This window comes from Streptomyces sp. HUAS TT11 (genome assembly GCF_051553595.1).
Classification (GTDB): domain Bacteria; phylum Actinomycetota; class Actinomycetes; order Streptomycetales; family Streptomycetaceae; genus Streptomyces.
On the sequence record NZ_CP196184.1, the window covers coordinates 3,367,008 to 3,423,177 of the forward strand.

53 protein-coding genes, 2 tRNA genes and 1 riboswitch (2 of these 56 only partly in view) are annotated in these 56,170 nt (G+C 70.3%); of the genes, 22 read left to right on the top strand and 33 right to left on the bottom strand.

Annotated elements, in window-relative coordinates:
* Positions 1–98: the 3' end of an RNA polymerase sigma factor SigF gene (locus tag ACSHXN_RS15005; RefSeq protein ID WP_355133313.1), read on the top strand. The gene continues 1,078 nt to the left of window position 1, outside the view; the window shows 98 of its 1,176 coding nt (coding positions 1,079–1,176); its start codon lies off the left edge, out of view; its stop codon occupies positions 96–98.
* A 52-nt stretch (positions 99–150) separates the two neighbouring features.
* Here the strand turns inward: ACSHXN_RS15005 and ACSHXN_RS15010 are convergent, their stop codons facing one another.
* Positions 151–600: a hypothetical protein gene (locus ACSHXN_RS15010; RefSeq protein WP_059128820.1), complete on the bottom strand. Its 450-nt coding sequence runs from the start codon at positions 598–600 to the stop codon at positions 151–153.
* A 137-nt stretch (positions 601–737) separates the two neighbouring features.
* Here ACSHXN_RS15010 and ACSHXN_RS15015 point away from each other — a divergent pair, with 137 nt between their 5' ends.
* Both ACSHXN_RS15015 and ACSHXN_RS15020 read left to right on the top strand, forming a co-directional pair.
* On the top strand, positions 738–1,706 hold the full coding sequence (locus ACSHXN_RS15015) for a diacylglycerol/lipid kinase family protein (RefSeq protein ID WP_331265296.1): 969 nt from the start codon (positions 738–740) through the stop codon (positions 1,704–1,706).
* Between the two features lie 314 nt (positions 1,707–2,020).
* Complete coding sequence (locus ACSHXN_RS15020; protein WP_016639615.1) at positions 2,021–2,278, top strand: WhiB family transcriptional regulator; 258 nt, start codon at positions 2,021–2,023, stop codon at positions 2,276–2,278.
* A 177-nt stretch (positions 2,279–2,455) separates the two neighbouring features.
* On the opposite strand, the gene ACSHXN_RS15025 is transcribed toward ACSHXN_RS15020, so the two are convergent.
* The 3 genes from ACSHXN_RS15025 to ACSHXN_RS15035 all read right to left on the bottom strand — a co-directional run bounded on the left by ACSHXN_RS15025 (position 2,456) and on the right by ACSHXN_RS15035 (position 6,319).
* Complete coding sequence (locus ACSHXN_RS15025; protein WP_355133552.1) at positions 2,456–3,922, bottom strand: sensor histidine kinase; 1,467 nt, start codon at positions 3,920–3,922, stop codon at positions 2,456–2,458.
* Between the two features lie 409 nt (positions 3,923–4,331).
* Positions 4,332–5,039, bottom strand: a complete 708-nt coding sequence (locus ACSHXN_RS15030) for a TetR/AcrR family transcriptional regulator (RefSeq protein ID WP_355133310.1) — start codon at positions 5,037–5,039, stop codon at positions 4,332–4,334.
* A 206-nt stretch (positions 5,040–5,245) separates the two neighbouring features.
* The gene (locus tag ACSHXN_RS15035; protein ID WP_355133308.1) at positions 5,246–6,319 is read right to left on the bottom strand and encodes an SIS domain-containing protein; all 1,074 of its coding nucleotides are present in this window, start codon (positions 6,317–6,319) and stop codon (positions 5,246–5,248) included.
* 221 nt (positions 6,320–6,540) lie between these two features.
* Here ACSHXN_RS15035 and nagB point away from each other — a divergent pair, with 221 nt between their 5' ends.
* Entirely contained in the window at positions 6,541–7,326 is a 786-nt protein-coding gene (gene nagB / locus ACSHXN_RS15040; RefSeq protein WP_355133306.1) for a glucosamine-6-phosphate deaminase, read from the top strand.
* 67 nt (positions 7,327–7,393) lie between these two features.
* Here nagB and ACSHXN_RS15045 read toward each other — a convergent pair whose 3' ends face one another.
* The 4 genes from ACSHXN_RS15045 to ACSHXN_RS15060 form a co-directional block, all read right to left on the bottom strand.
* Positions 7,394–8,887, bottom strand: coding sequence for a glycoside hydrolase family 3 protein (locus tag ACSHXN_RS15045; RefSeq protein ID WP_355134153.1), 1,494 nt, complete (start codon positions 8,885–8,887; stop codon positions 7,394–7,396).
* 10 nt (positions 8,888–8,897) lie between these two features.
* Complete coding sequence (locus ACSHXN_RS15050) at positions 8,898–9,746, bottom strand: carbohydrate ABC transporter permease (RefSeq protein ID WP_355134155.1); 849 nt, start codon at positions 9,744–9,746, stop codon at positions 8,898–8,900.
* Positions 9,743–10,729 (bottom strand): carbohydrate ABC transporter permease, encoded by a 987-nt coding sequence (locus ACSHXN_RS15055; protein ID WP_355134157.1) that lies wholly within the window; start codon positions 10,727–10,729, stop codon positions 9,743–9,745. The genes ACSHXN_RS15050 and ACSHXN_RS15055 overlap by 4 nt, the downstream gene beginning before the upstream one ends.
* Before the next feature lie 163 nt (positions 10,730–10,892).
* Positions 10,893–12,179: an extracellular solute-binding protein gene (locus ACSHXN_RS15060; RefSeq protein WP_355134159.1), complete on the bottom strand. Its 1,287-nt coding sequence runs from the start codon at positions 12,177–12,179 to the stop codon at positions 10,893–10,895.
* Between the two features lie 446 nt (positions 12,180–12,625).
* Between ACSHXN_RS15060 and ACSHXN_RS15065 the strand changes: the two genes are divergently transcribed.
* The 6 genes from ACSHXN_RS15065 (at position 12,626) to ACSHXN_RS15090 (ending at position 19,967) form a co-directional block, all read left to right on the top strand.
* Positions 12,626–13,390 carry a GntR family transcriptional regulator gene (locus ACSHXN_RS15065; protein WP_059128813.1) on the top strand — a complete coding sequence of 255 codons (765 nt, stop codon included), beginning with the start codon at positions 12,626–12,628 and terminating at the stop codon, positions 13,388–13,390.
* Between the two features lie 316 nt (positions 13,391–13,706).
* A complete protein-coding gene (locus ACSHXN_RS15070) occupies positions 13,707–13,973 on the top strand; it encodes a DUF3311 domain-containing protein (protein ID WP_181923155.1) in 267 nt (88 codons plus the stop codon).
* Positions 13,970–15,598 (top strand): monocarboxylate uptake permease MctP, encoded by a 1,629-nt coding sequence (gene mctP, locus ACSHXN_RS15075; protein ID WP_355134161.1) that lies wholly within the window; start codon positions 13,970–13,972, stop codon positions 15,596–15,598. Before ACSHXN_RS15070 ends, mctP begins: the two co-directional genes overlap by 4 nt.
* 148 nt (positions 15,599–15,746) lie before the next feature.
* Positions 15,747–16,253: a GNAT family N-acetyltransferase gene (locus tag ACSHXN_RS15080; RefSeq protein ID WP_355134163.1), complete on the top strand. Its 507-nt coding sequence runs from the start codon at positions 15,747–15,749 to the stop codon at positions 16,251–16,253.
* A gap of 52 nt (positions 16,254–16,305) precedes the next feature.
* A riboswitch (cobalamin riboswitch) is annotated at positions 16,306–16,445 on the top strand.
* Positions 16,446–16,569: 124 nt separating this feature from the next.
* Positions 16,570–18,954: a ribonucleoside-diphosphate reductase subunit alpha gene (locus tag ACSHXN_RS15085; RefSeq protein ID WP_438303234.1), complete on the top strand. Its 2,385-nt coding sequence runs from the start codon at positions 16,570–16,572 to the stop codon at positions 18,952–18,954.
* On the top strand, positions 18,954–19,967 hold the full coding sequence (locus ACSHXN_RS15090; protein WP_355134167.1) for a ribonucleotide-diphosphate reductase subunit beta: 1,014 nt from the start codon (positions 18,954–18,956) through the stop codon (positions 19,965–19,967). Before ACSHXN_RS15085 ends, ACSHXN_RS15090 begins: the two co-directional genes overlap by 1 nt.
* On the opposite strand, the gene ACSHXN_RS15095 is transcribed toward ACSHXN_RS15090, so the two are convergent.
* Positions 19,880–20,131 (bottom strand): hypothetical protein, encoded by a 252-nt coding sequence (locus ACSHXN_RS15095; RefSeq protein ID WP_438303235.1) that lies wholly within the window; start codon positions 20,129–20,131, stop codon positions 19,880–19,882. The two genes, ACSHXN_RS15090 and ACSHXN_RS15095, sit on opposite strands and share 88 nt — an antisense overlap.
* Positions 20,132–20,224: 93 nt before the next feature.
* Between ACSHXN_RS15095 and ACSHXN_RS15100 the strand changes: the two genes are divergently transcribed.
* Positions 20,225–21,190 carry a helix-turn-helix domain-containing protein gene (locus ACSHXN_RS15100; RefSeq protein ID WP_355134171.1) on the top strand — a complete coding sequence of 322 codons (966 nt, stop codon included), beginning with the start codon at positions 20,225–20,227 and terminating at the stop codon, positions 21,188–21,190.
* Between the two features lie 16 nt (positions 21,191–21,206).
* Here ACSHXN_RS15100 and ACSHXN_RS15105 read toward each other — a convergent pair whose 3' ends face one another.
* The 10 genes from ACSHXN_RS15105 to ACSHXN_RS15150 all read right to left on the bottom strand — a co-directional run bounded on the left by ACSHXN_RS15105 (position 21,207) and on the right by ACSHXN_RS15150 (position 31,340).
* Complete coding sequence (locus ACSHXN_RS15105; protein ID WP_356106803.1) at positions 21,207–22,601, bottom strand: bifunctional albaflavenone monooxygenase/terpene synthase; 1,395 nt, start codon at positions 22,599–22,601, stop codon at positions 21,207–21,209.
* Positions 22,598–23,683: an epi-isozizaene synthase gene (gene cyc1 / locus ACSHXN_RS15110; protein ID WP_355796677.1), complete on the bottom strand. Its 1,086-nt coding sequence runs from the start codon at positions 23,681–23,683 to the stop codon at positions 22,598–22,600. Before cyc1 ends, ACSHXN_RS15105 begins: the two co-directional genes overlap by 4 nt.
* Positions 23,684–23,953: 270 nt before the next feature.
* Entirely contained in the window at positions 23,954–24,604 is a 651-nt protein-coding gene (gene def / locus ACSHXN_RS15115) for a peptide deformylase (protein ID WP_355134177.1), read from the bottom strand.
* 103 nt (positions 24,605–24,707) lie between these two features.
* Positions 24,708–25,688 (bottom strand): tetratricopeptide repeat protein, encoded by a 981-nt coding sequence (locus tag ACSHXN_RS15120; protein WP_355134179.1) that lies wholly within the window; start codon positions 25,686–25,688, stop codon positions 24,708–24,710.
* 141 nt (positions 25,689–25,829) lie between these two features.
* Positions 25,830–27,074 carry an HD-GYP domain-containing protein gene (locus ACSHXN_RS15125; RefSeq protein WP_355134181.1) on the bottom strand — a complete coding sequence of 415 codons (1,245 nt, stop codon included), beginning with the start codon at positions 27,072–27,074 and terminating at the stop codon, positions 25,830–25,832.
* Entirely contained in the window at positions 27,071–28,456 is a 1,386-nt protein-coding gene (locus ACSHXN_RS15130; RefSeq protein ID WP_438303236.1) for an HD-GYP domain-containing protein, read from the bottom strand. Before ACSHXN_RS15130 ends, ACSHXN_RS15125 begins: the two co-directional genes overlap by 4 nt.
* A 191-nt stretch (positions 28,457–28,647) precedes the next feature.
* On the bottom strand, positions 28,648–28,950 hold the full coding sequence (rsrA, locus tag ACSHXN_RS15135; RefSeq protein WP_355134185.1) for a mycothiol system anti-sigma-R factor: 303 nt from the start codon (positions 28,948–28,950) through the stop codon (positions 28,648–28,650).
* Positions 28,947–29,630, bottom strand: a complete 684-nt coding sequence (gene sigR / locus ACSHXN_RS15140) for an RNA polymerase sigma factor SigR (RefSeq protein WP_355134187.1) — start codon at positions 29,628–29,630, stop codon at positions 28,947–28,949. The genes rsrA and sigR overlap by 4 nt, the downstream gene beginning before the upstream one ends.
* A gap of 257 nt (positions 29,631–29,887) precedes the next feature.
* Complete coding sequence (locus tag ACSHXN_RS15145; RefSeq protein ID WP_355134402.1) at positions 29,888–30,514, bottom strand: alpha/beta hydrolase family protein; 627 nt, start codon at positions 30,512–30,514, stop codon at positions 29,888–29,890.
* 10 nt (positions 30,515–30,524) lie between these two features.
* Positions 30,525–31,340 carry an SOS response-associated peptidase gene (locus tag ACSHXN_RS15150; RefSeq protein WP_355134189.1) on the bottom strand — a complete coding sequence of 272 codons (816 nt, stop codon included), beginning with the start codon at positions 31,338–31,340 and terminating at the stop codon, positions 30,525–30,527.
* 49 nt (positions 31,341–31,389) lie between these two features.
* Here ACSHXN_RS15150 and ACSHXN_RS15155 point away from each other — a divergent pair, with 49 nt between their 5' ends.
* From ACSHXN_RS15155 to ACSHXN_RS15170, 4 genes are all read left to right on the top strand, one after another.
* Entirely contained in the window at positions 31,390–32,121 is a 732-nt protein-coding gene (locus ACSHXN_RS15155) for a M50 family metallopeptidase (protein ID WP_355134191.1), read from the top strand.
* A 160-nt stretch (positions 32,122–32,281) separates the two neighbouring features.
* Entirely contained in the window at positions 32,282–33,598 is a 1,317-nt protein-coding gene (aroA, locus tag ACSHXN_RS15160; RefSeq protein ID WP_355134193.1) for a 3-phosphoshikimate 1-carboxyvinyltransferase, read from the top strand.
* A gap of 17 nt (positions 33,599–33,615) precedes the next feature.
* A complete protein-coding gene (gene rsgA, locus ACSHXN_RS15165) occupies positions 33,616–34,662 on the top strand; it encodes a ribosome small subunit-dependent GTPase A (RefSeq protein ID WP_355134195.1) in 1,047 nt (348 codons plus the stop codon).
* Positions 34,663–34,767: 105 nt separating this feature from the next.
* Positions 34,768–35,091 (top strand): DMT family transporter, encoded by a 324-nt coding sequence (locus tag ACSHXN_RS15170; RefSeq protein WP_059128794.1) that lies wholly within the window; start codon positions 34,768–34,770, stop codon positions 35,089–35,091.
* Between the two features lie 113 nt (positions 35,092–35,204).
* Here ACSHXN_RS15170 and ACSHXN_RS15175 read toward each other — a convergent pair whose 3' ends face one another.
* A complete protein-coding gene (locus ACSHXN_RS15175; protein ID WP_438303237.1) occupies positions 35,205–35,813 on the bottom strand; it encodes a TetR/AcrR family transcriptional regulator in 609 nt (202 codons plus the stop codon).
* Positions 35,814–36,033: 220 nt separating this feature from the next.
* Here ACSHXN_RS15175 and hisN point away from each other — a divergent pair, with 220 nt between their 5' ends.
* Complete coding sequence (hisN, locus tag ACSHXN_RS15180; RefSeq protein ID WP_355134199.1) at positions 36,034–36,834, top strand: histidinol-phosphatase; 801 nt, start codon at positions 36,034–36,036, stop codon at positions 36,832–36,834.
* 398 nt (positions 36,835–37,232) lie between these two features.
* Positions 37,233–37,634, top strand: a complete 402-nt coding sequence (locus ACSHXN_RS15185; protein ID WP_355134201.1) for a CBS domain-containing protein — start codon at positions 37,233–37,235, stop codon at positions 37,632–37,634.
* 75 nt (positions 37,635–37,709) lie between these two features.
* Here ACSHXN_RS15185 and ACSHXN_RS15190 read toward each other — a convergent pair whose 3' ends face one another.
* Positions 37,710–39,191 carry a catalase gene (locus ACSHXN_RS15190; RefSeq protein ID WP_438303238.1) on the bottom strand — a complete coding sequence of 494 codons (1,482 nt, stop codon included), beginning with the start codon at positions 39,189–39,191 and terminating at the stop codon, positions 37,710–37,712.
* A gap of 117 nt (positions 39,192–39,308) precedes the next feature.
* On the opposite strand from ACSHXN_RS15190, the gene ACSHXN_RS15195 reads away from it, so the two are divergent.
* Complete coding sequence (locus ACSHXN_RS15195) at positions 39,309–39,725, top strand: Fur family transcriptional regulator (protein ID WP_355134205.1); 417 nt, start codon at positions 39,309–39,311, stop codon at positions 39,723–39,725.
* Positions 39,726–39,878: 153 nt separating this feature from the next.
* On the opposite strand, the gene ACSHXN_RS15200 is transcribed toward ACSHXN_RS15195, so the two are convergent.
* From ACSHXN_RS15200 to ACSHXN_RS15215, 4 genes are all read right to left on the bottom strand, one after another.
* Positions 39,879–39,952 (bottom strand) — tRNA-Met (locus ACSHXN_RS15200).
* A 78-nt stretch (positions 39,953–40,030) separates the two neighbouring features.
* The gene (locus ACSHXN_RS15205) at positions 40,031–41,836 is read right to left on the bottom strand and encodes a tetratricopeptide repeat protein (RefSeq protein WP_383357184.1); all 1,806 of its coding nucleotides are present in this window, start codon (positions 41,834–41,836) and stop codon (positions 40,031–40,033) included.
* Positions 41,837–42,065: 229 nt separating this feature from the next.
* Positions 42,066–42,139: transfer RNA gene (locus ACSHXN_RS15210), tRNA-Met, on the bottom strand.
* Between the two features lie 50 nt (positions 42,140–42,189).
* Entirely contained in the window at positions 42,190–45,153 is a 2,964-nt protein-coding gene (locus ACSHXN_RS15215; RefSeq protein WP_438306466.1) for a UPF0182 family membrane protein, read from the bottom strand.
* Between the two features lie 144 nt (positions 45,154–45,297).
* Between ACSHXN_RS15215 and ACSHXN_RS15220 the strand changes: the two genes are divergently transcribed.
* Positions 45,298–45,840, top strand: coding sequence for a PPA1309 family protein (locus tag ACSHXN_RS15220; RefSeq protein ID WP_383357186.1), 543 nt, complete (start codon positions 45,298–45,300; stop codon positions 45,838–45,840).
* A gap of 72 nt (positions 45,841–45,912) precedes the next feature.
* On the opposite strand, the gene ACSHXN_RS15225 is transcribed toward ACSHXN_RS15220, so the two are convergent.
* From ACSHXN_RS15225 to ACSHXN_RS15240, 4 genes are all read right to left on the bottom strand, one after another.
* Positions 45,913–47,010, bottom strand: coding sequence for a YlbL family protein (locus tag ACSHXN_RS15225; RefSeq protein WP_383357188.1), 1,098 nt, complete (start codon positions 47,008–47,010; stop codon positions 45,913–45,915).
* A 69-nt stretch (positions 47,011–47,079) separates the two neighbouring features.
* Positions 47,080–47,244 (bottom strand): hypothetical protein, encoded by a 165-nt coding sequence (locus ACSHXN_RS15230; protein WP_355134213.1) that lies wholly within the window; start codon positions 47,242–47,244, stop codon positions 47,080–47,082.
* A 177-nt stretch (positions 47,245–47,421) separates the two neighbouring features.
* A complete protein-coding gene (locus ACSHXN_RS15235) occupies positions 47,422–47,883 on the bottom strand; it encodes a molybdenum cofactor biosynthesis protein MoaE (RefSeq protein WP_383357190.1) in 462 nt (153 codons plus the stop codon).
* Between the two features lie 182 nt (positions 47,884–48,065).
* Positions 48,066–49,229 (bottom strand): SDR family oxidoreductase, encoded by a 1,164-nt coding sequence (locus tag ACSHXN_RS15240; RefSeq protein ID WP_438303239.1) that lies wholly within the window; start codon positions 49,227–49,229, stop codon positions 48,066–48,068.
* A 191-nt stretch (positions 49,230–49,420) separates the two neighbouring features.
* Here ACSHXN_RS15240 and ACSHXN_RS15245 point away from each other — a divergent pair, with 191 nt between their 5' ends.
* Together ACSHXN_RS15245 and ACSHXN_RS15250 are read left to right on the top strand one after the other, a co-directional pair.
* Entirely contained in the window at positions 49,421–50,863 is a 1,443-nt protein-coding gene (locus tag ACSHXN_RS15245) for a zinc-dependent metalloprotease (protein ID WP_383357192.1), read from the top strand.
* Positions 50,860–51,381: an NUDIX hydrolase gene (locus ACSHXN_RS15250; protein WP_383357194.1), complete on the top strand. Its 522-nt coding sequence runs from the start codon at positions 50,860–50,862 to the stop codon at positions 51,379–51,381. Before ACSHXN_RS15245 ends, ACSHXN_RS15250 begins: the two co-directional genes overlap by 4 nt.
* Positions 51,382–51,438: 57 nt before the next feature.
* Here ACSHXN_RS15250 and ACSHXN_RS15255 read toward each other — a convergent pair whose 3' ends face one another.
* The 4 genes from ACSHXN_RS15255 to ACSHXN_RS15270 form a co-directional block, all read right to left on the bottom strand.
* Positions 51,439–52,194, bottom strand: a complete 756-nt coding sequence (locus ACSHXN_RS15255) for an AIM24 family protein (protein WP_383357196.1) — start codon at positions 52,192–52,194, stop codon at positions 51,439–51,441.
* Positions 52,195–52,211: 17 nt separating this feature from the next.
* Positions 52,212–52,892 (bottom strand): AIM24 family protein, encoded by a 681-nt coding sequence (locus ACSHXN_RS15260; protein WP_355796656.1) that lies wholly within the window; start codon positions 52,890–52,892, stop codon positions 52,212–52,214.
* An 11-nt stretch (positions 52,893–52,903) separates the two neighbouring features.
* The gene (locus ACSHXN_RS15265; RefSeq protein ID WP_438303240.1) at positions 52,904–54,571 is read right to left on the bottom strand and encodes a TerD family protein; all 1,668 of its coding nucleotides are present in this window, start codon (positions 54,569–54,571) and stop codon (positions 52,904–52,906) included.
* A 150-nt stretch (positions 54,572–54,721) separates the two neighbouring features.
* Positions 54,722–55,318: a M48 metallopeptidase family protein gene (locus ACSHXN_RS15270; protein WP_355134229.1), complete on the bottom strand. Its 597-nt coding sequence runs from the start codon at positions 55,316–55,318 to the stop codon at positions 54,722–54,724.
* A gap of 229 nt (positions 55,319–55,547) precedes the next feature.
* Here ACSHXN_RS15270 and ACSHXN_RS15275 point away from each other — a divergent pair, with 229 nt between their 5' ends.
* Positions 55,548–56,170 carry the 5' portion of a TOMM precursor leader peptide-binding protein gene (locus tag ACSHXN_RS15275; protein ID WP_438303241.1) on the top strand. 601 nt of this gene lie beyond the right edge of the window, so 623 of the gene's 1,224 nt are visible here — the first part of the coding sequence; its start codon is at positions 55,548–55,550; the stop codon falls past the right edge of the window.

The window sequence follows — 56,170 nt, forward strand, 5'->3', positions numbered from 1 at the left end:
AGATCGCGCAGGAGGTGGGCATCTCGCAGATGCATGTCTCGCGCCTGCTGGCCCGGACGCTGGCGCAGCTGCGGGAGAAGTTGCTGGTCGAGGAGTGACGTGGGGCGACCGGGTTCCGGTCGCCCCACGTGCCCGAACCGGCCGGGCCGGCTACTTGGGGTTCTCCGCGTTCCCGGGTCCCCGGATGCCCAGCGCCCGGGTCGTCGCCGGGTTCACGAGAAGGACCAGTGCCGCGACCGCGACGACCGCGAGCGCGATGCCGCCCGGGATCGCCATGCTGTCGGCCTGGAGCAGGTTGTAGGCCACGGGCAGCGCCATGATCTGCGTGATGACGGCGGGTCCCCGGCTCCAGCTGCGCCGCAGCAGCAGACCGCGCGCGGCCAGCAGGGGCAGCAGCGCGAGCACGATCAGGGTGACACCGCCGGTGACGGCCTGCTCGCGGTCGTCCGGCGAGCCCGTCAGGCCCAGCACGAGAATCCAGGCCCCGGCGACGACCAGGGCGAGGCCCTCCAGTCCCGCCAGCGCCGCCGCGGCGATCAGCCGCCCGGCACGGGGCTCGGCTTCGGGGGTCTCACGGGTGGGGTTCTGCTCAGCGCTCACCCCTGAAGGGTATCGGCCGGGCGGACACCCGCCGCCGGCCCCTTCGCCCCGACTGTGCCCAAGGCCACGGCCCTGCCTCTTACCGGATCCCTACCTCGGTCTGGGCCGAGTACCGCCCAGTAGGTACCCTGCAGTCCATGCGTGCACTTCTCGTGGTCAATCCGGCAGCCACCACCACAAGTGCGCGCACACGTGACGTTCTGATCCACGCGCTGGCGAGCGAGATGAAGCTCGAGGCGGTCACCACGGAGTACCGCGGGCACGGACGCGACCTCGGCCGCCTCGCCGCGGAGAGCGAGGACATCGAGCTGGTGGTCGCCCTCGGCGGCGACGGCACGGTCAACGAGGTCGTGAACGGACTGCTGCACCATGGGCCCGACCCCGACCGGCTTCCGCTCCTCGCCGTGGTCCCCGGCGGCTCGACCAATGTCTTCGCCCGCGCCCTGGGTCTGCCCAACGACGCGGTGGAGGCCACCGGCGCGATCCTCGACGCCCTGCGCGAGAAGCGCGAGCGCACGGTCGGTCTCGGCCTCGCCGCCGGCACGCCGGGCACTCCGGACGAGGCGGTGCCCTCCCGCTGGTTCACCTTCAACGCCGGCCTCGGCTTCGACGCGGGCGTGGTCGGCCGGGTCGAGCAGCAGCGGGAGCGGGGCAAGCGTTCGACCCATGCGCTGTATCTACGCCAGATGGTGCGTCAGTTTCTGGACGAACCGAACCGCAGGCACGGAACGATCACTCTGGAGCGGGACGGGGAGGAGCCGGTCACCGATCTCGTCCTGTCCATAATCTGCAACACGGCGCCCTGGACGTTTCTCGGCAATCGTCCGGTGTACGCGTCGCCTAAGGCCTCGTTCGATACCGGGCTCGACGTGCTCGGCCTCAGTCGCGTGTCCACGGTCTCGGTTGCCCGATATGCGACCCAGTTGCTCACTTCGTCCCCCGAACAGGGGCCCCGCGGCAAGCATGTGGTCTCACTGCACGACCTGAGTGACTTCACCTTGCATTCGAAGGTCCCCTTGCCCCTTCAGATGGACGGCGACCATCTAGGACTGCGTACGAGCGTGACGTTCACAGGCGTACGCCGTGCACTGCGTGTGATTGTGTGAGCAGAAGGGGCTAAAGTCCTTTCACTCGAACGTTTAGGCCAGGATCCACCCCTTGGAAGTACGGCTGTGACCGAGTCGACACCAAGGAATCAAAAAAAACTTTCCGGAAGGGGTTGTATCCGCCGCTGAGGTTTGCGAGTCTCTACGTGGCGCTCGGGACGGCCCGCTTCATCGGCCCCACAGAGAGCCCGAACCCCTCCTCAATCCACAGGACCACGTCAGTGAGTCTGACGGCCCTTCACTTGTTGAGGGATTCGTGAAAGCGTTCACATTCACAAGCAATCTGCACGTAATACCACGGAGAGGTAGCAGCCATGGACTGGCGTCACAACGCCGTTTGCCGCGAGGAAGACCCCGAGCTCTTCTTCCCCATCGGCAACACCGGTCCTGCGCTGCTGCAGATCGAGGAAGCCAAGGCCGTCTGCCGTCGCTGCCCGGTTATGGAGCAGTGCCTGCAGTGGGCGCTCGAGTCCGGTCAGGACTCCGGCGTCTGGGGTGGTCTCAGCGAGGACGAGCGCCGCGCCATGAAGCGCCGCGCCGCCCGCAACCGGGCTCGTCAGGCCTCCGCCTGACGCACCCGCCCCGTACGAGCCTGGGCTTGGCGGCGCGTACAGCGAGTACGCATCTCCCGCTCCCGAGCCGCAGCGCGCAGTACCCACGATGCGCAGCAAATAGCTGACAACTGAGCTTTAGCCCCGGGCCACTTGTGGTCCGGGGCTCATTGCTGTCCGGTGTGGGCCGCGCCGCCCTCACTTCTGCGAGCGGACCGGGATGTCCAGGATCACCCGTGTACCGCGTTCCGGGGCCGGGACCATGTCGAAGGTGCCGCCCAACTCGCCTTCCACCAGCGTCCGTACGATCTGCAGGCCGAGATTGCCCGCCGTGTGCGGGTCGAAGCCCTCGGGCAGGCCGACCCCATCGTCCTGGACGGTGACCAGCAGGCGGGCCTCCTTGGTGGTGCCGCCACGGACCGCCGAGACCTCGACGGTGCCGGTGTCGCCCTGCCGGAAGCCGTGTTCGAGGGCGTTCTGCAGGACCTCGGTCAGCACCATGGAGAGCGGGGTCGCGACCTCCGCGTCCAGGATCCCGAAGCGTCCGCTGCGCCGGCCGGTCACCGAGCCGGGCGAGATCTCGGCGACCATCGCGAGCACCCGGTCGGCGATCTCGTCGAACTCCACCCGCTCGTCCAGGTTCTGGGACAGCGTCTCATGCACGATCGCGATGGAGCCCACACGCCTGACGGCCTCCTCGAGCGCCTCACGCCCCCGCGCGGACTCGATGCGACGGGCCTGGAGGCGGAGCAGGGCGGCGACCGTCTGGAGGTTGTTCTTCACCCGGTGGTGGATCTCCCGGATGGTCGCGTCCTTGGTCATCAACTCGCGTTCGCGGCGCCGCAGTTCGGTGACGTCCCGGAGCAGGACGAGCGAACCTATCCGCGTGCCCTTGGGCTTGAGCGGGATCGCGCGGAACTGGATCACCCCGTCGTGCGCCTCGATCTCGAACTCGCGCGGCGCCCAGCCGCTGGCCACCTTGACGAGCGCCTCGTCCACCGGACCCCGGGTCGGGGCGAGTTCCGCGGTGGTCTTCCCGAGGTGATGGCCGACGAGGTCCGACGCGAGGCCCATGCGGTGGTAGGCCGACAGCGCGTTCGGGGACGCGTACTGGACGATTCCGTCGGCGTCCAGCCTGATCAGCCCGTCGCCGACACGCGGCGAGGCGTCCATGTCGACCTGCTGGCCGGGGAAGGGGAAGGAGCCCGCCGCGATCATCTGGGCGAGGTCGGAGGCGCTCTGGAGATAGGTCAGCTCCAGGCGGCTCGGGGTCCGCACGGTCAGCAGATTGGTGTTGCGCGCGATGACGCCGAGGACCCGGCCCTCGCGCCGCACGGGGATGGACTCGACCCGCACCGGGACCTCCTCGCGCCACTCGGGATCCCCCTCGCGCACGATCCGGCCCTCGTCCAGGGCCGCGTCCAGCATGGGGCGGCGGCCGCGCGGGACGAGATGGCCGACCATGTCGTCCTGGTACGAGGTGGGGCCGGTGTTGGGGCGCATCTGGGCGACCGAGACGTACCGCGTGCCGTCGCGGGTGGGCACCCACAGGACCAGATCGGCGAAGGAGAGATCGGAAAGCAGCTGCCACTCCGACACCAGCAGGTGCAGCCACTCCAGGTCGGAGGCGCTGAGGGCGGTGTGCTGGCGGACCAGCTCGTTCATGGAGGGCACGTGAGCGAGGGTACCTGGGGCACCGAGCGGCGATCGAAACCGGCCGAACGGACGGTCGGCGGGTGACGGCGCGCAGACGCCCCGGAAACACCCGCGGGCCGCGGCGCCTGGGAGGGACCCTCAACCCTCCCGGCACCGCAGCCCGGAGCAGCAACGGCCGTGGGGTGTGCGGTCCCGGTCGGCCGAAGGTCGAGGAGCCGGAGCAGTCAGGGCAGAGAGCGCCGGATCCTCGGTCCGCCTTCCTGTGCGGGGAAGACGGAGGTCTGTGTGTCTCGTCCGCTCGCCCGCGCGACGAGGGACTCACCGTGTCTGGACCTGGTGGACTAGACCACGTCCAGGACCATGGTGCTGCGTCGGAGGGCGTGTGTCCATGAGTTGGTGGATGTTTGTTGTTGTCTCTTTATCGGACATCCCCCGACGACGCACCGGCAGAGTAGCCGTCTTCGGCCCGCACCCGGGGCCAGTTCGCCATCGCCATGTCGGCAAGTGCTTCCAGCTCCCCCCGGCTCGCGCCGTCGCGCGCCTGCTGGGACATGCCCTGGATGATCGCGCGGGCGTACCGGGCGAGCGCGCGGGCATCGGTGCCGGAGGGCAGTTCACCGGCGGCGACACCGGCCTTGACCCGGCTCTCGAAGACGGCGACGTCCTCGTTCCGCCGCACCCGGAGCATTTCCTTCACCTCGGGGGTCGTGCAGTTGGTGGCGGCGTGGATGACGAGGCAGCCGTGCGGGTGCCCGGCGGCCGTGTAGAGATCGGCCGCCTCGCCGAGCATGCGCCGCAAAGCCCCGCGGACCGTCGGCTCCTCGGCGAGGGCGCGCTCGCCGAAGGACCCGTACCGGTCGCAGTAGACGCCGACCGCCTCCTCGAACAGCGACCGCTTGTCGCCGAACGCGGCATACAGACTGGGTGCGCCGATCCCCATGACCTGGGTGAGGTCGGCCACGGAGGTGGCCTCGTAGCCGCGCTCCCAGAACGCGAGCACGGCCTTGTCGAGCGCGGCTTCCCGGTCGAAGGAGCGGGGGCGGCCGCGCGGCCGCCCGACGGGGTGTCCCCGACCGGCGGCCGGAGCGGGCCCGGACCGCGGTTCCTTCTCCCGGCTGTTCACCATGAAGGTGGATTTTATAGCGGGTGCTAGAGAAAAGAACCCTCGCTACGGGCACGAAGGCCCGGCATCGCGCCGCCCATCACGGCCGGCTTCCGGACCCACCGGCTCCGGAGGCCGGCCGTGACCCCGAAAGCCGGAAGCGGCGAAGGTCCGGGAGCCGCGAAAGTCCGGGAGCCGCGACGGCGGGACAGCCCGTCTCCCGCGTCGCCTCAGTGTGTCTCCGTCACCTTGGCCAGGGCGCGCGGGGCGTCCGGGTCCTGACCGCGCGCGATGGTGACCTCGTACGCCAGGAGCTGGAGCGGAATGATCTCCAGGATCGGCTGGACCTCCTCGGCCACTCCGCCGGTCGGCAGGACGAAGCCCGCCGAGGCCTGCTCGACCGCACCGGCGGGCCCGATGACGACGAGGTCGGCACCGCGGCCGCGCAGCCGGTCGAGCACCGGCTGGAGTGCGGCGCCGCCCTTGCCGTCCGTCACCACGGCGATGACCGGTGAGACGTTGTCGACCATGGCGAGCGGGCCGTGCAGCAGATCGGCGCCGGAGTAGGACAGGGCAGGGATGTAGCTGGTCTCCATCAGCTTCAGAGCGGCTTCCTTGGCGGTCGGATAGCCGTAGCCGCGCGAGGTGATGACCATGCGCTCGGCGAAGCGGTAGCGGGAGGCGAGGGTGCGGACCTCGTCCCGGCGTGCGAGCAGTTGCTCGGCGAGGTCGGGCAGGGCCTTCGCGGCGGCGCCGTCACCGCCGCGCAGGCCCTCGACGAAGAGGTACAGGGCGAGCAGGGAGGCGGTGTAGGTCTTGGTCGCCGGGAGGGCCTTCTCCGGTCCGGCCATGATGTCGATGTGGTACTCGGACACGGCCGCCAGCGGTGAGTCGGGGTTGTTGGTCACGGCGAGCGTGAGGGCACCGGCCTCCCGCGCGGCCTTCGTCGAGGCGACCAGGTCCGGGGAGCCGCCGGACTGGCTGACGGTGACGACGAGGACATCGGTGAGATCGGGGCGGGCGCCGTACGCGGTGGTCGTGGACATCGAGGTGAGACCGCAGGGCAGACCGAGGCGGATCTCCAGCAGGTACTTGGCGTAGAGCGCGGCGTTGTCGGAGGTGCCGCGGGCGGTGAGCAGCACGAACCGGGGCCTGCGCGCGGCGATCTCCCGTGCCACCTCCTGGATGCGCGGTGCGCCCGTGTCCAGGATCCGGCGCAGCACGGCGGGCTGCTCGGCCATCTCCCGGGCCATGATCCGCCCGGGCGGATCGTCACTGCGCGGGTTCACGGCGGGAGCGGTCATGGGGCCTCCTCGGATGGTTCACCGGTACGGCGGGGCGCCGGCCGACTCCATTCCACTCCCCCGCCCCGCGTCCGGAGCATCCGGGGTGCGAACCGGGCATGACGGGCACGGGAACCCCGCTTGCGCGGGCCGTTCCCCGGAGCGAGTGTCTGCTAGATTGGTCTATACCACATATGCTCCTTCGGTTCCCGGCGAGCCCTCTGAAGATCGGCAGGCCCAGCGTGGAAGTTGTCATCGTCCCGGACGCCAAGGCAGGTGGCGAGCTCATCGCCGAGGCCATGGCGCAGCTGCTCCGGCGCAAGCCCGACGCCCTGCTCGGGGTGGCGACCGGCTCCACCCCGCTGCCCGTGTACGAGGCGCTGGCCGCCAAGGCGGCCACCGGCGGCGTGGACACGTCGCGGGCCCGGATCGCCCAGCTCGACGAATATGTGGGACTGCCGGCCGAGCACCCCGAGTCGTACCGCTCGGTTCTGCGGCGCGAGGTGCTGGAGCCGCTCGGGATCGGCATGGACGCGTTCATGGGACCGGACGGCACCGCCGAGGACGTGCAGGCGGCCTGCGAGGCGTACGACCGCGCGCTGGCCACGGCCGGCGGCGTGGACGTGCAGCTGCTCGGCATCGGGACCGACGGTCACATCGGGTTCAACGAACCGTGCTCCTCGCTCGCGTCGCGCACGCGGATCAAGACGCTGACCGAGCAGACCCGGATCGACAACGCACGCTTCTTCGACGGCGACATCGACCAGGTGCCGCAGCACGTCATCACGCAGGGCATCGGCACCATCCTGGAGGCGCGGCACCTTGTGCTCCTCGCCACCGGGGAGGGCAAGGCCGACGCGGTCGCCGCCACGGTGGAGGGCCCGCTCGCGGCGGTCTGCCCGGCCTCCGCGCTCCAGCTCCACCGCCACGCCACGGTCGTGGTGGACGAGGCGGCCGCCTCCAAGCTGAAGCTCGCCGGCTACTTCCGGCACACCTACGCCAACAAGCCCCGGTGGCAGGGCATCTAGGCACGCAGGGATCGCACGCGGGCGCCGGCCGTCCCCGAGGGGACGGCCGGCGCCCGCGTCGTTGCGGCTAGGCGCCCGCGATGACCTCCGCCGCCGCCCGGCCGCACACCCGCGCCGCGCCGTACGTGGCGATGTGCAGGGCGCCGCGTGGCGCGGCCTGCGGAACACCCATCTCGACCACGATCGTCCCGGGGCGCTGCGCAAGCAGCATGTCGAGGACACCGGCCATCCACGGGTGACGGTGCTCGTCCCGGACCACGGCCACGATCCGCCGCTCCCCGGCGGCCTCCAGCGCGGCCCGCCCGGCTTCCTCCCCCGCGAAGCTGCCGGTCTCCGTGCCCGGAAGCAGCCGGGACAGTTCCGCCGCCACCCCCCATGGCGTCTCCGTTCCCACCGCGATGTTCGCGACCGGGGTGAGGGCGGCGACGAAGGGCGGCTCGGTGAGCGGGGTGAAGCCCTCCGCGCCGGTGACCCTGAGTGCGCGCCGGGCCGCCACCAGGCCGATGCCGTCGTCGCCGGACGCCCCCGCCGAGGCGTCGGCGGCCGTGGCCGACGCCGTCCACCGGGCCAGGTCCCGGACCCGTTCGGCCGCCTCGGCGAGCCGTTCCTCGGCCAGCTCACCCTCGCGCACGGCCGTGACCAGCGCGTCCCGCAGACGGCGTACCGTCTCGTCGTCCGCGAGACCACCGCCCACGCAGATGGCGTCCGCCCCGGCCGCGACGGCGAGGACGCTGCCGCGCTCGATGCCGTAGGTCGCGGCGATGGCCTGCATCTCCATACCGTCGGTGACGATCAGGCCGTCGTAGCCGAGCTCGCCGCGCAGCAGTTCGGTCAGGACGCGCCGGGACAGCGTGGCCGGACGGTCCGGGTCCAGGGCCGGGACCAGGATGTGCGCGCTCATCACGGCCCGTGTGCCGGCGGCGATGGCCGCGCGGAACGGAGCGAGTTCGCGCTCCTGGAGCACCGAGGGACCCGCGTCGATACGCGGCAGCGCGTGATGGGAGTCGACCGCGGTGTCGCCGTGGCCGGGGAAGTGCTTGGTGCAGGCCGCCACACCGGCCGCCTGCAGGCCGGTGACGTACGCGGCGGTGTGCCTGGCCACCAGCTCCGTGTCCGCGCCGAAGGAGCGCACCCCGATGACCGGGTTCGCCGGGTTGGAGTTCACGTCGGCCGACGGGGCCCAGTCGAGGTTGACCCCGCACTCGGCGAGCCGGCGCCCGAGTTCGTGTGCCACCCGGCGGGTCAGGTCCACGTCGTCCACCGCGCCCAGGGCGTGGTTGCCGGGGAAGGAGGATCCCGCTCTCACCTCCAGGCGGGTGACGTCGCCTCCCTCCTCGTCGACGGCGACGAGTACGTCGTCGCGTTCGGCGCGCAACTGGGCGGTCAGCGCGGCGAGCTGCTCCCGCGAGGCGATGTTGCGGCCGAACAGCCCCACCGACGCCAGGCCCTCGCCGAGGCGCCGCAGCAGCCATTCGGGGGCGGTGGTACCGGTGAAGCCGGGCTGGAGGACCGTCAGCGCGTCGCGCGTGAGGGTGTCGGTGCCGCTGGCGAATGTCGTCATCGGGTCGGGGTTATCCCTTCACGGCGCCCGCGGTGAGGCCCGCGGCCATCTTGCGCTGGACGAGGAGGAAGAGAACGACGATCGGCACCGCCATCATCGTGGAGCCCGCCATCATCGGGGCGTACTCGGTGCCGTGCTTGGTGGTGAAGTTGCCGAGCCAGACGGTCGCTGTCTGGTTCTCCTGGCTCATCAGCATCAGGGCGTACAGGTACTCGTTCCAGGCCTGGATGAAGCCGTAGACCGAGGTGGCGACCAGACCCGGGGCGAGCAGGGGGAAGACCACCCGCAGGAACGCGCCGGTGCGCGAGCAGCCGTCGACCATCGCGGCCTCCTCCAGCTCGCGCGGGATGTTGACCACGAATCCGCGCAGCGTCCACACCGTGAACGGGAGGATGAAGGTGAGGTAGGTGATGATCAGACCGGTCAACTTGTCGTACTGACCGAGGTCGTTGAGCAGCAGGAAGACCGGGATGATCATGGAGACCGCCGGGACCATCTGGACCGCCAGAATGCCCACGATCACGATCTTCCGGCCGCGGAAGGCGAAGCGGGAGATGGCGAGCGCGGCCAGCAGGCCGACGACGATGCCGATGGCGACGACCGACAGCGACACGATCAGGCTGCGCCCGACCGGTCCCCAGAAGTCGGCGATGTCCAGCGCCCGGCGGAAGTTGTCCAGGGTGAGGCCCGTCGGCAGCAGGCTCGGGTCGGGATCGATGGCGTCCTTGGCCGGCTTGAAGGCCGTGTCGACCATCCAGTAGACGGGGAAGCCCGCGGTGACGAAGACGAGCAGGCCGAGAAGGTTCCAGCCGAGCCGGGACGTTCCGCGGCGGCGCCCCCCGGTGGCGATGGCGCTCATTCGACCTCTCCGATCTTCAGCATCTGACGCATGTACACGGCGACCACACCGAGCAGCAGCAGCACGGTCAGCAGGGCGATCGCCGAACCCTGCGCGTAGTCGTTGACGACGAACGCGCGGTCGTAGGAATAGGTCTGGAGCAACTGGAACTCCTGCTCCGGATGGCCGTTGCGCATCACGAAGACCTGCGGGAAGACGCCCATGTCCCAGATCACCGAGAGGGTCGTGAGCATCACGATGATCGGCTTGAGGATCGGCAGGGTGACGTGCCGGAAGACGCCCCACCCGGTCGCACCGTCCAGGCGGGCCGCTTCCTCCAGCTCCTTGGGCACCTGGGTCAGGCCGGCCGAGAGTGTGATGACGACGAACGGCACCGCGCCCCACACCACGAGAAGCATGATCACGGCGAGGCCCTGGGGTCCGCTCGCGAACCAGTTGTGCCCGATCAGCTCCACTCCGGGCAGCCTGCTGAGCAGTGCGTTGAGGATGCCGTAGTCCGAGTCGAAGAGCCACTTGAAGACGGTGGTGGCCACGATGACCGGCATGCCCCAGCTGGCCACCAGCACGATGTTGATCAGTGTTTTCAGCCAGCCGGAGACCCGCTGGAGCAGCAGTGCGATCAGCATGCCGACGACCATGGTGAAGATCACGCAGCCGGCCGCGAAGACGATCGTGCGCACTACGACGGCCCAGAACTCGCCGTCCCCCAGCACCGTCGTGAAGTTGGCGAACCCGACCGACTCGGCGGGCTGGAACCCCCAGAGCTGGGACTGTCCGAACTTCTGGAAGGACAGGGTGACCAGGCGGACCAGCGGATAGCCCATGACCAGGACGAGGATCAGCAGGCAGGGCGCCAGCAGCAGCCATGGGACCGGGGCCCCGTTCGCCGTGCGTCCTCTGCGTGGCCCGTCCGGGAGGGCCCGTTGTGGCGCCGGCCGCGGAGGCGGCACCTTGGCGGGGGTGGTCGTGTCTGCGGCACTCATCGCGCGCTCCTCAGGAGTCCCTCAGGTCGTACAAGGGCGAAGCCCCGCACGGTCGTACGAAGGCGGAACCCCGCACGGCGCACGGGATCAACGCCCGCAGCGGCCGTACGGGAGGCAGGGCCCCGCCCCGGATCCCCCGGGGTCACGGGGCCCTGCGCTCAGGTCACTTGGTGTTGATGACCTTGTCGATCGCGGCGTCCGCGTCCTTCGCGGCGTCTTCGACCGACTTCTTGCCGGTGCCGATGTTCTGCAGCATGGTCTGCAGGATCTGCGCCTTCTCGACCTGGCCCCAGCCCGGTGCCATCGGGACGAACCAGTTGGACTCGGCCGCCGTCGCCGGAACCACAGTCGCCGGGTCGTTCTTCAGCGTGGCGAGGTCGGTCTTGTTGTTGGGCAGGTTGCCCTTGGCCATCAGGCCCTTCTGGCCCTCGGAGCCGGTGAACGCGTTGATCCACTCGGCGGCCAGCCCCTGCGCCTTGGACTTCACCGGGATCGCGAGGTCCGAACCGCCGAGGAACACCGGGATGTTCTTGCCGGACGGGCCGGGCATCACGAAGTTCTCGAGGTTGTCCTTGAGCTTGCCCGTCTTGTCGTTCTTCGGGTCGGCCGCGGTCGCGCCCTCCCACGCGGCGCCGAAGATCATGGCGGACTTGCCCTGGCCGTAGACGATGTAACGGTCCGACTCGTCCTTGGTCTTGTCCCCGTGCATGTACTTGTCGACGATCGACTTGAAGTCGTTCAGCCCCTTGAGGGACTCCGGCGAGGAGAGGTTGGCCTTCCACTGGCCGCCCTCCTCCTTGGCGATCGAGCCGCCCGCGTCGTAGACGAAGGACATCGCCGCGTACCAGTCGCGCGTCGGCTGGTACCAGGCGTTGAACTTGGCGCCCTCCTTCTTCTGGATCTTGTCCAGGTCGGCGGTCAGCTCCTGGTACGTCTTCGGCGGTGTCTTGATGCCGACGGAAGCGGCGACGTCCTTGCGCCAGTTGGCGACGCGGCCGCCGGCGTAGTAGGGGACGCCGTACGTCTTGTCCTCGTACGTCACCGAGGCCTTGAGGCCGTCCAGCCACTGCCCGGAGTTGTCGAACGTGGACGGGTCGACGGGGGCGAAGGCGCCCTTGACCATGTAGCCGAGCATCTCGGTGTTGCCCATCTCGACCACGTCGGGCGCCTTGTCGGTGGCGAGGACCGCGTCGAGCTTCGTGTTCTTGTCCGGCCAGCCGTAGTACTCGTGCTTGATCTTGAGGCCGGGGTGCTTCTTCGTCACGGCGTCGTCGGCGGCCTTCACCAGCGCGGGCCAGTTGTTCTGGGCGTCGACCGTCAGCCAGACGGTGAGTTGCTTGGCGTCCGTTCCCTTGTCCGACCCCCCGGACTTGCTGTCACTGTCCCCGCACGCCGCGATGGAGACCATCATGCCCGCGATTCCGATCGCCGCTATCAGCTTGCGCTTCACGCCATCCTCCTCAGGGATGCCACCAACCCCCCTTGTCCCCGCGGCGACTGACGACGAGTACCGCCCGTGGGGCCGGGAACTGGACCAATGGTGTAGACCAGTGCGGGAAGCTTGGCCCAGACCAATAGGAGTGTCAAGGGTGTTTACCGCGCTCAGGGCCTCCGTTATGCGACCTACATATGCAAGAACCTTTAAGTAGGGTCCCAGCGAAAATAAGTAGCAACCCTGCGAAATCGGGTGGACCACTTCGGGCGTGCCCGACTGGACCACTTCAGGCCTGGTGGACTAGACCAGCGGGAGTGCCGAAGGTATACAGAGGAGATCCCCGGCCACTTGACGGGGATCGCGGAGCATGCGGGACGTCCCCCCATGGAGCCGTGCCACGATGTGAGCCGAGGCCGACGGCGTGTCGGTCGCTTCGGCATCCGGAGCCGGGAAGGCAGAGCATGAGCACCGACGTCAGCAGTGCGGAGAGCGAGGGCGGTCCGACCGTCCGCACCGCGCGCGTGCCCAAGTACTACCGTCTGAAGAAGCATTTGCTCGACATGACGGAGACACTGCCGCCGGGGACGCCGGTGCCGCCGGAGCGCACGCTGGCCGCGGAGTTCGACACCTCGCGGACGACGGTGCGCCAGGCCCTGCAGGAACTGGTCGTCGAGGGACGGCTCGAGCGCATCCAGGGCAAGGGCACGTTCGTCGCCAAGCCCAAGGTCTCCCAGGCGCTCCAACTCACCTCGTACACCGAGGACATGCGCGCCCAGGGTCTGGAACCGACCTCCCAGCTGCTGGACATCGGGTACATCACCGCCGACGACACGCTCGCCGGACTGCTCGACATCTCGGCCGGCGGCCGGGTGCTGCGCATCGAGCGGCTGCGGCTGGCGAGCGGCGAGCCGATGGCGATCGAGACGACGCACCTGTCCGCGAAGCGCTTCCCGGCGCTGCGGCGCTCGCTGGTGAAGTACACCTCCCTCTACACGGCGCTCGCGGAGGTGTACGACGTCCATCTCGCCGAGGCCGAGGAGACCATCGAGACATCGCTGGCCACCCCGCGCGAGGCCGGTCTGCTCGGCACGGACGTGGGCCTGCCGATGCTGATGCTCTCCCGGCACTCGCTGGACCGGGAGGGCAAACCGGTGGAATGGGTGCGGTCCGTGTACCGCGGGGACCGGTACAAGTTCGTGGCCAGGCTCAAGCGACCGCAGGAATGAGCCAACCGCGCCCGGTCGCGGAGCGTGACGGCTTCATTCCCGGGCTCCCCGGAGCCGTACCGGGCCCTGCGCGGTCGCCGCGCCGGGCCGCTCCCGGGCCCGCGCCGGGCCGCACTCCGGCGCGCCCGGACGCCCGTGCGTGCGCGCCCCGACCCTGACCTGCTGCTCCCGTTTCACGAAGATCGGCACGCCCTCGCCGCGGAGTTTCCATTGCTGTTGGAAACCGATGTACGGACGGGGGCTTCCGCTTTCCTTACACGTCACCTACATTGCCTGCGCGTTACATCGGTGATCAGTGAGGGGACGGAACCGCTCGATGTCGAATCAGCCAAATACGAGCAGAGCACCGGTGGTGACGCCCATGCGCGTCGTCATCGCCCTCTGCCTCGTCGCACCCTTCGTAGCCATGCTGTGGGTCGGCTCCTACGCGAAGATCGACCCCACCTTCATCGGTATCCCGTTCTTCTACTGGTACCAGATGCTCTGGGTGCTGATCTCCACGGCACTCACGATGATCGCTTACAAACTGTGGCAGCGTGACCAGCGCGCCCGTGCCGACCACAAGGGAGGTGCGGCGGAATGAAGGACGGCGTGAACGGCGTCGCGCTCGGCGTCTGCATCTTCTTCTTCCTGGCGGTCACCGTCCTGGGCTTCATGGCGGCGCGGTGGCGCAGGGCCGAGAACGAGCACAGCCTCGACGAGTGGGGCCTCGGCGGCCGCTCGTTCGGCACCTGGATCACCTGGTTCCTGCTCGGTGGTGACCTGTACACCGCGTACACCTTCGTGGCGGTACCGGCGGCGATCTACGCGGCGGGCGCGGCGGGCTTCTTCGCGGTGCCCTACACGATCATCGTCTACCCGCTGATCTTCACGTTCCTGCCCCGGCTGTGGTCGGTGTCGCACCGGCACGGATACGTGACGACCTCGGACTTCGTGCGCGGCCGCTTCGGGTCCAAGGGCCTGTCGCTGGCGGTGGCGGTCACCGGCATCCTGGCGACGATGCCCTACATCGCGCTCCAGCTGGTCGGCATACAGGCCGTGCTGGACGTGATGGGCGTGGGCGGCGGCGAGAACACGAACTGGTTCGTGAAGGACCTGCCGCTGCTCATCGCCTTCGGTGTCCTGGCGGCGTACACGTACTCCTCGGGTCTGCGGGCGCCCGCGCTGATCGCATTCGTGAAGGACACGCTGATCTACATCGTCATCGCGGTGGCGATCATCTACATCCCGATCAAGCTGGGCGGCTTCGACGACATCTTCGCGAAGGCGGGCCAGGCGTTCAGCCAGGTCAACCCGGCGACCGGCAAGCCGCGCGGCGCCCTCGCACCGCCCGAGGCGGGCCAGTGGACCTACGCGACGCTCGCCCTGGGATCGGCGCTCGCGCTGTTCATGTACCCGCACTCGATCACGGCGACGCTTTCCTCGCGCAACCGCGAGGTGATCCGGCGCAACACCGCGATCCTGCCGCTGTACTCGCTGATGCTGGGCCTGCTGGCGCTGCTCGGCTTCATGGCGATCGCGGCCGGTGTGAAGGTCCAGAACGGGCAGCTGGCGATTCCGCAGCTGTTCGAGAACATGTTCCCCGACTGGTTCGCCGGCGTGGCCTTCGCGGCGATCGCCATCGGCGCGCTGGTCCCGGCGGCCATCATGTCGATTGCGGCCGCGAACCTCTTCACGCGGAACATCTACAAGGACTTCATCAAGCCCGACGCCACACCCGCCGAGGAGACCCGGGTCTCCAAGATCGTGTCGCTGCTGGTGAAGGTGGGCGCCCTGGTCTTCGTGCTGACCATGGACAAGACGGTGGCGATCAACTTCCAGCTGCTCGGCGGGATCTGGATCCTGCAGACCTTCCCGGCCCTGGTCGGCGGCCTGTTCACCCGCTGGTTCCACCGCTGGGCGCTGATCGCGGGCTGGGCCGTCGGCATGATCTACGGCACGGCCGCGGCCTACGGAGTCGCCTCGCCCACCCAGAAGCACTTCGGCGGCTCGGCCAAGGAGATCCCCGGCATCGGCGAGATCGGCTACATCGGCATGACGGCGTTCGTGCTGAACGTCGTGGTCACGGTGGTGCTGACCTTCGTCCTGAAGGCGGTCAAGGCCCCCGAGGGCACCGACGAGACCGTGCCGGGGGACTACACGGCGGACGCGGGCGACCCGGGCGTCGAGTCGGAGCTGCCGCCGGCGACCGCGGGGACGACCCACTGACCGGCACACGGGAGACCTCCCGGGGGCGGGGCCACGGCCCCGTGCGGTTCCGCCCCTGAGGCACCTCCGGTCATGTACGACCCGCGACGGGCCGCCGACAGCAGAAATGCGGCGGCCCGTCGTCGTGCCCGTCGGGCACACTCGGCCCATGGACATCCTGATCCGGCAGGCCACCCCCGACGAGTACGGCGTCCTCGGCGAGATCACCGCCCAGGCCTATCTCCAGGACGGCCTCCTCGACTTCGGCGAGAGCGACTCCTACCTCGGGGAGCTCAGGGACGTCGCGAAGCGGGCGGCCGCCGCCGAGGTGCTGGTGGCCGTGGCGGACGGGGAGGTGCTGGGCGGGGTCACCTTCGTGCCGGCCGGCGGCACCATGGCCGACATCTCCCGGCCCGGGGAGGCCGAGATACGGATGCTCGCGGTCGCCCGCGCGGCGCGCGGGCTCGGCGCCGGCGAGTCCCTGGTCCGCGCGTGCGTCGACCGCGCCCGCGCCGCGGAGGGCTGCGACCGGATCGTTCTGTCCACCCAAGCCGTGATGCACGCCGCCCACCGCATCTACGAACGTCTGGGCTTCGTTCGCACGCCCGAGCGGGACTGGAATCCCTTCCCCCACCTCGACGACATCACTCTTCTCGCCTACGAGTTGACGCTCTGAAACGAGCGCGACACAACATCTGGGGGTGACACCCCCGTCCGGCACAAGATGTATGCTCATGCTCGCTGTCGCCGCAGGGGAATCCGGTGCGAATCCGGAACTGTCCCGCAACGGTGTACTTGTGCATGTCCGTCCTCCCGACGGGCGCGTACAAGCGTCAGTCCGAGGACCTGCCGACAGTGCGCCCGACCGATCCGGCCCGGGCGCCTGACGTCCGGGCCTCGTGGAATGGGCCGGTGGACGCGACGCCCCGTGCGCTCGTGAGCTGCCCCCTGCCCTCCGCCAGGCCCCCGTGCCGAGCGAGGGAGAGCCCCACGTGACCATCGCGCCAGCCGATCCGGCTTCAGCGACACCGTCCACGCCCCCGGTGGTGACCGACGGTCCCGGTGCCGCGCTGCTGCGGACCCTGACCGAGCTGACCGCCGACCTCCCCGACGCCGACCCCGGACGGGTGGCCGCCGCCGCGCTGCGCGGCCGGTCCGCCCGCAAGGACGCCGAGATCGTCGCGGAGCTTCGCGAGTTGGCCACGGAGGCGGCCGCCGGCCTGATCTCCGAGGACCCCGCCTACTCCAGACTGGCCGCCCGGCTGCTGACGATCGGCATCCGTGCCGAGGCCGCGTCCCAGGGCGTCACGTCCTTCACCGGATCCATCGCGGTGGGGCACCGGGAAGGGCTCGTCGCCGACCGCACCGCCGAGTTCGTGCTGCTGCACGCCGAACGCCTCGACGCGCTCGTCGACCCGGGCGCCGACGACCGCTTCGGCTACTTCGGCCTGCGCACCCTGCACAGCCGCTACCTCCTGCGGCACCCGATCACCCGCAAGGTCATCGAGACCCCCCAGCACTTCATGCTCCGTGTCGCCTCCGGTCTCGCCGAGGACGTCACGACCCGCTCGGCGGACGAGGTCGCCGCGCTCTACGCGCTCATGAGCCGCCTCGACTACCTGCCCTCCTCCCCCACGCTCTTCAACTCCGGCACGCGACACCCGCAGATGTCGTCCTGCTACCTCCTCGACTCGCCGAAGGACGAGCTGGACTCCCTCTACGACCGCTACCACCAGGTCGCCCGCCTGTCGAAGCACGCCGGCGGCATCGGCCTGTCGTACTCGCGCATCCGCTCCCGCGGTTCCCTCATCCGGGGCACCAACGGGCACTCCAACGGAATCGTCCCGTTCCTGAAGACCCTCGACGCCTCCGTCGCCGCCGTGAACCAGGGGGGCCGTCGCAAGGGCGCCGCCGCCGTCTACCTGGAGACCTGGCACTCCGACATCGAGGAGTTCCTGGAGCTGCGCGACAACACCGGCGAGGACGCCCGCCGCACGCACAACCTCAACCTCGCGCACTGGGTCCCCGACGAGTTCATGCGCCGGGTCGACGCCGACGGGCAGTGGTCGCTGTTCTCCCCGTCGGACGTGCCGGAGCTGGTGGACCTGTGGGGCGCGGAGTTCGACGCCGCCTACCGCAGGGCCGAGGCCGCCGGCCTCGCGAAGAAGACCATGCCCGCCCGGGACCTGTACGGCCGCATGATGCGCACCCTCGCGCAGACCGGCAACGGCTGGATGACCTTCAAGGACGCCGCCAACCGCACCGCCAACCAGACGGCCGAGCCGGGCCACGTCGTCCACTCCTCCAACCTCTGCACGGAGATCCTGGAGGTCACGGACGACGGGGAGACGGCGGTCTGCAACCTGGGCTCCGTCAACCTCGGCGCCTTCGTCGACCGGGCGAACGGCGATCTGGACTGGGAGCGGCTGGACGCCACCGTCCGCACCGCCGTCACCTTCCTCGACCGGGTCGTCGACATCAACTTCTACCCGACCGAGCAGGCCGGCCGCTCCAACGCCAAGTGGCGTCCCGTCGGCCTCGGTGTCATGGGTCTGCAGGACGTCTTCTTCCAGCTGCGCCTGCCCTTCGACTCCCCGGAGGCCAGGGCCCTCTCCACCCGGATCGCCGAGCGCATCATGCTCGCCGCCTACGAGGCCTCCGCCGACCTCGCCGAGCGCAGCGGCCCGCTGCCCGCGTGGGAGAAGACCCGCACCGCGCGCGGCGTGCTGCACCCCGACCACTTCGGCGTCGAGCCGACCTGGCCGGAGCGCTGGGCGGCCCTGCGGGAGCGCATCGCCGCCGTCGGCATGCGCAACTCCCTGCTCCTGGCCATCGCGCCGACCGCCACCATCGCCTCCATCGCGGGCGTGTACGAGTGCATCGAGCCGCAGGTCTCCAATCTCTTCAAGCGCGAGACGCTGTCCGGCGAGTTCCTCCAGGTCAACTCGTACCTGGTGAAGGACCTCAAGGAGCTGGGCGTCTGGGACGCCCGCACCCGTGAGGCGCTGCGCGACTCGAACGGCTCGGTGCAGGACTTCGCCTGGATTCCCGAGGACGTGCGCGGGCTGTACCGCACGGCGTGGGAGATCCCGCAGCGCGGCCTGATCGACATGGCCGCCGCCCGGACCCCGTTCCTCGACCAGGCCCAGTCCCTGAACCTCTTCATGGAGACGCCGACCATCGGCAAGCTCTCCTCGATGTACGCGTATGCGTGGAAGCAGGGCCTGAAGACGACGTACTACCTGCGCTCGCGTCCCGCGACCCGCATCGCCCGTGCCGCCCAGGCGCGCCTGGCCATCCCCGTCCAGCAGGTCGCCGACCTCGACGCCGTCGCCTGCTCCCTCGAAAACCCCGAGTCCTGCGAGGCCTGCCAGTAATGCCGACCCGATTCCAGAACCTGCTCGACCCCGGCTTCGAGCTGACTCTGCGCCCGATGCGCTACCCCGACTTCTACGAGCGGTACCGCGACGCCATCAAGAACACCTGGACCGTGGAGGAGGTCGACCTCCATTCGGACGTCGCGGACCTCGCGAAGCTCACACCGGCCGAGCAGCACCTGATCGGCCGTCTGGTCGCCTTCTTCGCGACGGGCGACTCGATCGTGGCGAACAACCTGGTGCTGACGCTCTACAAGCACATCAACTCCCCCGAGGCGCGCCTGTATCTGAGCAGGCAGCTCTTCGAGGAGGCGGTGCACGTCCAGTTCTATCTGACGCTGCTGGACACCTATCTGCCCGATCCGGAGGACCGGAACGCGGCGTTCGCGGCGGTCGAGAACATCCCCTCCATCCGCGAGAAGGCCGGGTTCTGCTTCAAGTGGATGGACTCGGTCGAGCAGATCGACCGGCTGGAGAGCAAGGCGGACCGCCGGCGCTTCCTGCTCAACCTGATCTGCTTCGCCGCGTGCATCGAGGGGCTGTTCTTCTACGGCGCCTTCGCCTACGTCTACTGGTTCAGAAGCCGCGGCCTGCTGCACGGCCTGGCCACGGGCACCAACTGGGTGTTCCGCGACGAGACGATGCACATGTCCTTCGCCTTCGACGTCGTGGACACCGTCCGCAAGGAGGAGCCGGACCTCTTCGACGGCGAGCTCGAGCGGCAGGTCACCGACATGCTGCGGGAGGCCGTCGAGGCCGAGCTGCAGTTCGCGCGCGACCTGTGCGGTGACGGCCTCCCCGGCATGAACACCGACTCGATGCGGCAGTACCTGGAGTGCGTCGCCGATCAGCGCCTCACGCGCCTCGGCTTCGCCCCCGTGTACGGCTCCGAGAACCCCTTCTCCTTCATGGAGCTCCAGGGGGTTCAGGAGCTGACCAACTTCTTCGAGCGGCGTCCCTCGGCGTACCAGGTGGCGGTCGAGGGCACCGTCGACCTCGACGAGGACTTCTGAGTCCGCTCCCTCTCCTGTCGCTCCCCGGCCTCCTGGGCCTCCCTGATCTGCCGGTCGACGCGCCGGTCGTGCGCGGCGCCGATCAGTGACGGGAGGACCAGGAGGACCAGGGCCGAGAGGACGACGACCATGCCGGTCAGTGCTTGCGTCTGGTTCGTGTTCATGTACAACACTGTCCCGCCATACGGTACTTACCGTCAGTGGCAGGCCTGCCGTACACCCTCGAATTACTGCCACTTCCGAGGCACACTGGTCGCATGCTGAAGAACGTGGCCGCCGTCCTGCTCGACGGCGTGCACCCCTTCGAACTGGGCGTCGTGTGCGAGGTGTTCGGCATCGACCGCAGCGACGAGGGGCTCCCGGTGTACGACTTCGCCGTGGTCTCGGCGGAGGGCCCATCACTCGGCACCCACGTGGGCGGTCTCACGGTCTCGACGCCGTACGGACTCGACCGGCTGGAGGAGGCCGACCTGATCGCGGTGCCGGCCGGCAGCGAGTACGTCACACGCGACTATCCGCCCGAGTTGCTCGACTCCCTCGTCCGGGCGGTCGAACGGGGCGCACGCGTGCTGAGCGTGTGCTCGGGGGTCTTCGCGCTGGGCGCCGCGGGGCTGCTGGACGGGCGTCGGTGCAGCGTGCACTGGCGGCAGGCCCGGGAGCTGGCCCTGCGTTGTCCGCGGGCGGTCATCGAACCGGACGTCCTCTATGTCGACGAGGACCCGGTGATCACCTCCGCCGGCACGGCGGCCGGGATCGACGCCTGTCTGCACATCGTGCGCAAGGAGCAGGGTCCCGAGGTCGCCAACAAGATCGCCCGGCGCATGGTGGTCCCGCCGCACCGCGACGGCGGCCAGGCCCAGTACATCGAGAGGCCGCTGCCCCGGTCGCAGTGCGACACGGTCGGCGGGGTGCTGGCATGGATGGCGCGCAATCTCGACAAGGAGGTGACCGTGGAGCAGCTGGCCGTTCGCGCCCATATGTCACCGCGGACCTTCGCCCGCCGCTTCCAGCAGGAGACAGGAACCACCCCGTACCGCTGGATTCTGCGCCAACGGGTTTTGCTGGCACAGGAGTTGCTGGAGGGGACCGACGAGACGATGGACACGATCGCCGACCGCACCGGCTTCGGCACGGCGGCGGCGCTGCGCCATCAGTTCGTCCGCGCCCTCGGCACCACACCGAACGCCTACCGGCGCACGTTCAGGGGCCCGCAGGCCGCCTGACCGTGCGCCGGTACGGTCACCTCGGCAGGGCCTTCAGCAACAGCCTGCGAGGGCGCAGCGTGATGCCGATGCGAGGCCGGTCGTCGGACCCGGGCGCCTGCTCGAAGCGGTAGGCGGACGCGATGGCCGCCGTGATCAGCGTGAGCTCCGCCATCGAGAAGTGGTCGCCCGGGCACTTCCGGTTGCCCACCCCGAACGGGGTCATCGCGTACTTGGGAACGTCCTTGGCCCGTTCCGGAAGCCAGCGATCGGGGTCGAACGCGTTGTGCTCCGCGTACGACCGGGGGTCGCGCTGTATGGCGTACGGGCTGTAGACGACGTCGGCCCCCGCCGGAATGCGATACCCGCCGAGCACGGTGTCGGTCACCGCCCGCCGCGTCAATATCCATACGGCGGGACGCAAACGCATTGTCTCGACGATGACATTCGCGGTGTGCGGCAAGTTTCGGACATCGTCGAAAGAGACCGGCCGCTCGCCCACGACCGTTTTCACCTCTTCGTGGATCTTGTCCGTCTGATCCGGATGATCCGCGAGGACCTGGAGCAGCGACATGACCATGGAGCCGACCGTTTCGCTGCCGGCCGTGACTATGGCGACGACCTGGTCATGGATCTCCTGCTCCCCAATGGGCTCGCCATTCTCGTCCTTCGCCCTCAGCAAAGCCGACAGCAAATCGTCCGGCTTTTGACTGGATGCGCGGCGGGCGGCGATGATCTCGTCGACCAGGAGATGCAAATCGGCCAATGCCCGGTTGAATTCGCGGTTGGCCGGGACCGGCAGTCGATACAGCGGTCCGAGCGGTATCACCATGCGCTGGTACATGCCGCTGAACAGCGTGGCGAGCGCCGCGCATATCCGCTCGGAGCGCTCGTCCATGTAGCTGCCGCGCATGAGGCACCTGGCGGCGACCCGGACGGCCACCCGGAACGACTCCTCCATCACGTCGACGGTCGCGCCGGACCGCCAGCGCGCCACGAGGTCATGCGCCTCCTGAGCCATGATCGGCCCGTAGGCGGGGATGGCGTCGAGCCGGAAGGCGGGCTGGATCGCCCGCCGCTGGCGCTGGTGCAGCGGCCCGTTGGTGGTGGCCACCCCCTGCTTGCCGAGCAGGCTTTCGAGCGACTCCCACAGCGGGCCGCCGATCTTGAAGTCGGTGCTGAGGGCGAGGGCACCGGTGAGGGCCGGGCTGGTGATGGCGTACACCGTCTTCGGCCCGAGCCTCAGCCGGACGACCTCCCCGTCGTCCCGCAGCCCGGACAGGAAGCCCAGCGGGTCGCGGGCCAGTTTCCACCCGTGACCGAGGCCGGGCACACCGCCCGCGGCGACCGGCGGGACGCGAGGCTCCGCCGACCTCGGAGGTGCCCCCTTCTCGGGCGCGGCCGAGAGATCGGGGGACGATTCCAGGGTCATTTCTCACCTACCGCTTCGTTGTTGACGTACGGGGGTGTCGAGCGGTCGTCCCAGTTGTCGACCATGTACCGGCCGGACTCGTGATGGAACCAGTACACGGTGCTGAACCAGTTCCGCATATTCGCGACGATCGCCTTCACAGCGACGCTCAATTCCCGGCCGCGCACGGTACCGTCCGCGAGGGAGTCGGCGAATCGCATCGCCTCCTTCTCGGCGACAAGGAATTCCGAAACGCATTCCTCGACCCGCCGGCGTACTTCCTTGATCGCCTCTTCGAGCGTCAACCCCTCATGATGGATGAGACTGATTCCGAGATTGTGGACCTCATCTCCCGCGATTTCCTTGGGGAGTGAGCACAGGTCGTTGTACCACGCCGCGAATTCCTGGCTCAGCAGCGCCGCCCGCCGGTATCCGGGGTGTTTCCGTACGGCGTCCGGCAGCTCCGTCCGCGCGCTCGGCTCCAGCAGATCGGTCCAGATCCAGTGCGCGAAGGTGAGCCGGCGGAGTTCGAGGTACGCGTCGACCGTCGGGACGATTCCGGAGGTGCGGTTGCGGAACTCCCGGTCGTACGCCTCGATCACCGTGTGGAAGTGCCGGGCGAAGCGCGCGTTCCACTTCTCGCTCAGGAACGAGTACAGCCGCACCATGCTGTCCGCGAACCCCGCGACCAGCGGATCCGGGTGGTGCAGATGGTCCCCGGGTGAGTCCAGCGCCGCGTGCAGTTGGAACCTGAGGCGCCGCCAGGCGGCGGGCCGTCGGTGGACGATGTCACGGTCGTGGCGGTCGTCCCAGACGAAGAACCACGCGCTGTAGTCGGCGATCGCCTGCAGGACCTCGTCGGGGGCACCGATGTAGTAGCCCGCCATGAGGTCTGTGTAGCACAGCCCGTCGGCGTACTCTTCGACCTTGTCCGCAGGCATCAGCCGCTTTTCCAGCAGCCAGGAACGCGTCTTCTCCTGCAGGCTGGGCCAATACGGGTGGAGTCGACGTGGAAACTCGGCCTCGACCACCGGTAAGGAGAGCGCCGGTGGAACCGCGGCCACGATCGCCGTCGATGAAGTGCTGTGTGGGAAAGCTGGCACGAACAAACCCCTCTCAGCCGCCGGTTGGCAGCACGCCCCTCCCGCCGTGCCGGGCGCGCGCCGTTGCGTATCCCCGCGCTTTCCATTGAGCACTACAACTGACCGTTCTGGGAACGGATTTGCTCCACTCACCACCCCACAGTGCCGAGAATCTCCCCCGCGTGACTGAATATGGATCGGTTCAGGTGTACAAGGGGGCGAATGTACGACGCACACGTGAACGGCGCCCGGTCGGGAGGGGTCCCCGACCGGGCGCCGTCGCACGAGTCGTCAGTCGTTGGCCACCACGGGGTAGCGGGGCTCGTTCTCGGCCATCTGCCGCAGGGCGTCCTTGCGCTCGCGCTTGGAGAGCCGGTCGATGTAGAGGTACCCGTACAGATGGTCCGTCTCGTGCTGCAAACAGCGAGCGAAGTAGCCGGTGCCGCGGACCTTGATCGGGTTGCCCTTCTCGTCCTGACCGGTGACTTCCGCGTAGTCGGGGCGGGCGAGCGGAGCGTACGCGGTCGGCACGGACAGGCAGCCCTCGTTGCTGTCGTCCAGGCGGCGCCTGTCCGCCGGCAGGTCCACCAGCTTCGGGTTGCAGACCACCCCGACGTGCCGCACTCCTTCGTCGTCCGGGCAGTCGTAGACGAAGACCTTCAGGTCGACGCCGATCTGGTTGGCGGCCAGACCCACTCCCTCGGCGGTGCGCTGGCTGGCGAACATGTCCGCGACCAGTTGCTGCAGTTCCTCGCCGAAGTCGGTGACGTCCTTGCACTCCTTGTGCAGCACCGGGTTCCCGACGACGGTGATGGGCTGCGAGGTGCCCCGCTCGCGCCAGGCGGTCTCACGCTCCTCCACGTCCTCGGTGTCGATGACGAAGCCTTCGTCGTCCACGGGGAGCACGCCCGCGTGCTGCTGATCGGTGTCCTGCTGCGCCATGACCGACGTACGCCTTCCTGCAACCTGTGAAAATTCCTGCGCCTACCAGCCTACGGGGCGCTCACTGCCGCTCTCCCCGTGATCCGCGGGCCCGGAGTCCGCCTCAGCAGACCTCTTCGAGGTCCCGCCAGTCCCGGGAGTCCGGACTGTCCGCGACCCAGCCGTCGAGCAGCCCGCGCACCAGCGAGGCGGGCGCCGCGATGCCGCACTCGCGCTCGGGCACCCACAGCTGTCCGTCCGTGCGGTGCCCCAACGGCCCCGGGTGCCCCGGCTCGCTGTGGTCGTGCGGGTCGAGGTGCTCACCGTCGCCCTCGTCGGCCGGCATCCGTGACTCGGAGCACATCCGGCACAGCAGTCGCACGGACGACGACCAGTCCTCGGCGGCGAAACCGGCGTCGGCGGCCAGCTGTTCCAGCGCGTCCCGGTCGTCCTCGGTCGCGGCCTCCAGCAGCACGACCCAGGTGGGCACCGGCGAGGGCGCCCACAGCTCGATCTCGTCGAAGACCGGATAGGTGTGGCCGGCGGCCGTCGTGCGCTCACCGTGCGGTACGCCGTCGTGCAGCACGACCTCGCCCCAGCGGCGCCCCGAGGACGGCAGCGGGATCGACAGCACCTCGATGCGCGCGGGATCCAGCCTGCGCCCCCAGACGACCTCGGCCTCGCCCTCCGGGGACAGCCGAACGGCGGCGCTGCCCAGGTCCATCTCGGCGGGCTCGTCGGGGACGGCTGCACCTCCCGGCACCTTCAGGCCGTACGCCTGCCAGGCGCGGCGGGCCAGCGGCCAGTCCTGCAGGGCGGTGGCCGCGATCCCCACGTTCCACCAGTCGGGCGCCCCGGTCTCCTTCTCGAGCAGGGCCACGGCGCGCAGCCCGGTGGTGCGGGCCTGCTCCCAGTCGTGGCGGAACTTGTGCAGGAGGGCGAGGTTGAACCAGGACTCCGACAGCCAGGGCTCCAGATCGGCGGCCCGGGTCAGCAGCGCTCCCGCGTCCTCGTACCGGCCGTCGCCGATCAGCGTGAACGCGCGGTCGGTGGCCTGCCGCCAGGAGGCGGAGGGCCGGTGCCGTCCCTTCCCGAAGATCCTCACGATTCCCGCCTGCCAGTCCCTTGCGATTCCCGCCTGCCGGTTCCTTGCCGTCTGCGGGGGCCACGGGCCGAGCTGTGCCCCCGAACACCCTCTCCTCGCATCCAACCACGTACCGCCGGACGGGCGCTCATTACCCATGGGTTACCCCGTGACGGCCAAGGTCAGACCGTCCCTCTGCAACACCCTGGCGAGTGACTCCACGATCTCCGGCTGGTAGTCGCGGGCGCAGGCGAGCCGCAGTCGCTCCAGCGCGCTGAGCGGTCCTCCGGGACCGGCCTCCTCCCGCGCCATCTCCTCGTAGGCGTTCACCGTCCGGACGATTCTCGCGCTGACCGGTTGCTCCCGATAGGGGTCCGCCTGCCGTTCCACCACGACCGCGACCTCCGCGTGCACTCCGGTCTGGCGGACGACGGCCCCGCCCAGGAGCGCGATGCGCCGCTGCTCCTCGGCGGGCAGCGAGGCGGTGGCTCCGGCGGGCACGGGATCGACGAGGCTGAGCTGCCCGATGTCGTGCATGAGGGCCGCGTACTCCAGGACGGTCAGTTCCGGCCCGGACAGCCCCAGCTCCCGGCCCACGGCCCTGCTGAGGGCGGCGACGCGGCGGGCGTGCCCGGCGGGCGTGTACCCGGCGATCTCGGTGGCGCGCGCGAGCGAGGTGATCGTCTGCCGGTAGGTCGTCCGCACGGCCGCGTACCGCCGGTAGGAGAGCTGGGTCAGCAGCAGGGGCAGGGAGAACACGGGCAGCGCCCACAGGCCCACGACCCCGACCGCCAGCGACATGACGGCGCCGGTCGCGCAGACGGCCGAGCCGATGCCGAGCGTGGCCCGCAGTTCGTCGCGCAGCAGCGGCCCGAACGGCCAGCGGGTCCGGGAGTGCGCCAGGGCGGCGGCGAGCACGGCGTCGCACAGCGTGGTGAGCACGAGCAGCGCGACGACGAGCAGGGCGTAGGTGGAGCCGCCCCAGCCGTGCAACCTGCCGTGTTCGTGGATGGGTTGGAAGCAGACGGCGGCGAAGGCGACGGTGAGCAACCGCCGGGTGAGATGGTCCGCGGTCGATCCGCGGCCACGGGCGGCATGCGGGACGCAGCCGGCCAGGGTGGCCGCGAGCACGACGGTGACGACCTGCTGCACCCCGTGGTGGTCGGGCTGCCCGGCGTTCTGCCCGAGCAGCGCGTAGGAGAGCGCCCCGGCCGCGCCGAGGGGAGCGGGCTCCCGCTCACCGCCGTCGCTCCACCGGGCGAGCTCCCCCACGGTGACGAGCGTCCCGAAGGCCAGGGCGACGACGGGGTGGTCGAGGCCGCGCCAGAGGATGAGGACAAGAGAACCGGCGGCCAGGATCGCGGCCGCCCCATGGGCGAGAACGAGGGTGATACGGCCCGCGGTCACGCGCCGCCCCCGCCGCGGCGGTGCACCGCCGGTTCACCGGGGACGGGCGGGGCCGGGGCCGGCACGGTGCCGTGCTGCTCGTCCGCCGTCACCGCCGGATGCCAGCCGTGCCGATCCAGCGCGTGGACCAGCGCCCGCACCATCGCCGGGTCGAACTGCGCCCCCGCGCACCGCTGGAGTTCCTCCAGCGCCGCCGGGACGGGGCGGGCGCGCCGGTAGGAGCGGGTCGAGGTCATCGCGTCGAAGGCGTCGGCGACCGCCACCAACCGGGCGAACTCCGGGATCTGGGTGCCCACGAGGCCGTAGGGGTAGCCGCTGCCGTCGAGCCGCTCGTGGTGGTGCAGGATCGCGGACCGCGCCTCGCCGAGGAACCCGATCCCGCGCACCATCTCGTGGCCGTACTCGGGGTGCAGCTCGATGATCCGCCGCTCCTCGGGGGTCAGCGGCCCGTCCTTGCGCAACAACCGGGTGGGGACGCCGAGTTTGCCCACGTCGTGCAGGATGCCGGCGAACCGGAGCACCTCGGCGCGCTCGTCGTCCATGCCGAGTTCACGCGCGATCATCATCGAGGCCTGCCCGACCCGCTCGCTGTGCCCGCGGGTGTACCCGTCCTTGATGTCGACCGCCTGCACGAGCGCGCGGATCGTCGCCCGGTGGGCCGCCCGCTCCCGGTGGTACTGGGCGAAGACCCAGCAGGACACGTACATGGGCAGCAGCACGAGCAGGGCGGCGACCGGTCCGTAGGGGCTGAGCCACAGCACCGCCATCATCAGCCCGGCGAGCCCGTGCACGGCGACCGGCGCGAGGGAGCGCAGGAAGAGTCCGCTCCAGGAGGCGCGGGCCGGCACCCCCTCGGCCAGTGCCAGGATTCCCGCGTCGAGCGCGGTCAGCGTCAGACAGAACGCGAGGACGGCTGCCCCGGCGGTCAGGAGCGCGTACGGGAAGTGGGGGCCGGCCACGGCGTCCCGGCCGCCGAGCGCCCCGTGCACATGGGAGGCCGCCCACACGGCGAGGGCCAGCTGGGCCGCCCGCCAGCTGCGGCGCAGCCACGAGGGCCGTCCGGCGCCCGGGACGAGCAGCGCCCCGGGCAGCGGTACGAGCACGGCGGCCGCGGGCGGCAGCAGAAAGGCCCCGGCGAGCAGCACGGGGAAGAAGGTGCCGACGCCCTCGCCGGCCCCGGGGCCGGCCAGCCGCTCACCCGCCCGGGCGCGGTCGAGCACCCGGGGCAACGGGATCTGCTCGCTCCCGGCGTAGAGAGCGGCGAGCAGAACGACGGCCCACAAGGGGGCCGCCGGGAGGTCGAGGGCGGGAGCCGCGCACAGCAGGGCGGCAAGGACGGCACATCCGACATACACACGTGCCCACGGCCGAACCGGCCCCATGACGCACCTCCCCCGTAGCCCGCACCCGTCCGCACCGGGCGGGCCCGGTCGTGCCCCTTTCAGGCTCCGGAGCCTAGAGGCGAGGCAGTCCGTGTGGGCCGCATTGAGCGAATCCGCGGGTCGAAGACCCGCGGATTAGCACATTCGGGTGATGGTTCACCGGGGATTGACACACATTCCCGAACTGGCGTTCAGGATTCCTGCGGCGTCGCGCTGACGTCGTGCTCGGGCACCGTCTGCCCCGAACGGATCAGATCGAGACGGCCCATGACCTTCGCCCGGAGGTCGCTCGGCACGTCGTCGTGCCCGCAGCAGCGCTTGACCAGCTTCTTCACGGCCTGCTCGAGGCCGTACTTCTCGAGGCACGGCGAGCACTCCTCGAAGTGCTGCTGGAACTTGGAGCGGTCGACGTCCGGCATCTCACTGTCGAGGAACTCGTAGAGATGGTCGAGGACCTCACTGCAGTCCGTCTCGTGCGGCTCTCCGCAGCTCATGAGCCCGAGCCTTTCGCTTGGTCCGACTCTCCGGCGCCGGCCGGGACGAGCCCGCGCTCTCGGGCGTAGTCCTCGAGCATGCCGCGCAGTTGACGGCGGCCCCGGTGCAGCCGGGACATCACCGTGCCGATGGGTGTCCCCATGATGTCCGCGATCTCCTTGTACGCAAAGCCCTCTACGTCCGCGAGATACACGGCGATACGGAATTCCTCGGGAATCGCCTGCAGCGCTTCCTTCACGTCCGAGTCGGGCAGGTGGTCGAGCGCCTGCGACTCCGCGGAGCGCAGACCGGTCGACATGTGCGACTCGGCACGGGCGAGCTGCCAGTCCTCGATCTCCTCGGCCGCGCTGCGCTGGGGCTCGCGCTGCTTCTTGCGGTACGAGTTGATGAAGGTGTTGGTGAGGATCCGGTACAGCCAGGCCTTGAGGTTGGTGCCCTCACGGAACTGGTGGAAGGACGCGTAGGCCTTCGCGTACGTCTCCTGGACCAGGTCCTCGGCGTCGGCCGGGTTGCGCGTCATCCGCAGCGCGGCCGAATACATCTGATCGAGGAATTCGAGCGCGTCCCGCTCGAAGCGCGCGCTGCGCTCGCCGGACGACTCCGCGCCCGTGCCCCGGCCCTCGGGCTGCTCCGCCTGGCCGTGTTCGGTCCCTGCGTCGGTCCCAGGTACCGGACCCACCTCCTCCAGCAGTGTGGCAGGACCGAAACCGGTCCCACTGGAATCGGAGGATAGACGAACATCCTTACCCGCCGCCGCCCGAATAGGCGCGGCCTTGGCCGAGTGCAGCACCGTCCAGTCCAGGTCAGCGCTGCTGCTGCGGCTCGGGCAGATGGTCGAACCCATGCGGCGGACTCCCTCTCGTACCTACGGTGCAGCACCTTTCGGGTGCCGTCTGATCCGCACAACAGTGGTCCGGCTCCGGGCATTCCCGGGCGTCACTCGAGTGACGCGATCCACATCACCACGGCGTCGGCGGCGGTCTCCAGCGCCTCTTCCCGGGTGATACCGGCGCGCTTGGGGACCGCGAAACCGTGATCGCCGTACGGCACCTCGACGAGGTCGTACGCCCCCTTCGGAAACTCCTCCGGCTTCCCGAAGGGATCGTTGCCGCCCTGGACGACAAGCGTGGGCACGCCCGCGCCGAGCAGTTCGCTCGCCCGGGACCTCTCGGGCCTGCCGGGCGGGTGCAGGGGGAAGCTCAGCGCGAGCACGGCGGCGGCGCCGAGCTCGCCCGCCGTCCGGCAGGCGACCCGGGCCCCGGCGCTGCGGCCACCGGCGACCACGGGCAGCCCGGTCCCCTCCAGGACGGGCCACACCCCGCGCCAGCCCACGTCCAGCGTCTTCGGCGCGGGTGCCAGCTTCTTGCCGGCGACGCGCCAGGGCTGCTCCACCAGGGCGACGCTCACGGCGTGGGCGGGCAGCGCCCGGGCCAGGACCTGGAGGTCGGGTGCCTCGACGCCCCCGCCGGCACCGTGGCTCAGCGCGAGCACGAGCCGCGGCCGCGTCGCCCGGTACCAGGTGACACGGGCCGTGCCGGCATCGGTCGCGACGCTCTCTGTCACATCCGTCACGTCAGAAGAGTGTGCCCTCTTCGGGACCGGCGAGCTCCTTCATCAGCTCCGGGCCGTTGTTGCGCACGTTGCTGACCGCGGTGGAGACCGGGTAGGCGCGCATCAGTCCGGGCGGCGGCGCATCCAGCAGCGGGCGCAGGTCCTCGGGGTCGGTGCGGGCGGGGTCGAGCCAGGCGTCCCAGCGGTCCGGGGTGAGCATCACCGGCATGCGCGGGTGGATCTCGGACAGGGAGTGGGGGCCCTCGGCCGGGGCCACGGCCAGCGGTGTCGCCTCCGCCTCCGTGGTGATCACCGAACAGGTCGTCCACCAGGCCAGGGGGTGGTCGTCGGGCAGGGTCCGATCCCGCCAGAACTCGTACAGGCCGGCCATGGCGAAGACCGACCCGTCGGCGGGCAGCACGAAGTAGGGCTGCTTGCGCGGCCTCTTCTTCCTGCCCTCCACCTCCAGGTCGCGCTCGTCCTTGCCGGTGACCCATTCGTAGTAGCCGTCGGCGGGCAGGATGCACCGGCGGGTCGCGAAGGCGCGCCGGTACGCGGGCTTCTCGTGCACTGTCTCGGCGCGCGCGTTGATCATCCGGGCGCCGCCCTCGGGCGACTTCGCCCAGGACGGCACGAGACCCCACTTGAGCCTGCGCAGCTGGCGAACCGGCCGGTGGTCGTCGGCGTCCTTCACAGGACGGTCCAGGACCGCGTAGACCTCCTTGGTCGGGGCCACGTTGAAGTCGGGGGCCAGGGTCTCCTCCGGCTCCCACTTCTCGATCTCGAAGATTCCTGCGAGATCCTCGGGCCTGCGACTCGCTGAATACCGTCCGCACATACGTGCAACACTGCCAGATCCGACGAGAGCCCAGGAGCCACCACCCCCCATGGACACCCTCGCCTCGACAACGCTGAGTGCGCTGCCCGACCTCTGGGACCGGATCTTCGGAAGCCAGCCCGATCCCGATCTGTGGGTGGTGATCGCCACCCTGGTCGCCGCGCTCGCCGTGGTCGTCCCGCACGGCGTATGGCGGATATCGCGCAACACCATCACCATCGCGCACGAGGGCGGCCACGGACTGGTCGCGCTGCTCACCGGGCGGACCCTGACCGGAATCCGGCTCCACTCCGACACCAGCGGCCTCACCGTCAGCCGCGGCAAGCCGTACGGCCTCGGCATGATCCTCACGGCGGCGGCCGGCTACACCGCTCCCCCGCTCCTCGGACTGGGCGGGGCGGCGCTGCTCGCCGCCGGCCACATCACGCTGCTGTTGTGGCTGGCCACGGCACTGCTCCTGGTGATGCTGGTGATGATCCGCAACGCCTACGGGGTGCTGACCGTGTTCCTCACCGGGGGCACGTTCCTGCTGGTGTCGTGGCTGGCCGGTCCGCAGGTGCAGGCGGCCTTCGCCTATGCGGTGGTGTGGTTCCTGCTGGTCGGCGGCGTGCGGCCGGCGTTCGAACTCCAGGCGAAGCGGTCGCGCGGAGGGGCCGGGGACTCGGACGCGGACCAGCTCTCCCGGCTCACCCACGTCCCGGCGGGGCTGTGGCTCTTCCTCTTCCATGTGGTGTCGCTGTGCTCGCTGATGGGCGGAGGCCGTTGGCTGCTGCGGCTCTGACCGGGCCCGGCGCGCCGGCGGCCACAGCGGCCGTGACCGCCGGCGTTCCGCGCATATATGCACGGCAGATACGGCCCGACATATCAGACAACGGTTTCGCTCAGATTTCGCCGCTTTTGATCAAGATCTACGGACTGAACCAGCCACTACAGTGGGCCCCATGACCGTGAATCCCGCGCAGACCGCCCCTTGGACCGCCCCGCACGCGAGCGGAGCCGTCGACGCGACGGTCCATGTGCCCGGGTCCAAGTCGGTCACCAACCGTGCCCTCGTCCTCGCGGCCCTCGCCTCCGAGCCCGGCTGGCTGCGCCGGCCCCTGCGCTCCCGCGACACCCTGCTGATGGCGTCGGCGCTGCGCGCGATGGGCGTGGGCATCGAGGAAGGGGTCGGCCCCGACGGCTCGGGCGAGACCTGGCGGGTGATCCCCGCCGCGCTGCACGGCCCCGCCACGGTCGACGTCGGCAACGCCGGCACCGTGATGCGCTTCCTGCCCCCCGTCGCCGCCCTCGCCGACGGGCCCATCCGCTTCGACGGGGATCCGCGTTCCTACGAGCGCCCGCTGAACGGCGTGATCGACGCGCTGCGGGTCCTCGGCGCCCGGATCGACGACGACGGCCGCGGGGCGCTGCCGCTGACCGTGCACGGCGGCGGCGCGCTGGACGGCGGCCCGGTGTCGATCGACGCCTCCTCGTCCTCCCAGTTCGTCAGCGCGCTGCTGCTGTCCGCGCCGCGCTTCAACCAGGGCGTCGAGGTCCGCCACACCGGCTCGACGCTGCCCTCCATGCCGCACATCCGTATGACCGTCGACATGCTGCGCGCGGTCGGCGCCCAGGTGGACACCCCGGAGTCCGGTGGCGAACCCGACGTCTGGCGGGTCACACCGGGCGCCCTGCTCGGCCGGGACCTGACCGTCGAGCCGGACCTGTCCAACGCCCAGCCGTTCCTCGCGGCCGCGCTGGTGACCGGCGGCAAGGTGGTCGTCCCCGACTGGCCGGCCCGCACGACCCAGCCCGGGGACCGGCTGCGCCAGATCTTCACCGAGATGGGCGGCACCTGCACCCTGACCGAGCGCGGCCTGGAGTTCACCGGATCGGGTGCCGTCCACGGCATCGATGTGGACCTCGGTGAGGTCGGCGAGCTGACACCCGGCATCGCGGCGGTCGCCGCCCTCGCGGACTCGCCGTCGACCCTGCGCGGCGTGGCCCATCTGCGTCTGCACGAGACGGACCGGCTGGCCGCGCTCACCAAGGAGATCAACGAACTCGGCGGCGACGTCACCGAGACCGCAGACGGTCTGCACATCCGCCCGCGCCCCCTGCACGGCGGGGTCTTCCACACCTACGACGACCACCGCATGGCCACGGCGGGCGCGATCATCGGACTCGCCGTCGAGGGGGTGCGGGTCGAGAACGTGGCGACGACGGCCAAGACGCTGCCGGACTTCCCCGACCTGTGGACCGGGATGCTCGGGGACTGACGGGCGGACCTGAGATCATGCGGCGCTACGGCAAGCACACCGACGAGGACGACATCCGCACCCGTCCGAACCGCAAGGGCAACCGGCCACGCACCAACATCCGGCCCAAGCACGAGGACGCGGCCGAGGGCATGGTGCTCACCGTCGACCGGGGCCGGCTCACCTGCCTCGTCGACGGCCGTGCGATCGTCGCGATGAAGGCCCGCGAGCTGGGCCGCAAGGCCGCGGTGGTGGGTGACCGCGTCGCCCTGGTCGGCGATCTGTCCGGTGCCAAGGACACCCTCGCCCGCATCGTCCGGATCGAGGAGCGCGCATCCGTCCTGCGCCGGACCGCCGACGACGACGATCCCTTCGAGCGCGTGGTCGTCGCCAATGCCGACCAGTTGGCCATCGTCACCGCGCTCGCCGACCCCGAACCGCGCCCGCGTCTGATCGACCGCTGCCTGGTGGCCGCGTACGACGGGGGCCTGGAGCCCCTGCTCGTGATGACGAAGTCGGACCTCGCCCCGCCGGACGAGCTGCTGGAGCTCTACGGGGCGCTGGACATCCCCCATGTCGTCACCAGCCGCGAGGAACTGGAGAACGGCGACGCCGCGGACCGGGTGCGCGCACACCTGGCCGGCAAGATCACGGCCTTCGTCGGCCATTCCGGGGTGGGCAAGACCACGCTGGTCAACGCTCTGGTACCGGAGGAACGGCGGCGCACGACCGGTCATGTCAACGCGGTGACCGGGCGCGGCCGGCACACCACGACGTCGGCCCTCGCGCTGCCGCTGGACGCGACCGCGGGCTCCCCGCTGCCCGGCCCGGACGAGGCAGGGGAGGGCTGGGTCATCGACACCCCGGGCGTACGGTCCTTCGGCCTGGCGCACATCGATCCCTCCCGCGTGATCCACGCCTTCCCGGACCTCGAACCGGGAACCGAGGGCTGCCCCCGGGCGTGCAGCCACGACGAACCGGACTGCGCGCTCGACGCATGGGTGGCGGAGGGGCACACGGACCCGGCGCGGCTGTACTCGCTGCGCAGACTGCTCGCCACGCGTGAGCGGAAGGAAGGGGACTGACCTCCGCGGTGTTTGGGTGCGTCGCGGGCAGGTAAATGCTTACCTCGCGCCGGGCCTGTTGCGACCGGACGGGGCAGTCGAGCGGGGATGCGGGAGGACAGGACAATGGCGTGGCTGCTGGTCATCGTGGCGGGGCTTCTCGAGACCGGTTTCGCCGTCTGTCTCAAGCTCTCGCACGGCTTCACGAGGCTCTGGCCGACCGTCGCCTTCTGCGCCTTCGCACTCGGCAGCTTCGGTCTCCTCACCATGTCCCTGAAGAAGCTGGACGTGGGCCCGGCGTACGCGGTGTGGACCGGCATCGGCGCGGCCGGTACGGCGATCTACGGAATGATCTTTCTGGGTGACCTCGTCTCGACCCTGAAGATCGTCTCGATCACCCTGGTGATCGTCGGAGTGATAGGCCTGCAGTTGTCCGGATCGGCGCACTGAGGGACGCTTCGCCGGCTGCGCCCCGGCGGGGGCGCCCGTGCACGCCGTCGTACTGCCCTGCGCGCCGGGCGCAATCGATCTGCGACGGTTCCCGCATCCCACGGGCGCGCGCCTCACCGCACCTGCCGCGGCCAGGTGAACCGCATCAGCTCCGCCACCCCGCCCTCTGCGGGCGGAGCCGTCACGCACGACAGGGCGAGCCGGACGGCCAGCTCACAGGACCGGGTGAGCTCCGCGACGTCCCCCTTGACCGCACCGGGGCCGGCGATCGCCGCGACGGCCCGGTCGCGGACCAGCGCCACGAAGTCCGACGGCGACGGCAGCGGGCCGTCGGCCCGCCGCTGCGCGGGCACCGCCGAACTCGACGGCACGGCGGACAGCGGCGGCGAGGGCAGCCGCTCGCTCCAGCAGCCGGTGAGCATGGCGCGCACGAGAGCGTTGCCACGGGCGGCCGACGTGGTCCACTCGGCGAGCGCGAGCAGCCGTTCACGGGGATCGGCGGGGGCGGCGAGCACACGCTCGGCACCGGCCAGGTAACCGTCGGCCTCCCGGCGCACCAGCGCCCGGGCGAGCCCGTCCTTGCTGCCGAACTCGTTGTACAGCGTCTGGCGGGAGACACCGGCCACGGCGGCGACGTCCACCATGCGCACCGTCGACCAGGGGCGGCGCCGGAGCGCCAGATAGGCGGCGTCCAACAGGGATTCCCGCGCTGCAGGCATCATCGCCTCCCTCGGGGCCGGCGCGGCGGCTCTGACGGACAGGTTTGACGCGCACTCATGCACTGTCAAGGGTTCGCGTGGGCGCCGGGGGGCGTGCACGGGCCGTCGCGCTCCCCGATCGCCCCGTCGCCATGCGCACCGCCGTGCCGGAACGGCGGACACACCGGAAGATCCCCCTCGGGGTGTGTGGCCGCCCGGCTCACTGGGCAGATACCGTTCGGTCATGCCCGACTATCTCGATGACCTGCGGCTCGCCCATGTCCTCGCGGACGCCGCGGACGCCGCGACCATGGACCGGTTCAAGGCCCTCGACCTCAAGGTCGAGACCAAACCGGACATGACGCCGGTGAGCGAGGCCGACAAGGCCGCCGAGGAGCTGATCCGGGGTCAGCTCCAGCGCGCCCGGCCGCGTGACGCGGTCCTCGGCGAGGAGTACGGCATCGAGGGCACCGGCCCGCGCCGCTGGGTCGTCGACCCGATCGACGGCACCAAGAACTACGTGCGCGGCGTGCCGGTGTGGGCCACGCTGATCTCTCTCATGGAGGCGGGCGAGGGCGGGTTCCAGCCCGTCGTCGGCCTCGTCTCCGCGCCCGCGCTGAACCGCCGCTGGTGGGCCGCGAAGGGCCACGGCGCGTTCACCGGCCGCAGCCTGTCCTCGGCGTCCCGGCTGCGCGTCTCCCAGGTCTCCCGGCTGTCGGACGCGTCCTTCGCCTACTCCTCGCTGTCCGGCTGGGAGGAGCAGGGCCGGCTGAACGGCTTCCTGGACCTGACGCGCGCTGTGTGGCGCACCCGCGGATACGGTGACTTCTGGCCGTACATGATGGTCGCCGAGGGCTCGATCGACATCTGCGCGGAGCCCGAGCTGTCCCTGTGGGACATGGCGGCGAACGCGATCGTCGTCACGGAGGCCGGCGGCTCCTTCACGGGCCTCGACGGCCGCCCCGGACCGCACAGCGGCAATGCGGCGGCGTCCAACGGCATCCTCCACGACACCCTGCTCGACCATCTGAACGACCGGTACTAGGGCCTGTTGCACGGATCGGGTCGGCTGGAGAGGGACCGCGCCTCCCCGTCGGCCCGAGCGGTGGGTGGTGCGTGCGGCCGCACGGCGGAGGAGGGCGGCGACGCGGAGCGTCGGCAACCGACGGCGACACGGCGGCCGCACGCACCACGCCCCACGACATCGACATGATCCGAACAACGGGCCCTGGCTGCCTGCGGTGCCCCCGTGCGCCGCAGGCGCCCCTGAACTCACATCGCGCGCCCCCTTGTTGACCCGCCCTTTGCCTGCGACTCTGAGAGTCCCCCCACTTGTGAATTTGTGAAACTTTGCACAGGTTCCCCGGCGGGACCGAACCCCGGCGGCTCCGGAACCCTGCACCCCTGTGTTTCCCCCGCGTTCCAAGGAGGTGGCTCCGCCCCATGCTCGTCCGCGACGCCATGAGCACGGTGGTCCTCACCGTCGGCCCCGCACACACCCTCCGCCAGGCGGCATCCCTGATGTCCGCCCGCCGCATCGGCGCGGCCGTGGTCCTCGACCCGGACGCCGGCGGCATCGGCATCATCACCGAGCGTGACGTCCTCAACTCCGTCGGCATGGGCCAGAGCCCGGACGCCGAGCGGGTGCACGCCCACACCACGACGGACGTCGTGTTCGCCACGCCGTCCTGGACCCTCGAGGACGCCGCGAGCGCGATGGCCCACGGCGGCTTCCGGCATCTGGTCGTCCTCGAGAGCGGTGAACCGGTCGGGGTCGTCTCGGTCCGCGACATCATCCGCTGCTGGGCACCGGCCCCGGAGCGGGTCGGCGCCACCGCCTGCTAGCCCCGCACACGCGAGCGGGCCGGAACCCCCACAGGGATTCCGGCCCGTCCCCTACGACAAGCGGTCCAACCCGGGTCAGCCGCGCAGGGCCTGGACAGCGGCCTCCAGGCGCTTGCCGAAGTCTCCGTCGGCCCGACGGAAGTTCTCGATCGCGCGCTCGGCGATGTCGTCGCGCGAGACCTTGGCGATGAAGCCCGCCAGGTTGCCGATCAGGCGGTCCTTCTCGTCCTGCGACATCAGGCGGTAGAGGTTGCCCGCCTGCACGAAGTCGTTGTCCTCGGCGTGCACCGGGGCCTCGTGGTTGCCGGTGCCGGCCGTGAAGCCGTCGAACGACTGCCACAGCGGACGGTCCGTCTGGAAGGGGCCGCCGAAGCTGTTCGGCTCGTAGTTCTTCGCGCCCTTGTGGCGGCCGTCGTACAGGTGGCCGTCACGGGAGTTGGTGCGCGCCTCGGTGGCGTGCGGGCGGTTCACCGGCAGGTGGTCGGCGTTGATGCCGACGCGGTAGCGGTGGGCGTCGCCGTAGGCGAAGAGGCGGCCCTGGAGCATCTTGTCCGGCGAAGGCCCGATACCGGGCACGAAGTGGGCGGGGCTGAAGATCGACTGCTCGACCTCGGCGAAGATGTTCTCCGGGTTGCGGTTGAGCTCCAGCGTGCCGATCTCGATCGGCGGGTAGTCCTCGTGCGGCCACACCTTGGTGAGGTCGAACGGGTTGAAGCGGTAGGCCGCCGCGTCGGCCGCGGGCATGATCTGGACCTGCACGGTCCAGCTCGGGAACTCGCCGCGCTCGATGGCCTCGCGCAGGTCGCGCTGGTGGGAGTCGGGGTCCTCACCGGCGATCCTGTTGGCCTCGTCCTGGGTGAGGTTCTTGATCCCCTGGTCGGTCTTGAAGTGGTACTTGACCCAGAAGTCCTCGCCGGCCTCGTTGTTCCACTGGTAGGTGTGCGAGCCGTAGCCGTTCATGTGGCGGTACGAGGCGGGGATGCCGCGGTCGCCGAACAGCCAGGTCACCTGGTGCGTGGACTCGGGCGACAGACCCCAGAAGTCCCAGACGTTGTCCGCCTCCTGCGAGCCGGTGTACGGGTCGCGCTTCTGGGTGTGGATGAAGTCGGGGAACTTGATGGCGTCCTTGATGAAGAACACCGGGGTGTTGTTGCCGACGAGGTCGTAGTTGCCCTCTTCGGTGTAGAACTTCAGCGCCCAGCCGCGGGGGTCGCGGACGGCGTCCGCCGCGCCGAGGTTGCCGGCCACGGTGGAGAAGCGCAGGAACGTCTCGGTCTGCTTGCCGACCTCGGAGAGGAACGTGGCGCGCGTGTACCGGGTGACGTCGGCGGTGACGGTGAAGGTGCCGTAGGCACCCGCGCCACGGGCGTGCACCACACGCTCCGGAATGCGCTCGCGGTTGAAGTGCGCGAGCTTCTCCAGGAGGAGCTGGTCCTGAACGAGAACCGGGCCGCCGACGCCCGCGGTCTCGCTGTTCTGGTTGTCGGCGACCGGGGCACCGGCCTCCGTCGTGAGCGGTCCCTGCGTCACGTACGCCTCCTGCGTCTTTCTGTGCACGTTCTGTCCCTTGGCCAAAGCCGCTCTCGATCCTACAATGGACATTGTCTAAGTCAAGCGGCCCTCCAAAGTCACACCTGTTCGGAATCTGGGCCTCTAGCTGTTAGGCTGGTTGTCATGAGTGACCTGTTGGAACGGCTGCGTGGCCGCGGATGGCGGATGACCGCGCAGCGACGTGTCGTGGCCGAGGTCCTCGACGGCGAGCACGTCCATCTGACGGCCGACGAAGTGCACGCACGAGCGGTTGCCAAGCTGCCCGAGATCTCCCGTGCGACCGTGTACAACACGCTGGGTGAGCTGGTCACGCTCGGCGAGGTGCTCGAGGTCGCCACGGACCAGCGTGCGAAGCGGTACGACCCGAACGCGCACCGGCCGCACCATCACCTGGTGTGTGCCCGCTGCGGCTCGATCCGGGACGTCCATCCGACCGGCAATCCGCTCGCCGACCTCCCCGAGTCGGAGCGCTTCGGCTTCATGGTCTCGAACGTCGAGGTGACGTACCGCGGCCTGTGCCCGGACTGCGCGGCGGCGTAGGCAAGGCCCTTCGAAGGGCCCCGGCACCGATCGAGGTGCCGGGGCCCTTTGTCGTTCCAGGGCTTTTCGGGGGTCGCGCGGCGACCTGCTCCGCGAACCGTCCGCAAACACCAGGGCCGGAACCCTTGATGGGTTCCGGCCCTGGATCTTCAGTAGCGGGGACAGGATTTGAACCTGCGACCTCTGGGTTATGAGCCCAGCGAGCTACCGAGCTGCTCCACCCCGCGTCGGTGAATGGAACATTACGTCAAGGACGCGTACAGAGGCAAATCACTTACTCGAGTGCGCCGGGCGCACGGCGCGGATCACGCCGTGAGCTCCTGGCGCAACGCATCCCGCAACCGTGCCGCACGCTCCGACACCTCGTCCGGCCCGAGGGACACCGCACGGTCCGCCCAGCGCTGTCCCTCGGCCAGCTCACCCTGACGCGCGTAGACGAGGGCGAGCCGCAGAGCCGCCCGGCCGTGCCCCGCGTTCGCCGCCCGGGTCCACCACAGCGCGGCCTCCGGCTCGCTTCCCTCGCGGGCCAGCAGCAGCCCCAGATTGAACGCGCCGTTGCGGGAGCCGCCCTCCGCCGCCTCCCGGTACCAGCGGGCCGCCTCCACGACGTCGCCGCGCGCGGCCGCCAGCATCCCGACCCGCACCTGAGCCCGCCGGTGCCCCTGCGTCGCCGCCCGTTCGTACCACTCCTCGCACTCGGTCTTGACGTGCGACGGCTCGCCCAGCTCGTGGGCGGGCGCGGGCGGCCGGCGGGCGTCCAGCACGGTCGCCAGCCGGTAGGCCGCCTCCGCGCTGCCGCCGCCCGCGGCGCACCGCAAGTGCCGCTCGGCCGCCTGCTCGTCCCCCTCGCGCAGACGCGCCATGCCGACCTGGAGCGCGGCCTCGGCGTGCCCGGCGGCCGCCGCCCGCTCGTACCACCCGAGCGCGCTCTCCTCGTCGTCACGTCCCGCGAACAGGATCCCGAGGTTGAAGGCGGCATCGACGCTTCCCGCCTCCGCGGCCTTGGAGAACCACGGTTCGGCGCCCGCCGCGTCCCCGCCCTGGAGCAGCAGGATCGCCAGCGCGTTGGCGGCCTCGCGGTGGCCCGCGTACGCCGCACGCCGGTACCACTGGTCGGCCTGCGCGGTGCGCCCCTGCTCGGCGCAGAGCAGTCCGAGGTTGTAGGCGCCGTTGACGTCACCGGCGTCCAGCGCCGCCCGGTACCACCGCTCGGCCGTCTGCGTCTCGCCGCGCTCGGCGTGCAGCGCGCCCAGGGCGTTCGCCGCGTTGCCGTCGCCCTCCTGCGCGGCGCGCAGCCACCACACGGCGGCGCTCTCGGTGTCGCCCGCGTCCCGCAGCAGGAAGCCGAGCGCGCAGGCCGCCCTCGCCTCCCCGTCCTTGGCGCTCGTCAGATACCAGCGCCCGGCCTCCTTCAGCTCGCCCCGCTTCTCCAGGATCGCGCCCAGGTGCAGCGCGGCGCGCCGGTGCCCGCGCGCCGCGGCCTGCCGGTACCACTGCTCGGCCTCCTCGGGTGCGGGCGGCTCCACACCGTTGCCGGCGCCGGCTTCCTGCTCCTGCTGGGCCGTGCGGTCCAGTGCGCGCGCCAGCCGGTAGGCGGCCTCGCGGTGCCCGCGCTCGGCGGCGGCGCGCATCCAGTGCCCGGCGCCGTCGTCACCGCGGTGCTCGAGGAGATCGGCGAGCGCGTACGCACCGAGGGTGTGGCCCTGTTCGGCGGACTGGCGCAGCCAGTACTCGGCCGCCGGCTCGTCACCCCGCTCACGGTGGTGGCGGCCGAGCGCGTGTGCGGCCGCGGAGGACCCGGCGACGGCGGCGATCCGCCACCAGCCGGCCGCCTCGTCGGCGTAGCCGCGCTGATGCAGAAGGACACCCAGGTTGTTGGCGGCGGCACGGTCACCCGCGGCGGTGGCGGCACGCAGCTGGGGCTCGGCTCCGTCGAGATCGCCGCGGCGCAGCAGCATGGCCCCGAGAACGCTCATCGCCTCGACGTCGCCGGCCTCGGCGGCGAGCCGTTGGCGCGCCTCCTCGGCGGCCTCGCCGGTCTCGTCCTGACCGGCGGACTGCGCATTTCGCCCCGTCCCGAACAGAGCTGCCTTCTCCCCCATAACGTCCATCGTCGCACCACCTGCAACCCGGGTACACCTGGTATACCGCAGCCAGTGAGGTCACTTCAGCGTTTTGTCGACATGCCCACAGAGAGACAAGTCAAACACAGAATGGTCCAACTCCCCCCGTAGGCGGTCGCACTTCACGAGAGTCGGCAGGTCACGCCGTACTCCCCGTCGTGTCGCGCACACGTGGAGGGCCCGGATCCTTGATCAGGATCCGGGCCCTCGACTTCAGTAGCGGGGACAGGATTTGAACCTGCGACCTCTGGGTTATGAGCCCAGCGAGCTACCGAGCTGCTCCACCCCGCGCCGTTGTGGTGCAACCGTATCACGACGCGGGGCGGGCTCCTGGTTCACCCTCAGCCGGAACCGCTCGGACTGCCGCTCGGCGAACTGCCCGGCGAGGCGCTCGGACCGGCGGACGGTTTGCCGCCGCCGGTCCCGCCGGCCTTGGACTGCGCCTCCTCGGCCCGCTTCAGCGCGTCCTGGAGGGCCTTCTGGGCATCGCCGTACGCCTTCCAGTCGCCCTTCTTGAGGGCCTCCTGTCCCGCGTCGAAGGCCTTCTGGGCGTCGCCCAGCGCCTGTTGGACCGTCGGATCACCGGACGGCGGCGGGTTGGTGGTGCCGGTCCCGGGCGGTGTGGGCGTCGAACCCTCCGCGCCGAAGACCTTGTTGAGGGCCTGGTCGAGCGTGTCCTCGAAGGCGGTGCTGCCGCCGTAGGTCACCAACACCTTGCGCAGGAGCGGGTACTTCAGTTCACCACCGCGTACGTAGACCGGCTCCACGTAGAGCAGGCCTCCGTCGAGCGGGACGGTGAGCAGGTTTCCGTACTCGATCTCGGAGTCGCCGCCTCTGATGAGCCGGACGAACTCGGCGATGTTCTGCTGCGAGTTGGAGTTGAACTGACTCTGCACCTGTTTGGGGCCGCCGACGGTCTTGCTCGTCGGCAGTTTGAGGACTCTGATCTTGCCGTAGTCGCTCGTGCCCGCCTCGGAGTCGACCGCCATGAAGGCGCTCAGATTGTCCCGGCCGTTGGGGGTGAAGGTCGTCGTCAGGGAGAACGCCTGCGCCTGCTGGTCGGGCATCTTCATGCTCAAGTAGTACGGCGGCACCGCGTTGCCCGACTTGTTGGTCGGGTCGTCGGGCACCTGCCAGACCTCGCTGCCGCTGAGGAAGGTCTGGGCGTCCTTGACGTGGTAGCGGGTGAGCAGCTCGCGCTGGACCTTGAACAGGTCCTGCGGGTACCGCAGATGGGACATGAGCGACGGCGAGATGTCGGCCCTCGGCTTCACGGTGCCCGGGAACGCCTTCATCCAGGTCTTCAGGACCGGGTCCACGGTGTCCCACTGGTAGAGCTTGACCTGGCCGGTGTACGCGTCGACGGTCGCCTTCACCGAGTTGCGGATGTAGTTGACCTGGTTCTGCTGGGCCACCACCGCGCGCTGGGTGTTGCCCGCGGTCAGCGAGTCCGCCGTCGTGTCGCCGAGGGTCGTACGGGACGCGTACGGGTAGCCGTTCGTCGTGGTGTAGGCGTCGACGATCCACTGGATGCGGCCGTCGACGACCGCCGGGTAGGCGTCGCCGTCGATCGTCAGCCAGGGCGCCACCGCCTCGACGCGTTCCTTGGGCGTGCGGTTGTACAGGATGCGCGAACCGTCTCCGATGGCGCCCGAGTACAGGATCTGCGGCTCGCTGAACGCGACGGCGTAGGCGGCCCGGTTGATCGGGCTGGAAAGGCTGACCCCGCTCTTGGCCCGGTAACTCGTGGTCTTCTCGCCGCTGTCGTCGGAGTAGTCGATCTCCTTCTGGGGGCCGCCGACGATCGAGTACGTGGTGGTCTTCTCGCCGTAGTAGATCCGCTGCTCGTAGGAGGGCAGGTCGCCGCTGGACGGCAGATCGGACTCGGTGAAGACGGGCTGGCCGTTGGAGTCGGCGGTGGTGCCCTTGGCGGCGACCACGCCGAAGCCGTGGGTGTAGCGGAAGTGGTCGTTGATCCAGTTCTGCTTCGGGATGCCCCGGAGGTTCAGCTCGCGCAGACCGATGACCGTGTCCTGGTCCTTGCCGTCCTTGTTGTAACGGTCGACGTCGAGGTTGGTCGGGAACGCGTAGTAGTTCTTCATCTGCTGGAGCTGCTGGAACGTCGGGGAGACGATGTTCGGGTCCAGCAGTCGGATGCTCGCCGCCGTGTCCACGTCGTCGCGCAGCGTGCTCTTGTCCTTGGTGTCGCTCTCGCCCGCGTACTCGGTGACCTGGGTGCTGTCGATGCCGTAGGCATCGCGGGTCGCCTTGATGTTCTTGTCGACGTACGGGGCTTCCTTGGCCTGCTCGTTCGGCTGGACCTGGAACTTCTGGACTATCGCCGGGTACAGACCGCCGATGAGGATCGCGGAGAGCACCATCAGGCCGAAGCCGATGACGGGCAGCTGCCAGGTGCGCCGCCACAGGGTGGCGAAGAAGAGCAGCGCGCAGATGACGGCGATGCAGAACAGGATGGTCTTCGCCGGCAGATAGGCGTTGGCGTCGACGTACCTCAGGCCCGTCCAGTTGCCGGTCGCCTTGAAGTCGCTGGATTTCACGGCGAGGCCGTAGCGGTCGAGCCAGTAGGCGACCGCCTTCAGGGCGACGAAGGCGCCCAGCAGCACCGACAGATGGCCGGTCGCGGCGGCCGTGGCGCGCGCTCCGGGTGACGTGATCCGCAGACCGCCGTACAGGTAGTGCGTGAGCGCGGCGGCGATCAGCGAGAGCACGGCGGCGGCGAAGCCGAATCCGAGCAGGAAGCGGTACCAGGGCAGGTCGAAGGCGTAGAAGGCGACATCCAGGTGGAACTGGGGATCCTTCTGCTGGAAGGGCACGCCGTTGACCCACATCAGCCAGGTCCGCCACTGGCTGGACGCGGACGCGCCCGCGATCAGGCCCACCAGGGCGGTGATCCCGAGCAGCAGCCACTTCTTGTAGGGCGCGATCCCCATGCGGTAGCGGTCGAGGCTCTGCTGCTCCACGGACATGGCGCTCAGCGGCGGACGCAGCCGGTGCGCGAGCCAGATGTTGAAGCCGACCGCGGCCGCCATCAGCAGGCCGAAGACGAAGAAGAGCCCGATCTTGGTCCACAGCGTGGTCGTGAACACGGACGAGTAGTTCACCGACCGGTACCAGAGCCACTGCGTCCAGAAGCCGGCGAACATGACGAACGCCATGCCGAGGACGGCGAGGACCCCCAGCGTCATGAGCAGGGTCCGGGCTCGCCGGGACGGGCGGCCCACTCTGATCCGCGGCCCTGTGGGGCCTCCGCCGCGGTCCGGCATCTGGAAAGCCAAGGTGCGCACCTCGAAGTTAGCTGTTGATTCCTGCAGGCCCCCGTGAACGCGGACCATGATCGGGGCTCCACGACAGCGGAGCCCCACCTATGCAACTTACTGGCGCTTTACTCGGTTCCCGGATCCGGGTGAGAACGAGGCAGGATTGTGACCATGTCCAACACTCCCATGGCAGCGAACCCCCTCACCCGGACCGTGCTCGAGATCGACGAGTACGCCTCCGGCCTCGGCTGGGACCAGCCCGCTCGCCTCTTCGCCCTCGTCGACACCACACGGCTGCGGGCCCAGGAACCCCTGCTCGCGGCCCAGCTCGGTCTGGAGGAGGAGTCCGGGGACACCGGTCTGACCCCGGTCGAGCAGGACGAGATCCCCGCCGACCGTCCCCTGGACGAGTTCCTCGGCACCATTGCCTGGCCCGACGCGGTGGCCGGCTGCGCGCTCACGGTGGAGCGGCTGATGCTGCCGCCGTCCGCCGAGGACGCGGTCCCCGACGGCCTGAGCGAGAGGGAGCTGGCGAAGTGGGTCGCCGGGCACCCGGACCGCCAGGAGGTGCGGATGACGGTGGCAGTACTGCGGGACGGCACGCGGGAGTCGGCGCTGCGGCTGCGCGAGAAGGACTCCCCGACGGAGGTGCTGACGGGTCCGGACCTGGTGCCGGGGCTGGCTGAGGCGTTGTCGGCGACGTTCGAGGAGTGAGCGCCGCCGGCATGCGACGAGGGGGCGCCCCGGGGTTTCGGGGCGCCCCCTCGTCGCATCGGGCGGAAGGCGTCAGCCCTTGGCCGAGCACTTCGGCAGGGCGGCGGTGTCGCCGGTGCGGATGTCCTTGAGGGCGTTCAGCGCGTCGTCGATGGTGTCGACCTTGACGAGCGTGAGCCCTCCGGGGGTGTCCTTGGCCGCGGCCGCGCAGTTGTCCTTGGGCGTCAGGAAGTACTGGGCGCCCATGCTGCGCGCGCCGACCGTCTTCATCTCGATGCCGCCGATCGGACCGACCTTGCCGGCGTCGTCGATGGTGCCGGTGCCGGCCACGAACTTGCCGCCGGTGAGGCTGCCCGGGGTGAGCTTGTCGTAGATGCCGAGCGCGAACATCAGACCGGCGCTCGGTCCGCCGACGTCGGCGAGCTTGATGTCGATGGTGAACGGGAACGTGTGATCGGTCCCGGCGGAGATCCCCACGATGGCCCGCTGCTGGCCGCTGTCGTGGGACTTCGCCGTGGTGATCGTCACATCCTGGGTCCTGGTGGCCGTCGTGTGTGCCTTCTCGGCGGCTGCCTGTTCCTTCGCGGGGACGATCGTGAAGACCACGTTCTCGCCGGGCTTGTGCTTGGTGACCAGCTCGGCCACGTCGTCGGGCGCCTTCACGGCCGACCCGTCGACGGCCTTGATCACATCGCCGGCGTGCAGCCTGCCCTCGGCGGGCGATCCCTTGAGCACCGTGGCGACGATCACCCAGGACTTCACGGGGACGTCGAGCTCCTTCAGGGCGGCGACCTTCGCGCTCTCCTGAGACTGGCTGAACTCCTCGGCGTTCTCCTGGGTGGACTGCTCCTCGGTCTTGCCGTCCGGGTAGAGCGTGTCGTGCGGGACGACCTTGCTGTCGTGCGCGAGCCATCCGTAGACGGCCTCGACCAGGTTCATGTTGTAGTCGGCGCTGGTGACCCGGACCGTGGTCATGTTCAGGTGCCCGGTCGTCGGATAGGTCTTGCGCCCGGAGATCTGCAGCACCGGCTCGCCGTCGTGCTCGTCGAGCGTGTTCACCGTCGGACCCGGGGACATCTCCGAGTACGGCACTTTGATGAACACCCCCGCGCACAGGAGCGCGATCAGCATCAGGGTCGAGGCGAGCATCGTCGCGGTGCGGCGTGGCATGGAACGACAGTACGGGACGGTGCGGTAAGCGCACCGTCGGGGCCGTCCGTCCGGGCGGCCCCGGGTCGGTCAGCCGCCCGAGTGGGACTTCTCCATGGCCTCGCGGAAACGTGCGTATCCGGCGAGTTCGGATCCGTCGCCCGAGACTTTCCCGTTGCGACTGGCCCAGGTACCCCACAGTCCGGCACCGACAGCGGCCAAAAGCGGAATCAGCAACCAGGCGAGCGCCGCCATGCCGACCTCCCATCCCCATGAGCGACCGCAACTGACTGATCAGCAGATTAATCGTCTGCCATGTCAACGCTCACGCCCGGGGTACGGTTACGCAACCGGAATCCGGGTGCGGGGTCCACGACCCGATGGGTGGTACCGCCGTGGTCCGACTGGAGCCATGGGAGTCGGCCGCCCGGGTCAGCAGGCGCCGACCCACTCCTCGGTGCCGTCGGAGAACGTCTGGTGCTTCCAGATGGGCACCTCGTGCTTGAGGTCGTCGATCAGCTTGCGGCACGCGTCGAAGGCTTCGCCGCGGTGCGGGCAGGACACGGCCACCACGACGGCCAGGTCTCCGACACGCAGGTCCCCCACGCGGTGCACGGCCGCGAGCGCCCGCACGGGAAACTCGGCGACGACCTTCTCGGCGACCCGCCGCAGCTCCGCCTCGGCGCCCGGGTGGGACGAATACGCCAGTTTGTCCACGTCGGCCCCGCCGTCATGATTGCGCACGGTCCCGACGAACAGCGCGGTCCCTCCGGCCGCGTCGTCCCCGACCGCCCTGAAGACCTCGTCGAGGGAGAGCGGGGTGTCACGGACGGCGAGCAGCGTGATGGGGTCGTGCGCCGCCTGCTCACCGGGGTGATCGCTGTGGGAAGCCATGCCTCCATCGTGCCGTACACCGGGGACGGTGAGGAACGGTCAGTTCACCCGCCACGCGCGCGTGGCCTTCGGAGCCCACTACAGACAGCCGGGCGTGCAAGGCGCGCGGCCACCGTGAAGAAGGGCGGCAGGGGCCCGCCCGGTCGCACCACCGCGGCCTTGCCCCGGCGTACCCGCGGGTCTCAGACGCGCCGGCGGGCCTTCCGCGCCCGCCGCACCACCGCGGCCGCGCCGAGCAGCGCGACCGTCGCACCCGCGGCTCCCGCCGCCGTCGCGTCCTTGCGTCCGAGCCGCCGGCCCGCCACGGTGTGCCGCCCGGACACCTCCTCCAGCAGCTCCGCGAGGACCTCCTCGTTCGTCCACTGCGGGCGCCAGCCCGCGTCGTGCAGCCGGCTCCCGCTCACCACCCAGGGGTACATCGTGTAGGCGAGGTCCCCCGCGGGCGAGGGCGTGAGGCCGATCCGGTGCAGCCGGGCAGCCGCACCCAGGGCGACCGCGGACGGCAGTTCCATCCGCCGGATCCCGCTGAGCTCCTCGACCTCCTCCTGCTCCAGCCATCCGTCGCACCCGACGGCCAGTTCCCCCTCCACCTTCTCCAGGACGGCGTACTCGAGGGCGCTGCACAGGTCCTCGACGTGGCAGAACTGCCAGGCGGGCCTCGACCCCGCCACCACCAGCAGCCGGGGCGACTCGAAGTACCTGGTCAGTGCGGTGTCGGTGCCCCCGACCAGGACGGCGGGCCGGACGACGGTGACATTGAGCCCCGGGTGGGCCCGCGGCGCCCGGCGGGCGAGCCGCTCGATCTCCAGCAGGTCCCCGACGCCGGTCGCCTCCGCGGTCGCCCGCAGCTCGGCGTCCTCGGCGAGCGGCAGCTCGTTCTCCGGCAGCGCCCCGTACACCATCGCGGACGTGCACAGCACCACCCGGTGCACCCCGGCCGCCGCGGCGGCCGTCAGCACGGTCTGCGTCCCCCGGACGTTGTACGCCGTACGCGCCGCGGTGTCCGTCTCCAGATCGAGGTCGAGGGCCAGGTGCACCACCACGTCGGCGCCCCGCAGCTTCTCCGCGATCGCCGGGTCCCGCACGTCCAGGATGTGCCACTGGGCCGCCGCGCACTCCCCGCGCCGCTCGTCGATGGCCACGACCTGCTTGATCTCCTCGGAGGCGGCGAGCTGCTCGGTGAGCAGCGCGCCGACGCCGGACGCCGCGCCGGTGACGGCGACAACGGGTCCGCGGGCGCCGGCGGACTCGCCGGTGCGCTGCGGTGCCGCATCCGGACGGTCGCCGGGCGACGAGCGGGTCGAATGGTTTCGCGCTGCGCGAACCTGCGGATCTGGGGAACTCACCGGGCGTCTCCAGCGGTTGTCTTCAGTACGAACGCGAAGCACGCGTGCAAACCAGTTGGCATCCATCCTGCCGCAGGCCAGGTCTCGGCGAAGCACCCAGGCTCGATCGGGCCGGGGTGTCTACGCTGGGTGGTGTTGTCGGGCAGCCAGCCGCCGGAAGGAACCGGTGGCCTTACCAGCCGAGGAATCCCGTGAGTGACACCCCATTCGGATTCGGCCTTCCGCCGGAGGAGCCGGAGAACGGCGACGAGGGCAAGAAGAAGGACCAGGAGAGCGGTGGTGGTCAGGGTCCGGCCAACCCGTTCGGATTCGGGTCGCCCGGAGCCGGTGGTGCCGGCGCCGACAACCCGCTCGCCGCGATGTTCGGATCCCTGAACCCCACCGACCTGGGCGCGGCCTTCCAGCAGCTCGGCCAGATGCTCTCCTACGAGGGCGGCCCGGTGAACTGGGACATGGCCAAGCAGATCGCCCGCCAGACGGTCTCCCAGGGCACCCAGGACGGCACGAAGGACGCGAGTGTGACCCCCGGCGAGCGCTCCTCCGTGCAGGATGCCGTCCGCCTGGCCGACCTGTGGCTCGACGACGCGACGTCGCTGCCGTCCGGCGCCGCCTCCGCTGTGGCCTGGAGCCGCGCGGAGTGGGTCGAGGCGACCCTTCCGGTGTGGAAGGACCTCGTCGACCCGGTCGCCGAGCGCGTCGGCGCGGCCATGGGCGACGTCCTGCCGGAGGAGATGCAGGCCATGGCGGGCCCGCTGATCGGCATGATGCGCTCCATGGGCGGCGCCATGTTCGGTACGCAGATCGGGCAGGCCGTCGGCGTGCTCGCGGGCGAGGTCGTCGGCTCGACCGACATCGGCCTGCCGCTCGGGCCGGCCGGCAAGGCCGCGCTGCTGCCGCTGAACATCGAGGCGTTCGGCAAGGACCTGGGCATCCCGAAGGACGAGGTGCGGCTGTATCTGGCCCTGCGCGAGGCCGCCCACCAGCGCCTGTTCGCGCACGTGCCGTGGCTGCGCTCCCACCTGTTCGGGGCGGTCGAGGGCTACGCGCGCGGCATCAAGGTCGACACGGCGAAGCTGGAGGACGTGGTCGGCCAGTTCGACCCGCAGAACCCCGAAGAGCTGCAGCAGGCACTCCAGCAGGGCATGTTCCAGCCGGAGGACACCCCGGAGCAGAAGGCGGCCCTGGCCCGTCTGGAGACGGCGCTCGCGCTCGTCGAGGGCTGGGTGGACGCGGTGGTGCACGCGGCGGCGAAGCCGCGGCTGTCGTCCGCGGACGCGCTGCGCGAGACCCTGCGCCGCCGCCGCGCCACGGGCGGCCCGGCCGAGCAGACGTTCGCGACGCTGATCGGTCTGGAGCTGCGCCCGCGCCGACTGCGGGACGCCTCCCGGCTGTGGGCGTCGCTCACGGACGCGCGCGGTGTCGACGGCCGGGACGGCCTGTGGGCCCACCCGGACATGCTGCCGACCGCCTCCGATCTGGACGACCCCGACGGCTTCGTGCACCGGGAGCAGCTGGACTTCTCCGAGCTGGACAAGATGCTCGGCGAGGCCGCGGGCGGCTTTGCCGGAAAGCCCGACCTGACGAAGAAGGACGACGCCGAGGACGGCGAGGCCAAGGACGACGACGCCGAGTGAGCCTCCGCGACGACGCGGTCCTCGTCCTGAAGGGGTACGAGGACCAGGAAGAGCTGAGCCGTATCTACCTGGAGCATCTTCAGACGCACCCGGACGGCATGTGGAAGGCCTGCGAGGACGGGCACATCACGGCGAGCGCCTTGGTGATCGATCCCGAGGGGGGCCGCGTGCTGCTGACCCTCCACAAGAAGCTGCGGATGTGGCTGCAGATGGGCGGTCACTGCGAGCCGGAGGACCGGGATCTCGCCTCCGCGGCACTGCGGGAGGCCACCGAGGAGTCCGGCATCAAGGCTCTGACCCTGGTGCCGGGCGGTCCGGTGCGCCTGGACCGCCATCGCACGCCGTGTGCCTGGCATCTCGATGTGCAGTACGCCGCGCTCGCCCCGGCCGGGGCCCTCGAGGCGATCAGCGACGAATCGCTGGACCTGCGCTGGTTCCCCTACGGCGAGGTGGCGGACGTGGCGGACAAATCGGTCGTACGGCTCATGGAGGCGACCCGGCGCAGGCTCGGCGTCTGAGCCCGGCGACGGATGGGGCGACCACACCGGCGGTCGCCCCCGCTCCGTCCTCGGCCGTCAGCTCCAGACGTTGCCCTGGTTCTGGCCGTGCGCCCCCTGCTGGCCCATGCCGTACTGGGCGCGCAGTCCCTGCCCGATCACCGCGTTCTGCGGCGGCAGCAGCTCGCTGGGCTGGACGAGCGCGAAGCCGCTGCCCATGAAGCTGAGCTCCCAGCCCTCACCGGTGCTGCCGCGCCGCCGCCACACTCCCGAGGAGTGCGTCTGGGCCTGCATCTGCACCCGCAGGCCGGTCGACCAGGCGACGATCGCGTCGGCGTCGCAGTTGACGTACTTGTCCGGCGTGACCCGCATCAGCAGGGGAGCGCCCGACGTCATCAGCGCGACCTTGCCGTGGCCGGTGATGTTGAGCTGGTACTTGCCCGAGCCGGAGATGCCGTACTGGCTGTCCACGGCGATGACCTCGTGGTGCAGCGAGGAGTCCATCGCCAGGACGTAACTGCTGTCGACGGTCAGCCCGTCCTGCTCGACGTCCATGATGTGCACGTGCTGGGCGAGATTGGCGAGGTAGACGGTGCCCTGCCCGTGACAGCGCATCAGGTCCAGGCCCTCGCCCGTGTACGCCCGGGCACGGTACTGGCCGCCGCTCTGGTACTCGGCGTCGAACTCGACGAGCCCCTGGTAGGCGACCATCGTGCCCTTGCGGGCCAGGACGTCGTCGTGACCCTCCAGCAGGACGCGCAGCATCTGCGCGTTCTGCAGGCTGTAGCGCTCCTGGGTCTGCTGCTCGTTGTAGCCGAAAAGCGTGCTCTGCATGATGTGCGACTTCCCCCTCAGCCCCGGAACCGGAGGCGGTCGGTGCTGTCCTCGCTGGGCTGGACGACCACGATGCCCTGACCGGAGAACGCCATCTGGTACGCCTCTCCGCTGCCGCGCCCGATGAGCGACTGCGCCTTGAAGCTGCGCTTGCCCTTCACCTTCAGGTTCGGGGACCAGGCCACGAGGGCGTCCGGATCGACGTAGGTCTCGTCCTCGCCGCCGCCGCAGTCGACGACGATCGGTTCGCCCCGGGAGGTCAGCGCGACCCAGCCCTGACCGGAGATCTTGGTGTTCCACAGGCCCTGCCCGGCGAACTTGGCGAGCCCCTTGACGCGTTCGACACCCCACTGCAGGTTCGCGTCGAAGGCGAGCAGATTGGTGGCGTTGACGGATATCGCCTCTCCGGCCAGGTTGATGACGACGACGTTCGCCCCGTAGTCGGCGAGGTAGAGCAGTCCGTCGCCGGAGCACTTCATGAGGGGCGCGCCCTCGCCGGTGATCCAGTCCCGGGCGATCTGGCGTACCGCGGGCGGGTTGGGCTCGTACTGGATGAACCCTTCGTAGGCGATCATCGACCCCACGCGCGCGAGGAGGTCGTTTCCGGTCTGCATGGCGACCTTCAGCATGTGGCTGCCGTGGTTCTCCATGCGGGCGCCGACGGGTGCGGGAGCGAAGCCCGCGAGCGGCTGGTACATGACGGGCTCCCTCAGACCTCGTAGGGCTGGACGACGACGAAGCTGCCGGGCGCCGCCCGGAACTGGAGGTTGACGCTCTCCCCGGTGTCGCCGGGGTAGGCGTTGCGGCGCATCCGCACCTGGCTGGAGACGACCACCTGGGCGGCCGCCGACCAGGCGACGACGGCGTTGCAGTCGGCGAACGTCGTCGGGGTGACGGGCAGCACCACGGGCGCCCCGTGCGTCTTCACCACGATCGTGCCCGTGCCCTGGAACTGCATCGTGAACAGGGCTCCACCGGGGATGCCGTGTCCTTCGACGCGCCGGACCTCGTACTGGAGGGACTCGTCGAAGGCGAGGACGTTCTCCGCGGACACGCAGATCGCGTCGCCCTGGAGCTCGATCGGGTGCAGATGGGTGGCGTTCTCCGCGAGGAACACCTGGCCGTGTCCCGTGCAGCGCATCAGCTGCATCTCCTGGCCGGTCGCGTTGCCCACGATCCGCCCGGCGAAGCCCGCGCCCTTGTAGCCGAAGCCGACCTTGCCCTGGTAGAGCACCATGCTGCCCTGCCGTGCCAGCACGGGCTGACCGCCGATACCGAGGTCGACGCGGACCAGCTTCTTGTTCTGCTGGGTCCACCGCTGCCCGGTCGGCGTCTCCTTGAAGGCCTGCAATGCGCCGGCCACCCCGGCGGCCTGCGGGGCCTGCTGGGGAACTCCGTACGCGGAGGGTGCCGCCGGCACACCGGGGTGCTGTCCCGGAACCTGTCCGTACGGCGGCTGCTGACCGTAGCCGGGGGGCGCCGACGGGGCCTGCTGACCGTAACCGGGCGGCAGCGGCGCGGACGGCTGCCCGCCGTAACCGGGCGGCGGGCCGGGCTGCCCCGGCGGCTGGGCGTAGGGCGCCGGACCCGGCGGCGGGACCGCCCCGCCGGGCGGCGTGTTCAGAGGCGCGATGATCGTCGGCGCGGCATGCACGGAGGGCGCAGGAGCGGGGGCCGGCGGCGCGGGCGCCGGAGGCGGCACGAAGCCCTGCGGCGCGGGCTGCGGCTGCTGCGGGGCCGGGACGGGCGCGGACGGGGCGGCGAACCCGGGAGGCGCGGCGGCCTGGGCGGGCGGGGCGAACCCCGGGGCGGCACCGGACTGCGGCTGCTGCGGCGCCGGGGTCTCCTCCTCGAGGACCTCGCCGCCGAAGTTGTTCAGCAGCGCATCGAGGCCGCCGTCGAAGCCCTGGCCGACCGCGGCGAACCGCCAGACGTCCTTCAGATAGAAGTCGCCCAGCATGACAGCGCGTTCGGTGGAGAACTCCGAGCCGTTGAAGGAGTACCGGGCGACCTCCTCGCCACCGGCGACGATCCGCAGGTATCCGGGAGCGACCTGCGACATCTGCCCGGCACCGTCGATCGTCGCCGTGAACGACAACTTCTGGATCTGCGACGGGATCCTGTCGAGCGTGACCCGGAAGGACTCCGTGTCGCCCGCCTGGGCACCGAGGAGCTGAATGGACTCCTCCGGCGTCTTCGGCTGGTTGAAGAAGACGAAGTAGCGGTCGTCCGAGAGCCGTTCGTCCGTGTCCAGACCGAAGCAGCTGATGTCGAAGCTCAGTCCGGGTCCGGTGATCTGCACACCTACGTACAGATCCGTGCCCGCGGTGAGGTCACTGATCCTGGCCTTGTGGCCGCGTTGGAATTCCCTGGCCATGCGTAACGACCGTCCCCCATCCCGAATGTGAGTGCGTCGCGTCAGGCTAACCGGAAACGCCCGGAACGGACGTGGCCGGTACAGACCCGGTACACAACCGCTTCCCCGGCGGCACCGGGCACCTCCGAGCGGCCTCCGCGGGGTTCCCGGCTACTCCTCGGCGGGCGCGGGCTGGTGCGGCAGCCGGTCGGCGGCGACCACTCCCTCGAGGTAACCGCGGGCGCGCTCCGTGCGCGGATACGCCTCAAGGAGCCTCCAGAAGCGCGGCCCGTGACCCGGCACAAGCAGATGTGCGAGCTCGTGCAGCAGCACATAGTCGACGACGTACTCGGGCATGCCCTGCAACCGGTGCGACAGACGGATGCTGCCCTCGGCCGGCGTGCACGAGCCCCAGCGTGTGTTCTGGTTGGTGACCCAGCGCACCGAGTTCGGTCGCGCCCGCCCGCCGAAGTACTGCTCGGAGAGCCGCTCGGCGCGCGACGCCAGCTCCGTGTCGCCGATCACCCGCTTGCTCTCCTGGGCGGCCAGCTTGGCGAGCATGACCGTCACCCAGCGCTGCTCCTCCGCCTCGGACATACGGGCGGGGATGAGCACAACGGTGCGATCTCCCTCGCGGTACGCGGACACCGTCCGACGGCGTCGTGCGCTCCTGCGTACCTCGATCGCGCTCGCCCCCGAACCGCTCGGCGGCAGGCTCGTCGTGCTGCGCTGTGGCGTTCCGGCGCGGTGCAGTGGGTCGGCGGACACGCCCCGACGTTACCTGCTCAGCCCCGGGGAAGTCCCGCCCCCGGTACGGATCCCTGCCGATCCGCGACCCGCGCGCTTGACTTGTACGACCGATCCACCCGCCTGTGGACAACTTTCCGCACACCCCCGGCCCCCCAGGCATGCTGTCCCACATCGACAGACCGCAACATCCACCACCCAACACCTACACATCAGTACAAACTGACACATCACTACAAAGGGGGCCGTCATGCATCCGATGGTGAAGCCCGCGCTGCGGCGCGGCTGGCGCGATCTGAACACCGTGCAGTTCGGGATGGCACCCGCGCACGCCATGGTCCTCGGCCCCATGGACACCCAGACAGGCAGCTTCCTCGACCTGCTCGACGGCACCCGCGGGCTGCCACTGCTGCGCGAGGAGGCCCACCGCGCAGGCCTGCCCGAGGGCCACCTCGAGACACTCGTTGACAACCTCAGCACCGCGGGACTGCTCGACGACGCCACCGGCGGCGGCCCCCAGGCGCAGGCCCTGCGCGCCAGGGCCGGAGTCCTCGACCGCCTCCGTCCCGATCTGGCCTCCCTCTCACTGACCACCCGCACACCGGGCGAACCCGCCCGGCGCCTGGCCGCGCGCCGCTGCCTGCGAATCCAGGTGCGAGGCGCAGGCCGCGTCGGAGCCGTCGTCGCCGCACTGCTCGCGGGCGCGGGCGTCGGCGAGGTCGACGTCCGCGACACCGGCCACGTCGAGCCGTGGGACGTCGCACCGGGCGGACTGCCCGCCGACTCCGTCGGCGAACGGCGGGAGGACGCGGCCCGCCGCGCGGTGCGCGCCGCCGCCCCCGGCCGGCCACCGCGCCGGCAGAAACCCTCCCG

Coding starts and splice junctions, on each gene's coding strand:
- ACSHXN_RS15095 (WP_438303235.1), bottom strand. CDS start 20,131: ATGAACACGAACCAGACGCAAGCACTGACCGGCATGGTCGTCGTCCTC.
- aroA (WP_355134193.1), top strand. CDS start 32,282: ATGACCGTGAATCCCGCGCAGACCGCCCCTTGGACCGCCCCGCACGCG.
- ACSHXN_RS15105 (WP_356106803.1), bottom strand. CDS start 22,601: ATGACCCTGGAATCGTCCCCCGATCTCTCGGCCGCGCCCGAGAAGGGG.
- ACSHXN_RS15255 (WP_383357196.1), bottom strand. CDS start 52,194: ATGCAGAGCACGCTTTTCGGCTACAACGAGCAGCAGACCCAGGAGCGC.
- rsgA (WP_355134195.1), top strand. CDS start 33,616: ATGCGGCGCTACGGCAAGCACACCGACGAGGACGACATCCGCACCCGT.
- ACSHXN_RS15020 (WP_016639615.1), top strand. CDS start 2,021: ATGGACTGGCGTCACAACGCCGTTTGCCGCGAGGAAGACCCCGAGCTC.
- ACSHXN_RS15220 (WP_383357186.1), top strand. CDS start 45,298: ATGTCCAACACTCCCATGGCAGCGAACCCCCTCACCCGGACCGTGCTC.
- ACSHXN_RS15100 (WP_355134171.1), top strand. CDS start 20,225: ATGCTGAAGAACGTGGCCGCCGTCCTGCTCGACGGCGTGCACCCCTTC.
- ACSHXN_RS15065 (WP_059128813.1), top strand. CDS start 12,626: ATGAGCACCGACGTCAGCAGTGCGGAGAGCGAGGGCGGTCCGACCGTC.
- ACSHXN_RS15035 (WP_355133308.1), bottom strand. CDS start 6,319: ATGACCGCTCCCGCCGTGAACCCGCGCAGTGACGATCCGCCCGGGCGG.
- ACSHXN_RS15090 (WP_355134167.1), top strand. CDS start 18,954: ATGCCGACCCGATTCCAGAACCTGCTCGACCCCGGCTTCGAGCTGACT.
- ACSHXN_RS15025 (WP_355133552.1), bottom strand. CDS start 3,922: ATGAACGAGCTGGTCCGCCAGCACACCGCCCTCAGCGCCTCCGACCTG.
- mctP (WP_355134161.1), top strand. CDS start 13,970: ATGAAGGACGGCGTGAACGGCGTCGCGCTCGGCGTCTGCATCTTCTTC.
- ACSHXN_RS15185 (WP_355134201.1), top strand. CDS start 37,233: ATGCTCGTCCGCGACGCCATGAGCACGGTGGTCCTCACCGTCGGCCCC.
- ACSHXN_RS15015 (WP_331265296.1), top strand. CDS start 738: ATGCGTGCACTTCTCGTGGTCAATCCGGCAGCCACCACCACAAGTGCG.
- ACSHXN_RS15260 (WP_355796656.1), bottom strand. CDS start 52,892: ATGTACCAGCCGCTCGCGGGCTTCGCTCCCGCACCCGTCGGCGCCCGC.
- ACSHXN_RS15195 (WP_355134205.1), top strand. CDS start 39,309: ATGAGTGACCTGTTGGAACGGCTGCGTGGCCGCGGATGGCGGATGACC.
- ACSHXN_RS15070 (WP_181923155.1), top strand. CDS start 13,707: ATGTCGAATCAGCCAAATACGAGCAGAGCACCGGTGGTGACGCCCATG.
- ACSHXN_RS15080 (WP_355134163.1), top strand. CDS start 15,747: ATGGACATCCTGATCCGGCAGGCCACCCCCGACGAGTACGGCGTCCTC.
- ACSHXN_RS15170 (WP_059128794.1), top strand. CDS start 34,768: ATGGCGTGGCTGCTGGTCATCGTGGCGGGGCTTCTCGAGACCGGTTTC.
- def (WP_355134177.1), bottom strand. CDS start 24,604: ATGGCGCAGCAGGACACCGATCAGCAGCACGCGGGCGTGCTCCCCGTG.
- ACSHXN_RS15265 (WP_438303240.1), bottom strand. CDS start 54,571: ATGGCCAGGGAATTCCAACGCGGCCACAAGGCCAGGATCAGTGACCTC.
- ACSHXN_RS15130 (WP_438303236.1), bottom strand. CDS start 28,456: ATGGGGCCGGTTCGGCCGTGGGCACGTGTGTATGTCGGATGTGCCGTC.
- ACSHXN_RS15045 (WP_355134153.1), bottom strand. CDS start 8,887: ATGACGACATTCGCCAGCGGCACCGACACCCTCACGCGCGACGCGCTG.
- ACSHXN_RS15175 (WP_438303237.1), bottom strand. CDS start 35,813: ATGATGCCTGCAGCGCGGGAATCCCTGTTGGACGCCGCCTATCTGGCG.
- ACSHXN_RS15225 (WP_383357188.1), bottom strand. CDS start 47,010: ATGCCACGCCGCACCGCGACGATGCTCGCCTCGACCCTGATGCTGATC.
- ACSHXN_RS15150 (WP_355134189.1), bottom strand. CDS start 31,340: ATGTGCGGACGGTATTCAGCGAGTCGCAGGCCCGAGGATCTCGCAGGA.
- ACSHXN_RS15205 (WP_383357184.1), bottom strand. CDS start 41,836: ATGGACGTTATGGGGGAGAAGGCAGCTCTGTTCGGGACGGGGCGAAAT.
- ACSHXN_RS15155 (WP_355134191.1), top strand. CDS start 31,390: ATGGACACCCTCGCCTCGACAACGCTGAGTGCGCTGCCCGACCTCTGG.
- ACSHXN_RS15030 (WP_355133310.1), bottom strand. CDS start 5,039: ATGGTGAACAGCCGGGAGAAGGAACCGCGGTCCGGGCCCGCTCCGGCC.
- ACSHXN_RS15235 (WP_383357190.1), bottom strand. CDS start 47,883: ATGGCTTCCCACAGCGATCACCCCGGTGAGCAGGCGGCGCACGACCCC.
- ACSHXN_RS15230 (WP_355134213.1), bottom strand. CDS start 47,244: ATGGCGGCGCTCGCCTGGTTGCTGATTCCGCTTTTGGCCGCTGTCGGT.
- hisN (WP_355134199.1), top strand. CDS start 36,034: ATGCCCGACTATCTCGATGACCTGCGGCTCGCCCATGTCCTCGCGGAC.
- ACSHXN_RS15050 (WP_355134155.1), bottom strand. CDS start 9,746: ATGAGCGCCATCGCCACCGGGGGGCGCCGCCGCGGAACGTCCCGGCTC.
- rsrA (WP_355134185.1), bottom strand. CDS start 28,950: ATGAGCTGCGGAGAGCCGCACGAGACGGACTGCAGTGAGGTCCTCGAC.
- ACSHXN_RS15055 (WP_355134157.1), bottom strand. CDS start 10,729: ATGAGTGCCGCAGACACGACCACCCCCGCCAAGGTGCCGCCTCCGCGG.